Raw genomic sequence first — 56,696 nt, 5'->3', positions numbered from 1 at the left:
CGATCGCTGACCGTGGCGGTGTAAGATAGCCCGCCTTTTTCCAGCGACAGGTACATTCCATGAGTTTCAATCTGGCCAATATGAGTTTTGCCGAACGGGCACAGATCGAGGCGGAAAAGGCCAGGCTTTTCGAGCTCTGGCAGACCAACCTCGGCAAGGCGAAAGCCGAAGCTGGACGGCTGATCTCGGAAAAGTCGCGGCGCAAGGGCAAATGGGCAGAGTGGGTTCGCGCCGAACTGGACGCCATGAGCCCACCCGAGTACGCCAGCATGGTTCGCATCGAAATCAACAAGTTGATGGCCGCCGCGAGCAACAATCGCTGATTGCTCGATGTCGGCGGCTACCAAGAAGCGCTGCCGCTTCCTGGCAGGTCGAGCGTGCCGCTGTCGGTAAAGCGCCGAGTACCTAGCGATCCCCCCGCCAGTTTGCCCCTCAGTACGTAGGGCAACCCCTGCAACGACTCCAGCCGACTCAGGCCATAGGCCTGGCGCAACACCGAGAACGCAGTGATACTGACCGGCACCACCAGCACTTCTTCGGAGTACCGCCCGATCTGCCCGCGCTGATCGCTCACACCAGCAGCCAACGGCTGGCCGTTTACCTCCAGATCCAGGGCAATGCCATCATAGTCGATGCGTGATTCGTTGGGATTCTGCACCCTGATCTTCACCGCCATGCGCACTTCCAGATCCTGGCCTGGGAGCGGTTCGATTCCGATCACACTGATGTTAAGCGGATCTCGTGCCGGAAACAGGGCGCAGGCGCTCAGGCCGAATGCCAGCAGGACGGTCAGTAGTAAAGCCCGGTAAAAGTGCAGTCGAAAAAGCATCGGTAAATCCCGTTCAGGTTGGACTCGAGTGCGACCGCTCCGCAGCCTTGCCGAAATCGCCGGGGAGTCGTAAGAACTCTCATGTCAGACATGCTGCAACATCAAGAAATCAACTCCCGAGAATGGCAGGCTATTGCAACGAACCTGTCGCCCCTTAGGCTATCCAATGGCAGGGTGCGCTTTTTCGTACAGGAGATGAAGGATGAATCTGATATTAGCGGTAGTAGGCTTGGGCCTGGCCCTGTGCATTCCGGCACAGGCGGCCTCTAGAGATACGACAAATACGACGCCGCAGGCTGCGGCCAGCCAGAGCAATCCATATAACAGCCCGATCCCACGCGCCAATCCGAACAGCCGTCAGGGCAGTATTCCGGCCACGCCTCCGGTCAGAGGAGCCACGACACAGCCCATACCGCCTCCGCCGACCCTGGACAATCGTGGCATCGGCAACGGCGAAAACCTGCGTCGCCAGCAACAAGCCCCACGCCTCGAACCTTCGCGCCCGCCGCGCGATACACAGCGCGTACCGTGAGCCCAGCCAACAGGCCTTTCTTGGCCAGCAATGCAAGGAACCCGCATGACATCACGATCCTGGTTGACGACCTTTGCCGCCGCCGCCCTATTACCGATGCTGGCCCAAGCGGCGTCCGAGCAACAGCTTCCCAGCGAGGAAGGGCAATTGACCGTCAGTACCGTTGCGGATGGTCTTCGCAACCCCTGGGCGCTGGCATTTCTACCGGACGGGCAGGGGATGCTGATTACCGAAAAATCGGGCGATTTGCGGATCGTTAACGCCGAGGGCAAGGTCGGCCCCGCGATCAGTGGTGTGCCCAAGGTCTGGTCCGAAGGACAGGGTGGGCTGCTCGATGTCGTCCTGTCGCCTGAGTTCAAGAAGGACCGCACGGTCTACCTGTCCTATGCCGAAGAAGGTAGTGACGGCAAGGCCGGTACCGCGATCGGCCGAGGTCAACTGTCCCAGGACCTAGGCATGCTGGAAAATTTCAACGTGATCTTCCGTCAACTGCCCAAGCTTTCCGTGGGCAATCATTTCGGCTCACGACTGGTTTTCGACCGCAATGGTTACCTGTTCATTGCCCTGGGCGAGAACAACCAGCGATCCACCTCGCAAGATCTGGACAAATTGCAAGGCAAGGTAGTGCGGATTCTACCCGACGGTGAAGTGCCCAAGGACAACCCTTTCGTTGGCAGAAAGGACGTACGCCCCGAGATCTGGTCGTTCGGCCATCGCAATCAGCAGGGCGCGGCACTCAATCCCTGGACTGGCAAGCTATGGACTCACGAGCATGGCCCCCGGGGCGGCGACGAAATCAATATTCCGCAGCCAGGCAAGAACTACGGATGGCCGACCGCGACTCATGGCATCAACTATTCCTTGCTGCCGATCCCTGAAGCCAAGGGCGAGCATGTCGACGGCATGATCGACCCGCACCACGTCTGGGAAAAATCCCCAGGCATCAGCGGCATGGCCTTTTATGACAACCCCAGATTCAAAGCCTGGGATCACAACCTGTTCGTAGGCGCCCTGGCGACCCAAGAACTGATACGCCTGCAGCTCGAGGGTGACAAGGTTGTTCATGAGGAGCGCCTGCTTGGAGACCTCAAGGCTCGTATCCGCGACGTGCGTGTGGGGCCCGACGGTTACCTCTATGTGTTGACCGATGCCGTGGATGGCGCATTGCTCAAGATAGGCATCAGCGAGGACTGACCCGGTCCGCCTATCGCGGCGCTCGCAGAAAATCGCTGCCTGGCTTACCCTAGGCGGCGATTTTTCCTGCCGTTGGAGCAACCACCATGTACCCGCACAAAGCCACAGTCACCGTCAGCAACGAAACGCGCGGAGGTGACGTCGAGGCCGTCGAGAATCCGGGAGTGAAAGTCGGCCTGGAAGCCGTCACCGAAACGCTGAAGAAGGTCCACTTCACGGGCACTCTGGCCGCGCCTGAAACGGCTTCGCACATCTGCGTGACTCTGGACAACGGTCTTACCTATTACGGCCCGATCGTCAACGGCCACGCCGAGCTCGAGGGCGGATGGATCGCCTTCGAATCCGACATGCTCACACCCGAGGAGCTGGGCCTCTGATTCCTACTCCAGTTCGACCAGGCATTGTTCGAAGATGTCCAGGCCTTCTTCCAGGAGGGCCGGTTCGATCGTCAGTCGTGCGAGCAGACGAATGACGTGTCGCGCCTTGCCGCTGGGCATCAGTAGCAAGCCGACGTTACGTGGCGCTTCCACCACCTTGGCCAAAACGGCAGGCGCCGGGGCGCCGTTGCGGTCGACGAACGCTATGCCGCGCATCGCAACCCCGGTTCACCTGGCTGGTCATCGGTGCTGAGCTACATGTTGTTCAGCGATGCCTATCGTTATGAGACCTTGATGACCGCTACACCATTCTGCTGATTTCCCTGAGCCGTCGTCGCTCTAGGGCGCCAGCCATCAACCGGGAAGTCGTCGGCAGCAAGAGCGCCTGAGGCGGCTGTCGGGCGAGGACTGCGCAATTATCGGGATGTGTCCTAATGATCATGGTGGACTTGGGATCGAACATGACGCTCAATCCCAAGTGTTTCGAAGCCCGCGACACATGCATGCCGCACTGCCTGGTATCGGTGCCTGGGCGGCGGGCGATGGCCAATACGCCTGCTTGCCCCTACAGTGGTATCTCCATATGCCCGAGGCCTGACCATGATCGATCTGAGCGCGTTTCCCATCACTTCCAAATGGCCGGCGCGGCACCCCGAGCGGTTGCAGCTGTATTCGCTGCCCACGCCCAACGGCGTCAAGGTTTCGATCATGCTAGAGGAAATCGGCCTACCCTATGAGCCTCACAAGGTGAGCTTTGAAAGCAACGACCAGATGAGCGCCGAATTCATCTCCCTGAGTGCCAACAACAAGATCCCTGCCATCCTTGACCCCCATGGCCCCGGCGGGCCGTTGCCGTTGTTCGAGTCCGGTGCGATTTTGCAGTACCTGGCGGAGAAGTCGGGGAAACTGCTCGGCCAGGACGCCGCTATGCGGTATGAGATCCTGCAGTGGCTCATGTTCCAGATGGGCGGCATCGGCCCGATGTTCGGGCAAGTGGGATTCTTCAACAAGTTCGCCGGCAAGGACTACGAAGACAAGCGCCCGCGGGACCGCTACGTGAGCGAGGCGCGACGTCTGTTGAGCGTGCTGGATCGACGTCTGCAAGGGCGCGACTGGGTAGTGGATGAGTACAGCATTGCCGATATCGCCATTTTCCCTTGGGTGCGCAACCTGACAGGTTTCTATGAGGCCGGGGATCTGGTGGGCTTCGATGCGTTCGACAATGTCAAGCGCGTGCTTGCGACTTTCCTTGAGCGCCCCGCGGTGCGGCGAGGCCTAACGATTCCAGGCTGACCGGCTGTCCCTTAGGCTATCAGTCACGGCACCCCAGGCCCATCGAGCCACCTAGATGCAGGAGCCTGGCATGATCCAGTACAAGCGCGTTTATGACGCTATCGAGGACACCGACGGCCATCGCGTTCTGGTCGACCGTATATGGCCACGCAACCTGCGCAAGGAAGCGCTCGATGGGCAATGGTTGCGCGAAGTCGCGCCGACCACCGAGTTGCGCCGTGCCTACCATCGGGGCGAAATAAACTATGCCCAGTTCTCGAACTGCTACCAGCGCGAGCTGGCAGCGCGTCCCGCATGCTGGTGGCCGCTGCTTGACCTGGCCGCCGCTGGCACGCTGACGCTGCTGTACGCGGCCAAGGATGTCGAACGCAACAATGCTCGCGTGTTGGCCGAGTGGCTCGAAGATGAATTGGAGCGACGAGGGCCCGCAAGCTCGCCGGTGTGCTATGCCCAATAGATCCACTGTCACTTCCGGACACAGGCTCATGCCGCTTGCACTGACACCAGCCACCGATGCCCATCGGACCTTCGCCCGCGACCTTACCCGGCGCGCCATGCTGCCTTACTATCGCGAGTACGACCTGTTGTGGGTCGAAGACGCTTTCGACCAGTCCTGGAGCTGGCGCGAGCAATGGCTGGTGGTAGAGGAGGGCGACGTGCTGGGCTTCTGCAGCCTGAGCCAGGACGCTCACGCCCTGTTCATCCGCGAGCTGCATTTGTTACCCGAGCAGCGAGGGCGCGGTGTAGGCCGGTGGGTACTGGAAGAGCTCGCATCCTGGGCCGCGCAAAGGCGCTTGCCGCTGTTGCGCCTGATGGTTTTCAAGAACAACCCGGCACGGCGCCTGTACCTGCGCCATGGTTTCGTGGAAATGGGCGCGGACGACTGTTTCATCCGCATGCAACGTACCCTCGACGGCGTCGCATGAATGACGGTTTACGCTAGGTTTGCCTGGTAAAATTTTGTTAAGGTGGCGGGATCCAATCGCCCCATGACGAGGTGTCTGCTTGATTAGGGTCCTTGTGGTCGATGATCACGATCTGGTGCGTACCGGTATTACACGCATGTTGGCCGATATCGATGGCCTGCAGGTGGTGGGCGAGGCGGACTCCGGGGAGTCGGCCTTGAAGGTTGCCCGCGAATTGAAGCCGGACGTTGTCCTGATGGATGTGAAGATGCCAGGGATCGGCGGGCTCGAAGCCACTCGCAAATTGTTGCGCAGTCATCCGGACACCAAAGTGGTGGCCGTGACCGTATGCGAGGAAGATCCCTTTCCCACTCGCTTGCTGCAAGCGGGGGCGGCGGGCTACCTGACCAAGGGGGCGGGCCTCGACGAGATGGTCCAGGCCATTCGGCTGGCCTTTGCCGGGCAGCGCTATATCAGTCCGCAGATCGCCCAGCAGCTGGCGCTCAAGCCGTTCCAGCCGCAGGGTTCGCCTTTCGATGCGTTGTCCGAGCGAGAGATCCAGATCGCCCTGATGATCGTCGGTTGCCAGAAGGTGCAGATCATCTCCGACAAGCTGTGCCTGTCACCGAAGACCGTCAATACCTACCGTTATCGGATCTTCGAAAAACTCTCGGTCACCAGCGATGTCGAACTGACATTGCTGGCGGTCCGTCACGGTATGATCGACGCCAGTCTTTAAGACGAACTTTTCGAGTCAACATGTCCGAAGTCTTTGATGCCAGTGCCTTCCTGGCGACCTGCAGTGGTCGTCCAGGGGTCTACCGAATGTTCGATGCCCAAGCGCGGCTGCTCTATGTGGGCAAGGCCAAGAACCTGAAGAAGCGCCTGGCCAGCTATTTCCGCAAGACCGGCCTGGCGCCCAAGACCGCCGCTCTGGTAGGCCGGATCGCCCAGGTCGAGACCACGATCACCGGCAATGAGACCGAGGCGCTACTGCTCGAGCAGACCTTGATCAAGGAGTGGCGTCCGCCGTACAACATCCTGTTGCGCGACGACAAGTCCTACCCGTACGTATTCCTCTCGGACGGTGCCTTCCCTCGGCTGGGCATTCATCGTGGCCCCAAGAAAGCCAAGGGGCGTTACTTCGGTCCGTATCCCAGTGCCGGCGCGATCCGTGAAAGCCTGGGGTTGCTGCAGAAGACCTTCTTCGTGCGTCAGTGCGAGGACAGCTACTACAGCAACCGCACCCGTCCCTGCCTGCAGTACCAGATCAAGCGCTGCAAGGCGCCGTGCGTGGATCTGGTAAGCCCCGAGGAATACGCCGAGGACGTACGTCACTCGGTCATGTTCCTCGAAGGGCGTAGCCAGCAACTGGGCAACGAACTCAACAGCGAGATGGAACAGGCCGCCATGTCCCTGGACTTCGAGAAGGCCGCCGCGCTGCGCGACCAGATCGGGCTGCTGCGCCGGGTCCAGGACCAGCAGTACATGGAAGGCGGCTCCGGAGATGTCGATGTTGTCGCGGCATTCGTCAACCCGGGCGGCGCCTGCGTGCACTTGATCAGTGTGCGCAGCGGCCGAGTGCTGGGCAGCAAGAATTTCTTTCCCCAGGTGGGTATCGAGGAAGAAGTCTCAGAAGTCATGGCCGCGTTCCTGTCCCAGTACTACCTGGGCAACGCCGAGCGCGAGCTGCCGGGCGAGCTGATCGTCAACGTCGTCCATGAGGACTTCGCTGCTATCAGCGAGGCGCTGGAAACCTTGCGCGGACGAGAAGTGCTCATCAGTCATCGGGTTCGCGGTACGCGCGCGCGTTGGCAGCAGCTCGCGGTGACCAACGCCGAACAGGCGCTCGGTGCCCGGCTTGCCAACCGGCAACACATGGCCAACCGCTTCGAAGCCCTCGCCCAGGTGCTGGGTCTCGACGAAGTACCGCAGCGCCTGGAATGCTACGACATCAGCCACTCCAGTGGCGAAGCTACCGTCGCCTCTTGTGTGGTGTTCGGTCCTGAAGGCCCGCTCAAGTCCGATTACCGCCGCTTCAATATCGAGGGCGTCACCGCAGGCGATGACTATGCCGCCATGCACCAGGCCCTGACCCGCCGCTTCGGTCGCATCAAGGCGGGGGAGGGCAAGTTGCCCGATGTCCTGTTGGTCGACGGTGGCAAAGGCCAGCTGAACATGGCGCGCGATGTCATGCAGGAGCTGGCACTGACCGATCTCACCCTGCTCGGCGTGGCCAAGGGCGTGACCCGCAAGGCCGGTTTCGAGACGCTTTACCTCAATGACGTCGCCCACGAGTTCACGCTCAAGGGCGACTCCCCGGCCTTGCACCTGATCCAGCAGATCCGCGACGAAGCCCACCGTTTCGCGATCACAGGGCACCGCGCGCGCCGTGGCAAGACGCGACGCACCTCGACCCTGGAAGATGTCGCCGGGGTCGGGCCCAAGCGTCGCCGCGAGTTGCTCAAGCATTTCGGCGGCCTGCAAGAGCTCAGCCGCGCGAGTGTCGAGGAAATCGCCAAGGCGCCCGGGATCAGCAAAAAGCTTGCGGAGTCGATTTATGCCAACCTGCATAGCGAGTAGAATGCCGGGTTCAACTTGCAGCCAGTCGTGCCGATGAATATTCCAAACCTGCTCACCGTTCTACGCGTTCTGCTCATTCCGATTTTCATCCTGCTGTTCTACATGCCCTACCATTGGAGCTACCTGGCCGCCAGCAGTGTGTTTGCCGTGGCGGCCGCCACCGACTGGCTCGATGGGTATCTCGCGCGTCGTCTGCAGCAGAGTACGCCTTTCGGTGCCTTTCTCGATCCGGTGGCCGACAAGCTGATGGTCGCGGTCGCGCTGGTCCTGTTAGTCCAGGTGCATGCAAACTTCTGGCTGACGCTCCCGGCGGCGGTCATCATCGGCCGCGAGATCGTGGTATCGGCGCTGCGTGAATGGATGGCCGAGATCGGTGCCCGTGCCCATGTGGCAGTCTCCAACCTCGGCAAGTGGAAGACGGCGGCCCAGATGGTGGCGTTGATCATTCTCCTTGGCAATCCGCCCCTGATCACGTTCTGGGTAGGGCTCGGTTACGGCCTGTTGCTGGTCGCCGCGGGTCTGACCCTGTGGTCCATGGTCAATTACCTGCACGCCGCCTGGCCGCATCTGCGGGAAGGTTCCGAGCAAAAATAAACTTTTTTGAATCAAGGGGTTGACGCCATTTTTGAGATCTATAGAATGGCCATCACCAAGACGCGGGAATAGCTCAGTTGGTAGAGCACGACCTTGCCAAGGTCGGGGTCGCGAGTTCGAGTCTCGTTTCCCGCTCCAAATTATGATCTACAGACGTCCACCGAAGTCTGTAAGTCATTGAAAAAGGACCGAAAGGTCCTTTTTTCGTTCCAGTGGAATCCACTGGAAACCACCCCCAGCCAGGGCTTTTAAGTCCATTTTTAAGTCCATCTATAGGGGGGCGTGGTTTCCGGATTGTTGCTGGAGGAGCGTGGCCTGCGAGACAAGCATCTAGCCCTGACCCATGTTCAGGAGCTATACCATGGCACTCACAAACGTCGCTGTCCGGCAGGCCCGCCCCACCGGCAAGGACTACACCCTCCCTGACTTTGATGGTTTATCTTTGGCGGTGTCCGCCAAGGGTGGCAAATCGTGGCACTTCAGGTACTACTGGGCTGCCAAGCAAAAGCGAATGTCCCTGGGTACCTATCCGGCGGTTGGCCTGCGAGAGGCCCGCGCCTTGCGCGATGAGGCCCGTGCCTTGGCTGCCAAAGGCGTCAACCCCAAGGTAGACCGCAAGCACAAGCTCCGCGCTGTCCGTTTGGCGAGCGAGAACAGCTTCAAGGCGGTGTACCTGCAGTGGCTCGCGCACCGCAGGCTGGAGCTCAAAGAGGGACGGCAGAGCACGCTGTCGCAGATCCAGCGCATTTTCGATAAAGACGTACTGCCCGCCTTGGGCACCATGTCCGTCTATAACGTCCGCCGTCCTGACCTGCTAGACGTAATTGCCCGGATCGAGCGGCGTAAGGCGTTCACCACTGCCGAAAAGGTGCGCACTTGGTTCCGGCAACTGTTCCGCTACGCCATGGTGAAAGTCGAGGGGCTGGAGGGGAATCCCGCATCCGACCTGGACGTGGTTGCAGTGCCCAAGCCTCCCGTCGTAAACAACCCGTTCCTGCGGTTGGAGGAATTACCCGACCTGCTGCGCAAGCTGCGCTGTTATAGAGGCAAGGCCACCACGCAGCTGGGTATCCGGTTGCTGTTGCTGACCGGCGTGCGCACCGGCGAACTGCGCTTGGCGACCCCTGATCAATTCGATCTTGAGCGTGGTCTGTGGATAATTCCGCCCGAGGTGGTCAAGCAACTGCAGGACAGCGTGCGCAAGCGCGGAAAGCGGCTGCAGGACATTCCTTCCTATGTTGTGCCGTTATCCATCCAGGCGATCGAGATCGTTCGCTACATGCTGGAGCAGGTCAAGCCGGCGCAGCGGTATCTATTTGCACACCGCAGTGAGCTGAAGAAACGCATCAGCGAGAACACGCTGAATGCCGCCCTCAAGCGCATGGGATATCAAGACTTGCTTACTGGCCATGGTCTTCGTGCCACGATTTCCACGGCGCTCAACGAGATCGGCTATCCCAAGACTTGGGTAGACGCCCAGCTGTCTCACGCGGACCCTAACAAAGTCAGCGCTGCCTACAACCACGCTCTGTATGTCGAGCCGCGACGGAAAATGGTGCAGGACTGGGCTGATCGGCTCGACTTGCTGGAGCAGGGCAAGGTAGCGGCGGCCAGCACGCACCTGACCATTCGTATTGATGGCGTGCCGTTGCTGGGCGAGGGTACAGAAGGACCTGGATACCTGATGGAGCCTGTTACGTCTCCTATCCTGGTGTCTTCGGTGGTGAATACGCCACCCACCACGCGACTGTCGGCAGTACCGGTGAGTCCCGAGCCAGTGGCTCCAGTGGAGCTGGTGGTTTCGGACTTCCAGCGCGGACGGATGGAGATGCTGGAAATCTATGAGTCCCCCCACAACATGCCGGTGATCCAGTTCGCCAGGCTGGCGGGTAAATCCCGCGATCAGATCAACCGCGAGATCAAGGCCGGCAAGTTGCTGACCTTGAACGTGGGCAACCGTGGCCAGCGTATTCCCGAGTGGCAGCTCGATCCACTCAAACAGGAGTTGGTGCATACGGTGCAGCAGCAGGTGAAGGATGTTGATTCGTGGCAGCTTTATCGGGTGCTGTTGCAGCCCCGTGAGACGCTGGCAGGGCGCTCGGCCATTGAGGCTGTTTCGTCCTCCAATTTTCATGAGATCATCCAGATGGTTAGTCGCGATCATGCTAGGGCTGAGTGTCCGGCGGAGAGGCTGCGTAGTTAATTGACGAAAATTCAGGGTCGTTTCGGCGGCCCTCTCATAGAAGGGAAGTTTTATGAGTATGCAATCTTCCATTCTTTCAGTGCTAAGAATGTGGCCGAATGGTCAGACAAAGTCTGAGATACTTACAGGAATGTATTTAGCGTCTATTGGATATCCAAAGCTTAGAAATATATCACATCTAGGTGGTCGTGATGGCGGAAGGGATCTGGAAAGCCTTGATGGAGAGCATTACGTTGCCTGCTATTTTCCGATGCAAGAACAAATGAATTTTGAGTCGATTAAGGATAAATTTAAATCCGACCTTGAGAAGGCAAAAAGAAATAGAGCTTCTGGGTTTACTTTTTTCACTGGTCAAATTATTCAAAATCACCAGAAAGAAAATTTGAAGAAATTTAGTGGGGATATTGAGGTTGGAATAATTAGTGGTGATGAAATAGCTGCTCATGTTTGTCGGGTTGAAAACAGCGCGTTGAGAGCAGAGCTGGGTTTTGTAGAGAGAGCGCAGACGTCGCCTGATGAGGTGTTTTCAAGAAATCTTTTCAGTAGAGTTAACTTTGAGAGTTTGATTAAGGCAATAAGCGAGAGTATTCCTCCTAATACATTTTCGGGTTATTTTTTAGGATTTTTGATGATTTTGAAAATTTTAGACAGACCGCCCAGTCCTCCTTGTTGTCGCCGGAGTTGAGAGGGCTTTATTTTGGATGGGAAAAAGCTCTGGCTCGTTTGGAAGAGGAGATAGTGGACTCCCCACGTTATGAGTATTTCAATCAGACGAGGAGCTTTCACATGCGATGGTTGGGCGATGACTCAAATGGGCTTCCTCGGACTGAGTTTCTCCGTATAGCAGATGCCAAAAAAGTGCACATAGAAAATTTGCTGATGCCACAATAACTCTAGCGCGATATATTGGAGAGCAGCACGGATTGTTGGTTCAACGTTAGAGGGCGTATTCAACTCTTGGCCAAATCGGTGCAGTTACCCATCAACGAGGATCTGTAAGTACGGGTTGTTGTGAGGCATGTATATATCTGACATCGGTCTCAGCGAAAATCGCGGCTGCGTATATCCAGGCCGGTCAGTAGCGGAGTGAGGTCGGTCAGCCGACCGGCGATTACATGGCGCACGCAATCGGCCGCTTCCAGATGGCCATCGATGCGCAGCATCTGCGATTGCACCCAGCACCCGCCGCTGACGTTCGGCCAGATCGTGCCAGACCACCACGTTGACCAGACCGAATTCGTCTTCGAGTGTGACGAAAATCACCCCACTGGCGGTCTGTGGGCGCTGGCGGCCGACTTCGTAGCTCCAGATGTTCAAACCGTTGGTCTGTGCGGTGTAGTCGCGGCGTTTACAGGACTTGGGGGCATCGTCGATAGGATAGCGCCCGGCTGGCTCCCTTGAACGCCGTACTTTTCGCTTCCAGAACCTAGGCCCCCGGATGAGCAATCTACCGAGAGCTCATAATCAGGGGTCAGTCGACGGCCTTGACCATGTCCTCGATGACTTTCTTGGCGTCGCCGAAGACCATCATGGTCTTGTCCAAGTAGAACAGTTCGTTGTCCAGGCCGGCGTAACCGCTGGCCATCGAGCGCTTGTTGACGATCACGGTCTTGGCCTTGTAGGCCTCGAGGATCGGCATGCCGGCGATCGGCGACTTCGGATCGTTCTTCGCGGCCGGGTTGACCACGTCGTTGGCACCCAGCACCAGCACCACGTCGGCCTGGCCGAACTCGGAGTTGATGTCGTCCATCTCGAACACCTGCTCGTAAGGCACTTCGGCCTCGGCCAGCAACACGTTCATGTGGCCAGGCATACGACCGGCAACCGGGTGGATCGCATACTTCACGGTGACGCCACGGTGGGTCAGCTTCTCGGCCAGTTCCATCAGCGCGTGCTGAGCACGGGCCACCGCCAGGCCGTAGCCCGGAACGATGATCACGGTGTCGGCGTTGGTCAGCAGGAAGGCCGCGTCGTCGCTCGAGCCGGACTTAACCGGGCGAGCTTCCTGGGCACCGGCAGGGCCAGCGGCTTCAGTCGCGCCACCGAAACCACCGAGGATCACGTTGAAGAACGAACGGTTCATCGCCTTGCACATGATGTACGAGAGGATCGCGCCGCTCGAACCTACCAGCGAACCGGCAATGATCAGCATCGAGTTGTTCAGCGAGAAGCCGATACCGGCCGCCGCCCAGCCCGAGTAGCTGTTGAGCATCGACACGACGACCGGCATGTCCGCGCCACCAATCGGGATGATGATCAGCACGCCGATGACGAAGGCCAGGGCCAGCAGGATGGCGAAGGCGGTGATGTCGCCGGTGAAGGTGTACACCAGGCCCAGGCCGAGAATCGCCAGGCCGATGGCCAGGTTGACCCAGTGTTGGCCCTTGAACTGCACCGGCGCGCCCTGGAACAGACGGAACTTGTACTTGCCCGAGAGCTTGCCGAAGGCGATCACCGAACCGGAGAAGGTGATGGCACCGATGGCCGCGCCGAGGAACAGCTCCAGACGGTTACCCGCCGGAATCGCATCGCCCAGCGCCGCGACGATACCCAGGGACTGCGGCTCGACCACCGCGGCGATGGCGATAAACACCGCCGCCAGGCCGATCATGCTGTGCATGAAGGCGACCAGTTCCGGCATCTTGGTCATTTCTACACGCTTGGCCATCACCGAGCCGGCAGTACCGCCAACCAGCAGGCCGACCAGCACGTAGCCAATGCCCTGAGTAGCGATTTCAGCGCCGAGCTTGTAGATCAGGCCAACGGTGGTGAGCACGGCAATGCCCATACCGATCATGCCGAACAGGTTGCCGCGCCGCGAGGTAGTCGGGTGCGACAGGCCTTTGAGTGCCTGGATAAAGCAGATCGAGGCAACGAGGTAGAGAACAGTGATCAGATTCATGCTCATGGTCAGTGCTTCTCCACAGGCGCTTTCGGCGCTTTCTTCTTAAACATTTCCAGCATGCGCCGGGTTACCAGGAAACCACCGAACACGTTCACCGCGGCCAGGGCCACGGCCAGGGTGCCCATGGTCTTGCCCAGCGGGGTCACGGTCAGTGCCGCGGCCAGCATGGCGCCGACGATAACGATCGCGGAAATCGCGTTGGTCACCGCCATCAGCGGGGTGTGCAGGGCCGGAGTCACGTTCCACACCACGTGGTAGCCCACGTAGATGGCCAGCACGAAGATGATCAGGTTGTAGATGCCGTCGGAAATCAGATCCATGTCTCTACTCCTTAGCCGTTAGTGCGCACGACGTTGCCGTCACGGCACATCAGGCACGCGGCGACGATGTCGTCTTCAAGGTTGAGGTGGAACTTGCCTTCGCCGTCGATGACCAGCTTGAGGAAGTCCAGCAGGTTGCGTGCGTACAGCGCCGAAGCATCCGCCGGCACCAGCGCCGCCAGGTTGCTGTGGCCGACGATGGTCACGCCGTGATGCACCACCACCACCTGTTCGGCGACGGTCAGCGGGCAGTTGCCGCCTTGCGCCGCGGCCAGGTCGATGACCACGGAGCCTGGCTTCATCTCGGCGACAGTCGCCTCATGCAGCAGGGTCGGGGCCTTGCGGCCCGGGATCAGCGCGGTGGTGATGACGATATCGGCCTGCTTGGCCTTCTCGTGCACCGCCTTGGCCTGACGCTCCATCCACGAGGCTGGCATCGGGCGGGCGTAACCGCCGACACCCTGGGCGCATTCGCGTTCCTCGTCGGTCTCGAACGGCACGTCGACGAACTTGGCGCCGAGCGACTCGATCTGCTCTTTAACCGCCGGACGCACGTCCGAAGCCTCGATCACCGCACCCAGGCGCTTGGCCGTGGCGATGGCCTGCAGGCCGGCGACGCCGGCGCCGAGGATCAGCACGCGGGCGGCCTTCACGGTACCGGCAGCGGTCATCAGCATCGGCATAAAGCGCGGATAGTGGTTGGCCGCCAGCATCACCGCCTTGTAGCCGGCGATGTTGGCTTGCGACGAGAGCACGTCCAGGCTCTGCGCGCGGGAAGTACGCGGGGCGGCCTCCAGGGCAAAGGCCGTGACGCCACGGGCGTTGATGCGCGCAATGGTCTCGTTGCTGAACGGGTTGAGCATGCCAACCAGCACGGCACCGGCTTTCATGTGAGCCAGCTCGGCATCGGTCGGCGCGACTACTTTCAGCACCAGATCAGCACCAAAGGCAGCAGCGTCGTTGCCAATAGCGGCACCAACAGCTTCATAGGCGCTGTCCGGAATGCTTGCGCTAACACCGGCACCGGTCTGCACAGTCACCTGATGGCCCTGGCCGATCAGTTTCTTGATGGTTTCGGGAGTTGCGGCAACGCGCGTCTCACTAGCATGGGTCTCGAGAGGGACACCAATGTGCATGTATTACCTCTTTTGGGGCCAGGTCAGTTCCGAACGGGCAGGGTAAGGTCCGCCTCCCTGCAGAGGCGGAGTAGTACGGACTGATTTATTTGTTGTTTGAGGGGCAGGTCTGCCCAGCGAGGTCTTAGAGTGTGCTTGTCAGCTCCGGCACAGCTTCGAACAGGTCGGCAACCAGGCCGTAGTCGGCCACCTGGAAGATCGGTGCCTCCTCGTCCTTGTTGATCGCCACGATCACCTTGGAGTCCTTCATGCCCGCCAGGTGCTGGATCGCACCGGAGATGCCCACGGCGATGTACAGCTGCGGGGCGACGATCTTGCCGGTCTGGCCGACCTGCATGTCGTTCGGCACGAAACCGGCATCGACCGCGGCGCGCGAGGCACCGACAGCTGCGCCCAGCTTGTCGGCCAGGGCGTACAGGTGCTTGAAGTTGTCACCGTTCTGCATGCCACGGCCGCCGGAAACGACGATCTTGGCTGCGGTCAGCTCGGGACGATCGGACTTGGCCAGCTCTTCGCCAACGAAAGCCGATTTGCCCGCGTCAACTGCGCCGCCGACTGCTTCAACGGCAGCGGAGCCGCCTTCGGCAGCAACCGGATCGAAACCGGTGGAACGCACGGTGATCACCTTCACGGCAGCACTGGACTGCACGGTAGCGATGGCGTTACCGGCGTAGATCGGGCGCTTGAAGGTGTCGGCGCTTTCAACGGCGATGATCTCGGAGATCTGATCAACGTCCAGTTGGGCGGCAATACGCGGCAGGATGTTCTTGCCGTTGCTGGTGGCGGCGGCCAGGATGTGGCTGTAACCCTTGCCCCCCGCTTCTTGAGCAAGAGTGGCAACCAGCGGTGCGACGTTTTCCGGCAGTTGGTGGGCATAGGCCGCGTTGTCGGCTACCAGCACCTTGCTGACACCGGCGATCTTGGCGGCAGCTTCAGCAACATCGCCCGCGTTCTGGCCAGCGACCAGGACGTGAATGTCGCCACCGATCTTCGCGGCAGCGGCAACGGTGTTCAGGGTGGCAGGCACCAGAGCGGCATTGGTGTGTTCAGCGATAACCAGGATAGTCATTTAGATTACTTTCGCCTCGTTCTTCAATTTCTCGACCAGTTCAGCAACCGACTTGACCTTGATGCCGGCGCTGCGTGCAGCCGGCGCCTCGACTTTCAGGGTCTTGACGGTGGAGGCGGTGGAAACGCCCAGCGCGTCCGGAGTGACGGTCTCCAGCGGCTTCTTCTTGGCCTTCATGATGTTCGGCAGCGACGCGTAACGCGGCTCGTTCAGACGCAGGTCGGTGGTCACGATGGCCGGTAGGCTGAGTTCGACGGTTTGCGAACCACCATCGATCTCACGGGCAACCCGAACCTTGTCACCGGATACTTCGACCTTGGAGGCGAAGGTTCCCTGGGCGTAGCCGCAAAGCGCCGCCAGCATCTGGCCGGTCTGGTTGTTGTCGCTGTCGATGGCCTGCTTGCCAAGAATCACCAGCTGAGGCTGTTCCTTGTAGACAACGGCCTTGAGCAGCTTGGCAACCGCCAGGGAATTCAGCTCTTCATTGGCTTCGACCAGGATGGCACGGTCGGCACCCAGGGCCAGGGCGGTACGCAGTTGTTCCTGGGCAGCGGCCGGGCCGACGGTAACGGCGACGATCTCGGTGGCGACGCCCTTTTCCTTCAGGCGTACGGCTTCTTCCACGGCGATTTCGCAGAAGGGGTTCATCGACATCTTGACGTTGGCGAGGTCGACGCCGGAGTTGTCCGCTTTGACGCGAACTTTGACGTTGTAGTCGACCACTCGTTTGATCGGAACCAGTACTTTCATGGGGATCTCTCTTCAGGCAATAACAAGGTTAGAGGTCGTAGTGGGCCAGTTCGCGGGCGATCAGCAGGCGCTGGATCTCGCTGGAGCCTTCGTAGATCTGGGTGATGCGGGCGTCGCGGTAGTATTTTTCCACCGGGTAGTCCTCTAGATAGCCGTAGCCGCCGTGGATCTGCACGGCATGGGAGCAGACGCGCTCGGCCATTTCCGAGGCGAACAGTTTGGCTTGCGAGGCTTCCGACAAGCAGGGCAGGCCGGCACTCTTCAGTCGAGCCGCGTGGAGGACCAGCAGGCGCGTGGCATTGAGCTGGGTGTGCATGTCGGCGAGCATGTTGGCCACGCTTTGGTGCTCGATGATCGGCTTGCCGAACTGGATGCGTTCGCGGGCATAGCCGAGGGCTGCTTCGAACGCAGCACGGGCGATGCCCAAGGCCTGAGCGGCGATGCCGATACGGCCGCCTTCGAGATTGGACAGGGCGATGGCCAGGCCCTTGCCACGCTCGCCGAGCAGGTTGGCCTCTGGAATCACGCAGTCGTTCAGGGTCACCGCGCAGGTGTCGGAAGCCTTGATTCCCATCTTGTGTTCGCTGCGGTCGACCACGAAACCGGGGTTGTCGGTGGGTACCAGGAAGGCCGACAGGCCCTTCTTGCCCAGTTCCGGGTCGGTGACGGCGAAGACGATGGACAGTTGCGCGCGCCTGCCGTTGCTGACGAACTGTTTGGCGCCGTTGAGCACCCAGTGGCCATCTTTCAACTCGGCTCGAGTACGCAGGTTATGGGCTTCTGAACCCGCGTGCGGCTCGGTCAGGCAGAAGCAGCCAATGGCCTGACCGCTGGCCAGGCTGGGCAGCCACCGTTCCTTCTGCTTCTGGCTGCCGTAGCGCAGGATCGGTCCGCAGCCCACCGAGTTGTGGATGCTCATCAGCGCGCCTGTGGCGCCGTCGCCGGCGGAGATTTCCTCCACCGCCAGGGCGTAGGCCACGTAGTCGATGTAGGAGCCACCCCACTCCTCGGGCACCACCATGCCGAGCAGGCCCAGCTCGCCCATCTGTGTAACCAGGGTGTCATCGATCCAGCCGGCTTTTTCCCAGGACTGGGCCTTGGGCGCGATCTCGCGACGGGCGAAATCGCGGGCCATGTCGCGGATCATGCGTTGTTCTTCGCTCAATTCGAGGTCATGCATTGGGGGCTCTCTTGTACCTGTGGCATCCGTTCATGCGGAAACGCTGCTGTCGCGGGGCTGGCCCCTGACAAGTCGGAATCCGGCGAAGAACGCCTGCACCCGCTCGGGGACAAGTTCTGCCAGAGTGGACGGGTTCCAGTGCGGCGTCTTGTCCTTGTCGACGATCATTGCGCGCACGCCTTCCATGATGTCGCCCTTGGCAAACCATTGGCGGTCCAGATGCAGTTCCAGCTCGAAGCATTCGCCCAGCGCCATAGCGCGGCCTCGACGTAGCAATTCCAGGGTGACCCCCATGGCCAGCGGAGAACGACTGTCGATCAATTTGACGGTTTCTTCGGCCCAGTCCTGATATTCCGGGCGGTTTTCCGCCAGAAGCGAGGCGCGGATCGCCGGCAGGTCGGGCAGGGCGAAGTACTCGTCGATGGCTGGACGCAGCGCCTTGAGTTCGGCTCCCGGAAGCCTGTTGCTGGCCAGGGTGGAGAGGAGATTACGCAGGTCTTCATGTGGATGACTGGTCCAGTCTATCCGCTCCAGGCCTCGATCAAACTCGGCGATCCGTTCGCTGGGCAGGCACCAGTCGGCGAGGCGAGCGTAAAGTGCGTCAGCAGCACGAACCTGACTGCCGGTAATACCAAGGTAGATGCCCAGCTCACCTGGCAGACGCGGAAGGAAATAGCTACCGCCGACGTCCGGGAAATAGCCGATGCCAGTTTCCGGCATGCCCATCTTCACCCGCTCGGTGACCACCCGTAGTGCCGCACCCTGGACCAGGCCCATGCCGCCGCCGAGGACGAAGCCGTCCATAAGCGCGACGATGGGTTTGGGGTAGCCGTGGATGTACTGGTCGAGGGCGTATTCTTCCTCGAAGAAAATGCGGTACAGGTCGTCGCCAGCCCGGTAGCTGTCGTACAGCGCGCGTATGTCGCCGCCGGCGCAGAAAGCCTTTTCACCGTTGGCGCGCAGTACCACGGCGATGATCGTGGGGTCGTCTTCCCAGGCCTGCAACTGTTGCCACAGAATGCGGATCATCTGCAGAGTCAACGCATTCAGCCCGGCCGGGCGGTTCAGCGTCAGGTGGCCGACTCGGTTGTGTACTTCGGCCAATACAGGCGCATCGGCTTCGTTCATTCTCAGGCCTCCTGCTTGCGATACAGGTTGATGATGGCGGAGAAGTCCAAGGCACCGTTCCCTTGCTGGCTGAGGCTCTGGTAAAGCTGCTGAGCCACCGCACCGAGCAGCACCGGCTGGCGAGCCTGCTTGGCCGCCTCGGTGGCGAGACCCAGATCCTTGAGCATCAGATCGGTACCGAAACCGCCGCTGTAGCCGCGCGCAGATGGCACATTGTCCATCACCCCGGGAAAGGGATTGTAGGTATCCGAGCTCCAGCAGCGGCCGCTGGACGTGTTGATCACTCCGGCCAGCACGCTGGCATCCATACCCAGCGCAACACCGAGGGCCATGGCTTCGGCGACGCCGATCATCGAGATGCCGAGCAGCATGTTGTTGGCGACCTTGGCCACCTGGCCATTACCGGTGCCGCCGCAGTGGACGATGTTCTTGCCCATGGCGGCGAGGATCGGTTGCGCACGCTCGAAGGCGCTTGGAGCGCCGCCGGCCATGAAGGTCAGGGTGCCGGCCAAGGCGCCGCCGGTACCACCGGACACTGGTGCATCGAGCATCGGGTTGCCTTGGGCGAGGGCGGCCTTGGCTACTTCGCGGGCACTGAGTGGATCGATGGTCGAGGAGTCGATCAGCAGTACGCCGGGCCGAACGTTGGCCAGCAGGCCGTCGGCTCCGAGGTAGACGCCCTTCACATGAGGGGCTGCTGGCAGCATAGTGATGATCACCTCGACATCGGTTTGCGCCAGCGCGGCGGGAGAGGCGACGGCTGTGGCACCAGCCTCGACCAGAGCGGCGACGGCAGCGGCGGATAGGTCGAACACGCTTAACCTATGGCCGGCCTTGAGCAGGTTGCAGGCCATGGGCGCACCCATGTTGCCGAGACCGAGAAAACCGATATGCATGGTGGAGACCTCTTGCTCATGTGGGGGTTCAGTGGTTCTGGAACTGCGCCGGGCGTTTCTCGACGAAGGCGGCCATGCCTTCCTTCTGGTCGGTCGTGGCGAACAATGCATGGAACGCACGGCGTTCGAAGCGTAAACCTTCGCTTAGGCTGCCCTCGAAGGCGCGGTTGACGCACTCCTTGACCAGCATGGTGGCCGGTAGAGATTTTGCGGCGATACCCTGGGCGACCTTGAGTGTTTCCTCCAGCAGGCTGTCCAGCGGCAGGACGCGCGCCACCAAGCCGGCACGCTCGGCTTCCTGAGCGTCCATCTGGCGTCCGGTCAGACACAGTTCCATAGCCTTGGCTTTGCCCAGGGCCCGGGTCAGACGTTGGGTGCCGCCAAGAGCCGGTAGCACGCCGAGACCGAGTTCCGGTAGGCCAAAACGGGCATTGTCGGCGGCGTAGATGAAGTCGCACATCAGCGCCAGTTCGCAACCACCGCCCAGGGCATAGCCGGCCACCGCGGCGATGATCGGCTTGCGCCGGTTGCCGATGCGGTCAGCGCTGGCGAAGAAGTCGTCGAGGTAGATCTGCGGAAAGGTCAGATCGGCCATTTCCTTGATGTCCGCGCCGGCGGCGAACGCTTTGGCCGAACCTGTGATGACGATGCAGCCGATGGCCGGATCTTGTTCAAAATGATCCAGCGCTTTGTTCAGTTTGCTGATCAGTTGTTCGTTCAGCGCATTGAGCGCCTTGGGACGATTGAGCGTGATCACCCCCACACGTCCTTGAGTGTCGAGCAACAGAGTTTCATGTTCCATGGCAATACCTCCTGCGCAAGGACCGGCGCAATGGCGCCGGCCCGAGTGGGTCATTTCAGGGTGATGGTGGTGTTCACCGGGCCGCCGACTTCGTCTTCATCGAGCCAGCGCTGGGTGACGGTCTTGGTCTGGGTGTAGAACAGGATCACCTGCTTGCCGTAGGGGCCGAGGTCGCCGAGCTTGGAGGCGCGCGAGCCGGAGAAGGAGAACAGCGGCACCGGCACCGGGATCGGCACGTTGATGCCCACCTGGCCGACGTCGATTTCTTCCTGGAAGTGGCGGGCGGCGGCACCGGAACGGGTGAAAATGGCGGTACCGTTGCCGTTGGGGTTGCCGTTGATCAGCTCGATGGCGTCGTCCAGGGTCGCCGCATTGAGGATGCACAGCACCGGGCCAAAGATTTCTTCGCGGTAGATGGTCATCTCGGTGGTGACGTCGGTGAAGATGGTCGGGCCGACGAAGTTACCTTTCTCGTAGCCGGCGACCTGCGGGTTGCGACCGTCGAGCACCAGGCGTGCGCCTTCCGATTCGCCCTTGGCGATCAGGCCACTGATGCGGTCCAGCGCGGCGCAGGACACCACCGGGCCGATGTCCGCACCGGCTTCGGTGCCGCCGCTGATTTTCAGGGTCTTGGCCTTTTCGATCAGTTCCGACAGCCACTGTTGGGCTTCGCCGACCAGGATCACCACCGGTAGCGCCATGCAACGCTGGCCGGCGGCGCCGAACGATGCGCCGAGCAGGTTGTTCAGGGTCTGCTGCTTGTTGGCGTCGGGCAGGACGATGGCGTGGTTCTTCGCGCCCATCATGCACTGCGCGCGCTTGCCGTTCTGCGTGGCGCGGTTGTAGACGTGAGTGCCGACCTTGGTCGAGCCGACGAAGGACACGGCCTTGATATCCGGGTGATCGCAGATCAGGTTGACCGCATCGACCCCGCCGTGGATGACGTTGAGCACGCCCGGCGGCACGCCGGCTTCCAGGGCCAGCTCGACCAGGCGCATGGTCACCAGCGGGTCCTGCTCGGAGGGCTTGAGAACGAAGGTGTTGCCGGTGGCGATGGCCATCGGGAACATCCACAGCGGGATCATCGCCGGGAAGTTGAAAGGAGTGATGCCGGCGCACACGCCCAGCGGTTGCAGCAGGGTGTAGGTGTCGACGCCGTTGGCCACGTTATTGGCCAGTTCGCCCAGTTGCAGGTTGCCGATGCCCGCCGCATGCTCGACCACTTCCAGGCCACGGAACACGTCGCCCTCGGCGTCCGGCAGGGTCTTGCCCTGCTCGGCGGTAAGGATGGCGGCCAGCTCCTTGATGTTCTCGCGGATCAGTTGCTGGTACTTGAGGAAGATCCGCGCGCGGGTGCCGATCGGGGTCTTGCGCCAGGTCTTGAAGGCCTGCTTGGCGCTGGCGACGGCGGCGTTCATTTCCTTGTCCGTGGCGAAGGGCACGCGGGCCAGCACTTGCTGGGTGGCGGGGTTGACCACCTCGCGCCATTGCGTTGTTTTCGAATCGACGAATTCACCACCGATCAGCAGCTTGACGGTGGGGATGGCGTTCTGGGTATTGGCTTGCTCGGTCATTGTGGACACCAGACTTTAAGTACTAATGAGAGGAACGCTCTCGACGCCCGGGCATCGAGTCGCATGTTTAATCACAGACCAGGCTGTCACAGGCCTTGATAGATCGGACCTTCGCCACCCTGGGGAGTCACCCAGTCGATGTTCTGGGTCGGATCTTTGATATCGCAGGTCTTACAGTGCACGCAGTTCTGCGCGTTGATCTGCAGCCGAGGGGCATTGGCTTCCCCATCCCGGACGATCTCGTACACTCCGGCCGGGCAGTAGCGCTGCTCGGGGGCGTCGTAGATAGCCAGGTTCACCGTAATCGGTGCTGCCTCATCCTTCAGCGTCAGATGACAAGGCTGCTCTTCTTCGTGGTTGGTGTTCGACAGGAACACCGATGAGAGACGGTCGAAGGTGATCTTGCCATCCGGCTTCGGGTAGTCGATTTTCGGACAGTCAGCGGCAGGTTTGAGTTTGTCGTGATCGGCGCTGTTGTGCAGTGTCCACGGTGCTTTACCGCCGAAGAGCTTCTGGTCGATACCGAAAAGCAGCGAGCCCAACCATAGGCCGCGTTTCATATAGGGTTTGAAGTTGCGTGTCTTGTGCAACTCCGCGTACAGCCAGGACTCTCGAAAGGCCACTGGAAAGGACGTGAGCGTGTCATGTTGACGCCCGGCGACCAGGGCGTCGAAGGTGGCCTCGGCGGCGAGCATGCCGGATTTGATCGCGGCATGGCTGCCCTTGATTCGCGCGGCGTTGAGGAAGCCAGCGTCGTCGCCGATCAGCGCGCCGCCGGGGAAGACCAGACGAGGCTGGCTCTGCAAGCCGCCAGCGGTGATAGCGCGGGCACCGTAGGCGAGGCGTTTGCCGCCTTCCAGGTACGTCCGTATCTCCGGGTGCGTCTTGTAGCGTTGAAACTCTTCGAACGGCGACAGGTGAGGGTTGGTGTAGTTGAGGCCGACCACGTAGCCGACCGAGACCAGATTGTCTTCCAGGTGATAGACGAAGCCTCCCCCGTAAGTGCTGCTGTCCATCGGCCAGCCGGCGGTGTGTACCACCAGGCCGGGGTGGTGGTTCTCGACCGGTACTTCCCACAGTTCCTTGATACCGATGCCGTAGGTCTGTGGATCGACCCCGTCGCGCAGGTTGTATCTGGCCTCGAGTCGCTTGCCGAGATGGCCTCGGCAGCCTTCGGCGAACAGCGTGTATTTGGCGTGCAACTCCATGCCTAGCTGGTGGTTGGGACCTGGCTTGCCTGCTCGGGTAAGTCCCATGTCGCCAGTGACTACGCCCTTCACCGCCCCCGATTCGTCGTACAGGATCTCGTTGGCGGCGAAGCCGGGATAGATTTCCACACCCAGTGCTTCGGCCTGCTCGCCCAGCCACCTGGCGACGTTGCCCAGGCGGACGATGTAGTTGCCGTGGTTGATGAAACACTCCGGCAGCAGGTTGTTCGGGATGGTGGTACCTCCGCTCTCGCTAAGAAAGACAACACGGTCTGCGGTGACGGCGGTATCGAGTGGTGCGCCGCGCTCCTTCCAATCGGGAAAGAGTTCGGTCAACGCCCGTGGGTCCATCACCGCGCCGGACAGGATATGGGCACCAATTTCTCCACCTTTTTCGATCAGGCACACCGAAACGTCGTGGTTGTTTTTGGCAGCGAGTTGCTTCACGCGTATCGCCGCTGCCAATCCGGCCGGTCCACCGCCCACGATCAGCACGTCAAACACCATGAATTCTCGCTCCATTTCCCCTCCTTTTTTGGTAGCAGAGCAACCTTCCCAGGACTTGAGGCCTGAGAGGTGCATCAGGTAGCAGTTCGCTTGCAGGTGTTTGCAGCGGTAATGAGATGGGCCTCCAGGCGCTTCGATGCATCGACTGATTCCCGTCTGGAATTCTGTGGCTGTTTTCTTCGCTCGGCATCAGCGGAAAAGACAATTTTGAGGAGGTATGGGCTTTGTGTGGGAAGGCGTTCAAACATAGGGGCTGATGTCGTTTACGACGTCGGAGGATATGGCTCGTTCCTATTAGGCTGTGCTCATGGTGTTGGGGCATAACGTGGTTTTGCTGCCTGCGGATCAATTTCAGTCAAGATGCCAGAGTGCGTCGGAGTAGGTCTTATGAGTACTTGCGAGGAGCTGCCCAATTTTCGTGATCTGGGCGGCATTGCCAGCGTCGATGGGCGTGTCGTCGAGTGGGGGCGGTTGTTTCGCTCGGGCCTTATTTCGCGGACGACGCCGAGCGTTGGTAATTGGGTGGAGAAACTGGAGGTGGTGTTCGACTTGCGCAGCGCTTCGGAGCGCGCGGGGGATGCGGGCATATTTTCCGCGTTGGGCCGTATACGTAAGGTGACACCCGAAAGCCAGGTGCGATTACAGGATGCCAAGCCCATCGACTGGGTGCAGCGCCTGCAGGCGCCGGACTTCGATGATGAGCGTGCTCGGCGGATGATGCATGGCGTCTACAGGCAAATGCCTCGCACCCTGGCTGGGGTATTCCCGGCCCTGTTCGAGCACTGCCTTTCAGCGAGCGCGGGGCGATTGCTCATTCATTGCCAGGCAGGCAAGGATCGCACCGGATTCGTCTGTGCAATCTTGCTGTGGGCGCTGGGTGTGCCAATGGCAGAAATTCGCCGGGACTACTTGCGGAGCTCGGGGGAGTTCGCCCGCACGGGGTACATGGCAGCCATGCTGCGGCAGGCTTTTCATGACGACATACCTGCCCGGGTGGCGGATGCCGCCGCTGTCCTGGGGGATGTCCGTGCAGAGTTTCTGGATGCCTCTTTCGATCAGATCATGCGTGATCACGGTTCTCTCGATGCCTATCTGGTCGCGGTTGCGGGGCTGGACGAGAGGCGTAGACGGCAGTTGCGGCAGGTGCTGCTTTCGGATGCAGGGTAAGCGCCGAGTCGACCTGGAGTGCGTGGGGCTGACTGAGGGCCTGCCTTGCGACGTGGTGCCTGTCCCGGAACTGTCGTTTCGGACGATGACCCAGTGGATGGCCTGGCGTTTCATGTAATCGGCTTCTGCCGAAACGGCAGCGTCTGCCTTCAAGCTCGTCAGGTATGAAGTGAGCCAGTGGATTGTGAAGTGGGCGATTCGCAGGTTGCACTCAAGAGCGAGCCGGCTTGAACAGAACAACAATAAAAGAGGTGGTATGTGATGTCAGTGAAATCCGAGCTGAGGTGGGTTGCGCCATATCGACAACTCAAATTGTGTGTCGCCATAGTGGCTATTGCATGCGCATCGGAGGGAGTGCAGGCAGGTCCATTCGAGTTTGACAATGGTGTTACCGGGCGCTGGGGGCTCGATATGTCGCTTGGTTCATCCTGGCGCACCCGGGATGCAGATACGGCACTAATCGGCAGGCAGAATGGTGGGTCGATGCCGTCCTCCTCCACCGATGACGGTAATCTGAACTACAAGAACAAGGGCGACAACTTCTCGACTATTGCCAAGGTCATCGGTGAGCTCCAGGTCGAAAAGGATGGTTTCGGTGTATTCCTGCGCGGGAAGGGCTGGTACGACTATACCCAGAAGGATCGCAAGGTTTCCCATGGAAGCACTGCCAATGGTTACGCTGCCGACAGCCGTCTTGAAGACAGCGAGTACAATGACCGCCTGTCCAAGTTCAGTGGTATCGAACTGCTGGATTGGTACGGCTTTGGCGGTTTTGCGCCAACGGACAATTCCTATTTGAGCTTCAAGCTCGGCAGCCATGCGGTGAACTGGGGCGAGAGCCTGTTCATTAGTGGCGGCATCAACCAGTACAACCCGATCGATGTTTCAGCGGCGCGTCGCGCTGGGGCGCAAGTGAAGGAAATCATTCTGCCGACGCAACAGATCTCACTCAACCTGGGGGTGGGGGAGTGGAGTTTCGAAACCTTCTATAAATTGAAGGTTCAGCGCACGGTGCTGGAGGGCTGCGGTACTTACTGGAGCGTCAGCGACAGCATGAACTGCCAGGACTCGACCTATGCACTGGTGAATCTGACCGGCATGCCTGATGGCGATGCCCTGGCCGCCAACCTGGGGAGAATCACGGGGGTCAACCAGTACCCAAGGGATTCCGGTTCCTATGGATTCTCGGTCAAGAGAATGATCGGGGACGTCGATGTGGGTGCCTATTTCGTTAACTACACGACGACTTCGCCACGCATCAGCCTGCGCAACACCCCATCCACGGCAGGAGGCCCGCTGTCCGGCGGTGCCACTGCCATACAGGGCTTCTGGGACTGGAGCGCCAACAACATCAAGGTCTACGGACTCAGTGCCGCCACTGAGCTGGGCGGCTGGTCGGTGTTTGGCGAAATCAGTCATACCAAGGATTTCCCGGTACAGATCAACGGGGCTGACCTAGTCGGCGGCTACGGCATCCAGAAGGGGGGCATTCTTGGCCAGACCAAGGGGCCGTTCGCCAATATCCCAGTTGGCGGGATAGTCCGCGGCTACGATGTCAAGGACAAGACTCAGGTCCAGGTTTCAACGATCCAGTCGTTTGCCTACCTCGGGCGGATGGTCGGTGCGGACACTTTCTCGCTGATGGGTGAAGTGGCCTATCAGCATTGGAGCGGCATTGGTGACCCCTTGTCATCGACCCGTTACGGTCGTGGCTTCGAGTATGGCTCGGCACGCTGGGCGGCCAATGGACTGGCAGGCAACTGTGTCTCGAATGGTTCTTCCTCGCAAAACGCCGGCTGTGATACCGATGGTTTCGCGACTAGCAATGCCTGGGGCTATCGGGCACAGGCAACTCTGCAATACAACAATGTCCTGGGCGTCAATCTGACTCCGCGGGCGTTCTTCTCTCATGATGTAAAAGGCTACTCCGCCGATAACATTTTTCTCGAAGGGCGCAAGAGTCTGGGCTTGGGCGCGCGTGCCGACTATCGGCAGCGCTATTACGCGGATCTCAGCTACACGACTTACGATCACGATACCAAGTATGACTCTTTCCGGGATCGTGATTTCATCTCCTTGGTTATTGGTATGACCCTGTAGTGCAAGTAGGTTCAAAGCTAGATGCATTTTTTGAATAAGAATTCGAGAGGCGTTCATGAGACTTACCAAATCCATAATGATGTGTGAGTTGTTCGTTGTCTTTGGGCTGGCCGGAGCGGTGGCCGTTGCCGATGACTTCTCGCAACTTGGCAAGGAGCTCACCCCTTGGGGCGCTCCCAAGGCTGGAAATGCCGATGGCAGCATTCCTACCTGGGATGGCGGTATCACGTCCCCGCCCGCAGGCTTTGATCCGAAGAGCGGTTATATATCGCCGTTCCCCGATGAAAAACCGCTGTATACCATCACGGCGAGCAATTATAGCCAATATGCGTCGCGCCTGCCTGAGGGCAATATCGAGCTGTTGAAGCGAAATGCGGATTACAAGATCAATGTATATCCCAGTCATCGTACCCATGCATTGCCCCAGGCTCAGTACGATGCAATTACAAAGGAAGCGCCTGGAGTAAAATTAACTCAGGATGGAAACGGCTATAGCGGTACGACGAAGTCTGTTGTGCCTTTCCCGCTGCCCAAGGTTGGTCTGGAAATCTACCATAATGTCCTGGTGCGTTCCCGAGGTGGAAGCTACAAGCGGCGCCTGGCGAGCTTTCCGGTACAGGCCGATGGTAATTTTACCCCTTCCGTCTGGCAGGAAGACTTGCAGTTCTACTGGAATATGGACAATCCACCGGCAAACTTGCTGTATGTGGCTACCTACAACTACCTGTCGCCTTCCAGTATTGCGGGAGGCGTGACATTGGTGCGTGAGCCGATCGATAAGAGCGCCGAGTCGCGCAAGGCCTGGGCATACAATCCGGGTACCCGACGTGTGCTGCGTGCTCCGGAGGTTGGATATGACAGCCCGGCCACGGGTACTGATGGACTGCTCACCCAAGACAGCTTCGATGGCATCAACGGCTCGCCGGAGCGCTTCGAGTGGAAGCTGGTTGGCAAGGAAGAGATGATTGTTCCGTACAACAACTTCAAACTGACGGACAAGAGTTTGAAATATGCCGATATCGTCGGTAAGAAAAACCTCAACCCGGATTTGCTGCGCTATGAATTGCATCGCGTCTATGTACTTGAGGGTACGCTGAAGTCTGGTGCGCGGCATATCTATAGCAAACGTAGACTGTTGGTGGATGAGGACAGTTTCCAGCCTGTACATGTGGATAACTATGATGGGCGTGGTGAGCTCTGGCGTGTCCAGGAAATTTTCCCCACCTATTACTACGATTGCCCCTGCACCTGGACCGCTGCTGAGGTGTCGTACGACCTTCAGTCCGGGCGTTACTTCGTTGCAGGCCTGGCCAATCAGGAGCAGCCAGTGGTATTCAACCAAACTTACAGACCTGGATATTTCGATCCCTCCAACATGAAGCGATTGGCGCGCTAGTTCCAGAAATTCCCTATGCCGATTCAGCAACGCCAGCGCATCGATGACACCTGGTACACGTGCTGATCGGCGTGGCGGCAGATCGTTGGGGGAACTGGAAAGCAATGCTGGCCGGTTCCCCTCAACGCTCATACTAGAGGGATACCAGTGATCTTTTTTTCGTCGTATTTCAAACGCACCTGGATGTTGGCCGTGTTGCTGGCGGCGACTTTTGCCTCGGCGCAGGATCAGACTTTCGTTGATCCGCTGTTTTTGCCAGCCCGGTTGTCGGACAGGCCGACAGAGAAGTTGCTGGTGGATATCGCAGCCTTAGGCGATGGGCGCCTGGTGGCGGTTGGCGAGCAGGGCACCATCATCCTGTCCGATGACAAAGGCCATGGCTGGCGGCAGGCCGAAGTGCCCGTTTCGGTCAATCTGACCGCTGTGTTTTTTTTCGATACCAGGATCGGTTGGGTAGCAGGCCACGGCGGGGTGATTCTCGGCACGCGGGACGGTGGGCAGACCTGGACCAGGCTGTTCGACGGCAATGCGGCCAACGCGCAGATTCTGGCGGCTGCCCAGCGTCGACTCAAGAAAGTACAGGATCGCGCTCAAGGCATGGATGAGGCAGCGGATTCGCTGCAGGACGAACTGGAGCAGGCCGAGGAGGCATTGGCGGATGCCGAGGCTGGTTCCCGATTTGGGCCATCCCGGCCCTTGTTCGGCCTCTGGTTCAAGGATGTCCGGCAGGGCTTTGCCGTCGGCTCCTTCGGCCAATTGTTCCGTACTGACGATGGCGGCACCACCTGGCGCTATATCGGCGACCGCCTGGATAACCCGGAAGGCTTCCATTACAACGCCATCGCCCATACGCCCTCGGGCAAACTGGCGGTGGTTGGCGAGGGGGGCGCGGTGCATATCTCGGCCGATGGCGGGGATAGCTGGCAGCGCCGGGAGACTGGCTACAACGGCCAGTTGTACGGGCTGCTGGCTTTTCACGACGCGAGGGGCGATGAGATTCTGCTCGTCTACGGTTTCGGCGGTCGCGTCTTCGTGTCGCGGGATGGCGGCGCTAGTTGGGCCGAGGGCAACAGTGGGGTGAAGACGAATATCGTGGCCGGTTTCGTGGCCGCTGATGGTTCGTTGCGCCTGATCGATGCTGGTGGCCAGCTCCTGCGTAGCGATGACGAGGGCGTGCGTTTCGTATCCGTGATTGCCGCCACGCCGGGGCGCATCGCCGCGGCCATCCCCCTTACCGACGGCTCGCTGGTGCTGACAGGCAGCGGGGGCGTCCAGCTCGTTACCGGGAACGGGAAGTGAAATGACAGACCTGATGACTCAAAAAGGCAAGGAAGTATTGCCGCTATCCGACGTCGATATCGAGACGCACAAGGGCGTGCGCGCCCTCGCGGATTTCGCCGAGGGCGTGTTGTTCCATCACCGCGGCTGGGTGTTGGCGGTTTTCTGCCTCCTGTCGATATTCCTCGGTTGGCACGCATCGAAGATCGATATGGAGGCGAGCTTCCAGAAGATGATCCCGGCCAGCCATCCGTATATCGAAAACTACCTGGCCTACGAGGACGATCTGCGCAAGATGGGCAACGTGTTGCGGATCGTCGTCGAGCACACCGGAGGCGACATCTACGATAAGGACTTCCTGTTCACGCTGAAGAAGATCAACGACGAGGTGTTCTACATCCCCGGCGTGGACCGCGGCAATATGAAGTCCCTGTGGACACCCAACGTATTCTGGCGTGAGGTGACCGAGGACGGGATCGTTGGCGGCCTGGTGATTCCCGATGACTTCGACGGAGCTTCCGAGAGCGTCGCGCGGGTGAGACACAATGTGGCACGTTCTGGCACCGTTGGCAGTCTGGTAGCCAACGACTACCGCTCCACCGTGATCCTGGTGCCACTGCTCGAAATAGACCCGCAGACCGGCGACCAACTCGACTATGGCCTACTGTCCGAGCGCCTGGAGCATCTGGTGCGCGACAAGTATGCCAGCGAAGGGGTACGCATCCACATCACCGGCTTCGCCAAGATCATGGGTGATCTGATCGAGGGTGTGCGCAATATGGCGCTGTTCTTCGCCATCACTTTCGTGTTGACGATCGGCTTGCTGTACTTTTACTCGCGCTGTTGGCGCAGCACCCTGTCGGTGATCTTCTGTTGCAGCCTGGCGGTGTTGTGGCAATTGGGTGTCGTGCGCCTGATGGGCTACGCGCTCGATCCTTATTCGACCCTGGTGCCGTTCCTGACCTTCGCCATCGGCGTCAGCCATGCGATCCAGAATATCAATACCATGGTGGCGGAGCGTCTCCAGGGGCTTTCCAGCATGGAGGCGGCGAAGGCGACCTTCCGCCTGCTGTTCGTGCCCGGTTCCATCGCCCTGCTGTGCAACGTGGTCGGTTTTTCCACCCTGCTGGTGATAGATATCGGCGTTATCCGGGAACTGGCGATCAGCGCTTGCGTCGGTGTGCTGGTGATCATCTTCACCAAGATCTTCCTACTGCCGGTGATCATGTCCTACACCGACATTTCGCAGAGAGGATTGCGCCACCGTGCGCTCAAGGTGAGCGAGCAGGACAAATCTCTGGTGCGGCGGGTGACCGGCGCGTTCCTGTCGCGGCTGACCGAGCGACGCTGGGCGGTCGGGGTCGTGCTGGTCGGCCTGGCGGTGCTCGGCGTATCGCTGTACATGGCGCGGGACCTGCGCATCGGCGATCTCGATCCGGGGGCGCCGGAATTGCGGGCGGATTCGCGCTACAACAGGGACGTCGCTTTCCTGAGCGCCAACTACGCCAACAGCGCCGATCTGTTCGTGGTCATGGTCAAAACCCAGCCGGGCAGTTGCGGTACCTATCCGGTGATCTCGGCGGTGGATCGCTTCCAGGCGGTAATGAGCGATGTCGATGGTGTGGTCGGTATCCAGTCGCTGGCCATGGACATGAAGGCCCTGATCGCCGCTACCCAGGGCGGCAATCTGAAATGGTACGGACTGTCCAGGGACGAGTACGTCTCCAGCAATATCATGCGTATGACACGGCAGGATTTCTACAAATACGACTGCTCGATGCTGTCGATCCTGCTGTTTCTCGAAGACCACAAGGCAGACACCCTGGCGCGGGTGGTTGCCTCGGTGGAGGGCTTCGCTGCCGAGAACAACAACGAGCATGCCGAATTTCTCCTCGCCGCGGGTAATGCGGGTATCGAGGCAGTGACCAATATCGTGGTCAAGCAGGCTGAGCGCCTGATGCTACTTCTGGTCTACGCCGTGGTCGCCCTGCTGGTGTTCTGGGAATTCAAGTCATGGCGGGTCACCGTCGCTCTGATCCTGCCGCTGCTCATCACTTCGATACTGTGCGAGGCGATCATGGCCAGGCTCGGACTCGGCGTCAAAGTGGCGACCTTGCCGGTGATAGTGCTGGGGGTGGGAATAGGCGTCGATTACGGCATCTATCTCTACAATCGCCTCGAAAACTACCTGCGGATGGGCATGAGCCTGAAGGAGGCCTATGGCGAAACGCTCAAGACCACGGGGGCAGCCATTGCGGTGACCGCCGTTACGCTGGCCTTGGGCGTGGCGACCTGGCTGCTCTCCGACATCAAGTTTCAGGCCGACATGGGCTTGCTGCTGGCGATCATGTTCCTGTGGAACATGGTGGGGGCGATTTTGATCATCCCGGCCGTGCTGAGCCTGCTGCCACCCAAGCTGCGTGCGCATGGCTGAGACCTGAAAGCGTGGCGCCGGGGGGCGATACCCGGCGTCCGCTACGCCAAACTCTGACGAGAAAATCCAACAAGAACGAGGATTACTGCAATGGACTTCCATCACATGTGTTTGGTGGTCAGCGATATGGAACTGGCGCTCAGGCTTTACCGGGATACCTTGGGGTTTTCGGTCTATATCGATACGCGGATCCCTGACGAGGAGGGAGCGTTCTTCGCCCCGGGCACCCTGGATGACATTTTCCACGTGCGCGGCGCGAGATCGCGCATGGTCATGCTGGCCTCCGCCACGGGGGCCAAGCTCGAGCTGCAGCAGCCGGAAAATCCGCAGGTGCAGCGGACGCCAAGGGAGTATCTCGGCTACGGCCATACCGGCATTACCGAACTGGCCTTGCGTGTGAGCGATATCGACCAATGGTTCCAGACCATCCGCACGGCGGGTTACCAGACCCAGACCGAGTACGTATGGGCTGTGGGTGGTGGGCGGCTGAAGTCGTTCCTGTTCCATGATCATGACGGCAATCTGGTGCAACTGGTCGAGGAGTTTACGCTGTAAGGACGACGCGGGAGCCGCTCAGGGGCGCTCCCTGGTTCAGTCGTAGAATGGATTAGTCGCGCAGTGGCGTAATCCGTCATCCCACCGAACAAAAACAACACCCGGCACAAGGCCGGGTGTTTGCTGGTGATGGGTTAGTCGTTTCGTGGTAAGCGGTGGAAGCATCCTCGGCCATTCCACCAATCCGCGCTCCCAGTGGTTCAGGTGACCCGGTAGATCTCCCAGCAGATGGAAAATCCGGGCAGGAGGCGACCCCGTCCGACGAAGACCGATTGGGTCAGCCAGGCATATTGGGGGGCGTCCGTTTCAAAGCGGGGAGTGCTACGGAAGTAGTGGTCCTCGAAGGTGGTCTCGCCGCCATTGCGAACCGCCACCCGGTACTTCTCGTTGTATTCGAGAACCCCCAGATACTGCGCGTAAATCACGCAGCCGTCGTGGGTGCGGAACTGTGCGCGCACGTCGATCCGGCCCCAGCCGTCGGGGCCGTCGAGTATCCAGTCGTGCGCGCCGTCGAGCACCTCGCCGTTGAGCTTGGGGCCGCTGATCGTGCCGGCTCCGCAGCGGGCAATCCTGCGCTTGCCGAAGGGGCCGCCCACAGCATAAACGTCGATTATCGGGGCGCTGTAGCCGAAGACATATTCGAGATCCATTGTGGCCGTGCTCCCTGATGGCAATCAGCAGCGTTCGATGATGGTGACGTTGGCCATGCCGCCGCCTTCGCACATCGTCTGCAGGCCATAACGTTTGCCACGCTGCTCGAGGGCGTTGATCAGCGTTGTCATCAGCTTGGTGCCGGAGGCGCCGAGGGGATGGCCCAGGGCGATGGCGCCGCCGTTCACGTTCAGCCGCTCGGGGTCGGCTCCGGTCTCCTTCAGCCAGGCCAGGGGGACAGGTGCGAAGGCTTCGTTGACTTCGTACAGGTCGATGTCGTCGATCTTCATACCGGCTTTGCGCAACGCCGCCTCGGTGGCTGCCAGCGGCACATCGAGCATCACCCAGGGATCGCCACCCAGCACGCTCATGTGGTGCACCCGCGCCAGGGGCGTCAGGCCCAGGGTCTTGAGGGCTCGTTCGCTGACCACCATGACGCCGCTGGCGCCATCGCAAATCTGGCTGGCGGTGGCGGCGGAAATGCTGCCGCCTTCGTTCAGCAGCTTGACCGCCTGGATGCTTTCCAGCGTCGCGTCGAAACGGATGCCTTCGTCCACGGTATGCATCTCGCCGGGGCGCGTGCCATCGGCGAGGCGCACTTCGACGGGGAGGATTTCTTTGCTGAAGCGCCCCGCATGGGTGGCTTCGATTGCCCGCTGGGTGCTGGCGAGGGCAAAGCGTTCCAGGTCCGCGCGGGAGAAACCGAAGCGCTGGGCGATGAGTTCCGCTCCGACGAACTGGCTGAAGTCACCGGCAGGATAGCGACGACGGATTTCCGGGCTCATGTACTCGCCAAGCCCATTCTCCTGGGCGAGCTTCTGCGGCACGAACATCGGTACGCGGCTCATGGCTTCCACGCCCGCCGCGATCACCACGTCCATGCTGCCGGACATCACCGCCTGGGCAGCGAAATGCAGGGCCTGCTGCGACGATCCGCACTGCCGGTCCAGGGTCGTGCCGGGCACCGACTCCGGCAGGCGCGAAGCGAGCACCGCGTTGCGGCCGATGTTGTTGGACTGCTCGCCGGCCTGCTGCACGCAACCCATGATGACGTCTTCGACGACGGCCGGGTCGATGCCGCTGCGCTCGAGCAGGGCATCGAGAACCTGTGCCGCCAGTTCGACCGGGTGCCATCCGGACAGTCGTCCTCCGCGGCGGCCGCCGGCGGTGCGCACTGCGGCGACGATATATGCTTCAGCCATGTGTGTTTCTCCTGTGGGTGGAAAGAAGGGGAGTGAGGGCCGGCTCAGCGAGGCGGCATGCGAATCGCGCCGTCGAGGCGCACCGATTCGCCATTGAAATAGGCGGTGGTGATCATGGTTTCGGCGAGCGCGGCAAACTCGTCGGGGTGGCCGAAGCGCCGGGGGAACGGCACCGATGCCGCCAGGGCAGCCTTCACGTTGTCCGGGGCGCCCTGCATCAACGGCGTGTCGAAAATCCCCGGCATGATGGTGTTGATGCGAATGCCGTCGCCCATCAGGTCGCGGGCGACCGGCAGGGTGATGCCGACGATGGCTGCCTTCGAGGCGGCGTAGGCGGCCTGGCCGACCTGCCCATCCTGGGCCGCTACCGAGGCAGTGTTGATGATCACGCCGCGCTCGTCGTCTACACCAGGCTGCAGTTGCAGCATGCCGGCAGAGGCCTTGGCGATGCAGCGGAATGCGCCGATCAGGTTGACCTGGATCACTCGTTCGAAGAGCTCCAGGGGAAAATGCTTGCTCTCGCCGCTGGTTTTGTCCCGGCTGGCGGTTTTCGCCGCGGCGCCGATACCGGCGCAGTTGACCAGGATGCGCTCCTGGCCATGGGCCGAGCGGGCCCTGGCGAAGGCCGCATCCACTTGCGCCTCGTCGGTGACGTTGACCTTGCAGAAAATGCCGCCGATTTCCCCGGCCAGCGTTTCGCCGAGGGTTTCGTTGAGGTCGAACAGGGCAACCTTGACGCCATGGGCGGCGAGCCGCCGGGCCACGGCGGCGCCGAGACCGGAGGCGCCGCCGGTGACGATGGCCGATACGCTGGAGTCGAGTTTCATGCGGGAGTCCTTCTGAGTGGGGGCCTGCTGCGCTTCGGGCGTCAGGCCGGATGGAATGTTTGCCGGGCGGCGGCCAGCGCGCGCATGGCGTCGGTGGCCGCGTAGTGCCGGCCGAGGGCCGCATGGCGCTCGCATTGCTTCACCACCTGGTCGAGGCCGAGCCAGTCGGCATACTTCAGAGGGCCGCCGAGATAGGCGGGGAAGCCCAGGCCGAGCAGCAGGGCCACATCCAGTTCGGCGGCGCTGGCCACCACGCCATCCTCGAGGGCGTGGGCGGCCTCGACGATCATGGGCAGCATCATGCGTTCGATGATCTCGCTGTCGCTGAACGTACGGGGGCGGTCTGGCTGGAGTGCCGCGAGCAATGCGTAGGTCTCATCCGCCGGGGTTTTGTGTGGCTTGCCGCTGGCGGCCGTGTCGTAGCGATAAAAACCAGCGCTGCTCTTTTGTCCGTAGCGATTGTGTTGCACTAGCAGGCTCACCGCGTTGCGTTCCGGCAAGACCATGCGCTGTGGATAGCCGGCGCTGATGATCCGCCAGACGTGGGCACCGGTGTCCATACCGATCACGTCCTGCAGCCAGGCCGGTCCCATGGGCCAGCCGAACGCTTCCATGACTCGATCTACCTGGGCGAAATCGGCGCCTTCGGCGACCAGTTGCAGGAACGCGATGACATAGGGGGTCAGGATCCGGTTGACCAGGAAGCCGGGGCAGTCCTTGACCACGATGGGGGTTTTGCCCATCGCCAGGGCATGGGAGACAGCGGTGGAAACCGTTGTGGCGCAGGTCCGGCTGCCCTGCACCACTTCGACCAGAGCCATGGCGGGTACCGGGTTGAAGAAGTGCATGCCGACGAAATTCTTGGGGCGGGCCAGCGCCTGGGCGATATCGTCGATCAGCAGGCTGGAGGTGTTGCTGGCGATGAGCGCATCGCTGGGCAGGTGCCGTTCCAGTTCAGCCAGCACCGTGCGTTTGGTATCGAGGCGCTCGACGATGGCTTCGACCACCAGGTCCATGGTATCGAAGCCGCTGTCATCCAGTTGTGGGACGAGCCTGTCGCGCACGCCTTGTGCTCGTTCCGCATCCAGGCGGCCACTCTTGACCTGGCGTGCCAACTGCCGCTCCACCTCGTGCATGCCGAGCTCGAGCTGGGCTGGGGCGAGGTCTTTGAGGCGGGTCGGTACGCCATGCAGGGCGCCGGTGAAGGCGATACCGCCGCCCATGATGCCGGCACCCAGCACCGCCATCTGTCTGACCGGGCGTCCGTCGCGGCCATGCTGGCGAAACAGCTTCTTCAGTGCCTGTTCATTGTGAAAGGTCTGGATCAGCGCATGCGCGGCCTGGGTTTGCGCCACTCGGGCGAAGCATTCGGCCTCCAGGGCCAGTGCGACGTCGCGGGGGTGTGCCGTGGCCCGCGCCATCAGGTCGAGGGCGGCCAGGGCCGCTGGCTGGTGTTTCGCTGCGCGCGCGGCCACGGCTTCCCGGCTGGCTTGGAAGGCGGTCTGTTGCCGGATGATTTCATCGGCAGGCAACAGGCGTTTGCGCGCCTGGCGCTGCCGCCAGTCGATGTCGCCTTCGCAGGCCAGGCGCAGCAGGTCGAGCGCCGTCGCGCGCAGGGTTTGCGCAGGACAGATCGCATCGACCAGGCCCAGGGAGCGGGCCGTGGAGGCGTTGAGCGGGGTACCGCCGGTGATGAGCCTGAGCGCTACCTCGGCACCGGCAATGCGCGGTGCGCGCAGGGTTCCGCCGAGGCCGGGGATCAGACCCAGCTTGACCTCCGGCAGGCCGATCTGGGCTTCCTCCGCCATGACTCGCAGCGCGGCCGCCAGTGTCAGTTCCATGCCGCCGCCCAAGGCGATGCCATTGATCGCCACCACGCTGGGAATCGCCAGGTCTTCCAGGCCGCTGACGCCCCGGTTGAGCTTCAGGTTGCGCGCGGCGAGGTCGGCCTCCGGGAGGCGGAAGGCGCTGGCGAATTCGTTGATGTCGGCACCGACTACGAACACTTTTTTCGCACTGCTGATCAGCACTCCCCGGACGTGGCCGTCACGGGCGATCGCTTCGACCGCTTGCGACAACTCCAGCAGGGTGTGCTCGTCGAATTTGTTGATGGAGTCTTCATGTCGGTCGAAGCACAACTCTGCGAAGCCGTCTTCGATTTTCCGCACCTGAATGTTGTGGCCCTGAAACACTGCAACTCTCCTCGTCAAGGGCGATGCCCCGGCATTGCTCCCGGTGGCAATGTAGGGCGGCCGGGGTGGGCTGGCACCGTCGAAAACGACAATTCACAGGCGCTGGGAGATTTTTTCCCAGGCTTCCTGCAGCACCGGACGGAAGTCCGGCGCAGCAATTCCGATCAGCGCCTGGGCGCGCTGCTGGACGCTAGCGCCACGCAGGTCGGCGACACCGAACTCGGTGACCACCAGGTCGACGTCGATGCGCGACAGGGAGGTAATGGACAGGTCGTCCAGGCAGGGCACGATGCGTGAGACGCTGCCGCGTTTGTAGGTGGCGTTGAGGGCGATGATGCTACGGCCGGCAGGGGCCAGGCGGGCCGCGCGCGCGAAATCCGGGGCGCCGCCGGCACCGCTGACCGCCCGGCCTTCGGCATGTTCCAGGTTGCACTGGCCGAACAGGTCCACTTCGAGGGCCGAGTTGACGGCAACGAAGCGCTCCAGGCCGACCAGGGTGCGTGCGTCGTGGGTCACCTCACAGCCGAGTACTCGCAACGGTGTGAATTCGACGGACCAGGCGTACAGCTCGCGGCTGCCGGCTACCACGCAGCCGGTGTGGGCAAAATCCAGATCCAGCGCCCCGGCTTCGGCGAGCTCGCGCAGGCCGTCGGAGAGCATGCCGGAAAACAGCCGCAGGCCGCGATGGTCGCGCAAGGCCCTGGCCAGTGCGCTGGGCACCTTGCCCAGCCCCATCTGCAGGGTGCTGCCGTCGGCGATCAGGCCAGCAATATGGTCGGCGATGGCACGGGTCGGCTCGTCGCTATCGGTGCGGTACTCCGGCAGTTGCGCGTCGATCTCGCAGACGTGGTCGAAGCGCTCGTAGGGCAGGCTGACCGCTCCGGGGATGTGTGGCAGGGACGGATTGACCAGAGCCAGCAGGCGTCGGCTCCGACGCACGGCCAGTGGCAGGAACTCCACCGAGGGGCCGAGGGAGCACTGGCCGTTCGCGTCCGGCGGGCTGACCTGCAGCACGCTCAGGTCGAACTCCGCGCATTCCCGCAGGTGGCGCACGAAGCCGCCGTAGCTCATGGGCAGTAGCCGGTAGCGTCCTGCGCGTTGCGCGTTGCGCAGCGACGGCTGCATGAACAGCCCGCTGACGATGGCGCTGGGGTCGAGGCGTTCGACGTCGAACGGGGTATCGATACCGGGCGCGATGCTGGTCAGCAGGCGCAGGTCGCGGCTGTGCTCCGGGCGCGCCTGCAGATCGGCGAGGAAGGCGAGGGGAACCGCGATCCCGCCCGGTACGTAGACGGATTCTCCGGGGGAGAGAATGTCGGCCAACTGCTCGGCGCGGATATGACGCTTCATGACGGCTTCCGATAAAGGGCGGGGCGGCTCATTTGCCGGTATGCAGACCGAGGATGGATATCGCCGCGATGCCGAGGTAGGGTACGCCGCCCAGGTTATGGGTCAGGCCAATGCTCGGGTCGCCCAGTTGCCGCTCTCCGGCCCGCCCCTGCAACTGGTTGTAGACCTCATAGGCCATGCGCAGGCCGGAGGCGGCAATCGGGTGGCCGAAGCATTTGAGCCCGCCATCCACCTGGCAGGGCAGTCCACCGTCGCGGTCGAAGAAGCCGTCGAGGATGTCATGCACCGCACGACCGTCGGGGGAGACGAACAGGTCTTCCATGGTCGACAGTTCGGTGATGGAGAAGCAGTCGTGCACTTCCATCAGGCTCAGTTCGGCGCGCGGGTCCTGGATGCCGGCTTCGGCATAGGCGCGCTGCGCCGCCGCCCGGGTGGTACGCACATAGCTGCCGTCCCACTGCGAGGTGCCGGATTCGACGCCGGAACCGATAGCCAGTTGGATGGACTTGATGGTGACCATGTCCTTGCGTCCCAGGGCGCGGGCGATCTCCGGGGTGGTGACGATGGCCGCCGCGGCGCCGTCGCTGACCCCGCAGCAATCGTAGAGGCCGAGCGGGTCGGCGATCATCGGCGCGTCGAGTATCTGCTCCATGCTCACGGCCTTGCGCAGGTGGGCTTTGGGACTGAGCAGCCCGTTCTGGTGGCTTTTCCATGAAACGTGCGCCATCGCCCGCTTCAGGTCTTCCTTGCTGGTGCCATGCTTGGCCCGGTAACCGGCGGCCAGTTGCGCGAAGCCCGCCGGTGTCGAACCCAGTGGCAGCCACAGGTCGTTGAAGGTGCCCTTGTAGACGAAGGGCAGGCCGCCGTAGCCGGTGTCCTTGAGTTTTTCCGCGCCGATCGCCAGGGCGAAGTCCACCGCACCGCTGGCCACCGCATAGGCGGCGGCGCGCAGCACTTCGCTGCCGGTGGCGCACATGTTTTCCATGTGGCTCACCGGAATGCCGTCCAGGCGTAGTGCCATGGAGGCTGGGATAGCCGAGTTGCCGACGCTGATCGGATCGGAGCAGGAGCCGTACCAGGCAGCCTCGATCTGCTTGCGTTCAATACCTGCATCGAGCAGGGCCTCTTCGAAGGCCTCCGCCAGCAGTTCGGAGGGACCGACGTCCCAGCGCTCGCCGAATTTCGAGCAGCCCATGCCAATGATGGCGACCTTGTCCTTGATTCCCGTTGCCATGAAACGATCTCCTCAAGCCTGAAGTGGCGTGGCCTTCCAGAAATAGCGCGGGTAGCCGCGCGCCTTGTCCACGTCCTTGATACGCAGCACCATCCGCAATGGGGTGCCGACGTCCAGGCCGGCGGCGCCGACATCGACCATCTCCATCAGCAGGCGCGCGCCCTGTTCGAACTGCACGAAGCCTACGTATAGCGGCGGTGCCGGGTGGTAACTGAGCCAGTCGCCGGTGTGGGTCAGCACCTCGGCGGGTTCGTCGAACAGCGGGTAGGCGTCGAAATTTTCCCGTGGCGCATTGCAGGCTGGGTTCACGCAGTAGGGCAGTTGCGGGAACTGGATGGTGTTGCAGCAGCGGCAGCGACCGGCGACGAAACTGGCGAGCTGGCCGCTGGAGCGGTACTGCTCGGTAAGGGCGGTCTTGATCGATTTCTCCGCGCGCATACCCCATTCCAGCTCAATGGCGTTCTCGTAGGAGGCCAGGCGCAGATAGGCGTCATGGTCCTGTCCGTCGGCCAGCGCACCGCTGACCCCGCGGCGTGGTGAGAAGGTGGCGAGGGCTTCGGTGGTGCGCAGCACCAGCACGTCGACGCCCTGGCCGAAGCCGACCAGTACCAGGGTCTGGTTGGGTGTCGCACGCTCCAGCACACGGGCAAGCATGAGCAGGCCGTGGGCCGCGCCGCTATAGCCGCAGTCGGCTTCCAGGGAATCGGCTTGCGCTTCGGTTGCGATACCGAGCTTCCTGGCCACCGCCGTGGCGACACCCTTGAACGGCGCGGGGAGAATGAAGTGGTCGACCTCGTTCGGCGCGACACCGGCCTTCTGCAGGGTGGACTTGAGCGCCTCGACGACCAGCTTCATATAGCCTTCGTCACGGACCCAGCGTTCTTCCCACCAGTAGTCGTAGCGTGCGCCCTCGGCTCGGAAGTGGTCGACGAACGGCGCGGTGCGGCTACTGGCGGCAAGCAGGGTGGCGAGCACCGCGTCGCTGCCGAGGGTAAAGGCGGCGGCACCGGCACCAAAGGCGATTTCCTGGACGCTGGCCGGCTTGCCGCGCGGGCGGTCGCTGGCGATCAGCAGCGCTGGCGAGCCGCCTTGCTGGAGGGTGGCGATCAGGGCGCTGGTAGCGGCCCGTTGCGAATGGCCCACGTCAAGGGTGCGCAGCGTCGGCGAGAGTCCCAGGGCGCCGGCCACTATCCCGGCGTTCTGCAGGTCGGCGAACGGCAGCGTGGTCGAGGCCAGAGTGAGCGAGGTGATGCCATCGCGTGGGCGGTTTGCCAGCGCGTCGCGGGCCGCTTCGACGGCCAGGGTGATGCTGTCTTCATCCCAGCTGCAGAAGGCCCGTCGGCCCTTGGCCTGGGCGCGCAGGCCGGGGGCCATCCATTGGTGCGCGGCGGCGATTGCCGCGCGCTGCATGCGCAAGCGCGGAATGTAGCCGCCGAAGCCGGTGATGCCGAATGCTTGGAATGTGGCCATCGTGTACCTGTTTGTCTTGTTGCGTGCCGTGGTTGTCTTTCAGTCTCGTCTGTCGATTCGTGACTGCGCATCGTCCGATCCGACACTTGCGCAGGATTTGCGCGCCTGGCTGTCGACCTGTCCGGGTAATCCGTGGCTTGCTGCGGGGGGAACTGTCCTTTCCGACGATGTTGTGCGCGGAGAGCTGGCCGATGATCGGAGGTCGTTATCGGGACGGGAATCGAGAGGCTGTCATGCTGGACCTGCGCAAACGCATTGCCATGAGGGGGCTGACGATCAAGGCCAAGCTCTATCTTTTGGTCTTTTTCTTCGTCACGGTGATTGCGCTGGTCGGCCTGGCTGGCTGGTTCGCCACCTGGACGGTCGGTCATGCCCTGCGCGAGCTGGGGGATCGCAACCTGCCGGCGATGATGGCCCTGGGCGATGTGCGTCAGGCCCGCTTGCGACTCGCCGAGGCGATGCAGGGCGCGGCGAGCTGGCGTTTCGAGGCCTTCGAGTTGGAGGCCGACAAGACGGATGCACTGTTCGAGGCGCGCGAGGTCTTCGAGGATCTGCTGGCGCGTCAGCAGGAGTTCCAGCAACTGGGGCAATCCGCGTTTCGCAGCTATGACGCGTTACCCAGATCGGACGAGGAGGAGGCGTTGTGGGTCGAGTTCAAGACGCTGTGGGAGGGTTTCCAGAAACTCGACGGGTACCAGACCAGGCTGGCCGGCGATGTGGTGGCTGCAGCTGATGACTGGGATGCATTAAAGCAGGGCGTTCATCATTTCCAGGTAGCTACCGGCCGCTGGTCCAGCACCCTCTATAAGGTCGACGCGCCGCTGGATCAGTTAGTGGCGCTGAACCAGGAGGCAGCGCGAGCGGCGAAGGCCTCGGGCGATGAACTGGTCGGACGGTTGGGGAGCGGTATGCTTGCTCTCTTCGTCGTGGTTGCGGTACTGGCCTTTGGCCTTGCCTGGGCGGTGATGCGCAGCGTGGTCGGCTCCCTGCATGGTATGCGAGAGGTGATCCTGGGAGTGGCCGAGTCCAAGGATTTCACCTTGCGCGCCAAGGTGCGTGGGGCGGATGAAGTGGCGCAGACCACTCGTTCGTTCAATCACTTGCTGGAGAGTATGCAGACCTCTCTGCTCGAAGTGATGGAGGGCGCGCATGGCATTGGGGACGCCTCGCAGCAGATTTCTGCAGTGGGTGCTGAGGTCACCGATGGAGCCAGTGCCCAGGCCGAAGCCTCGACGTCCATGACTGACGCCATTGAGCAGATGATCACGGGCATTGGCCATATCGCGGGCAAGGCCCGAGATGTACTGGCCCAGGCGCAAGAGGCGAGCGCCTCGGCGAATTCCGGGGCGGCGGCCATCGAGCAAGCGGCCCGGGCCATGGAGAAGATCAGCACCCAGGTGGAGCGGAGTGGACAAACCATCGCGACTCTGGGGGTGGAGTCCGCGCGGATTTCCAGCATTGTCGAGGTGATCCGCGAGGTGGCGGCACAGACCAACCTGCTGGCACTCAATGCGGCCATCGAGGCGGCCCGTGCTGGAGAGCAGGGGCGCGGTTTCTCCGTGGTGGCGGACGAGGTGCGCAGGCTGGCCGAGCGCACCACCGGCTCGGTGCAGGAGATCGGTGCGATGATTGCGGCGATGCAGAGTTCGGTGGCCAATGCCGTCGGCGACATGGACGGCGTCGTGACCCATACCGGGCAGAGCAAGGCTACCTCGGAGGAGGCGGCCCAGCGCATGGTCGAGATCCGCTCGAGCGCCAGCGAAGTGTCGGCAGCCATCACCGAAGTCACCACCGCCCTTGGCCAGCAGGAGCAGGCCGCCCAGGCAATCGCCGCCCATGTTCACCAGGTGGCTCGGCTCAGTGAGCGGAACAATGCCGCCGCTGGTCATGTCGCGGCTCTGTCCGGCACCCTCAATCAGGCCACTGATGCCCTGCATCAAGTCGTGGAGCGTTTCAGGCTTTAGGGCTCGTCAGCTTCAGGCTCCATCGCTTTCATGCAAAGGGATGGATCCCAAAGTCACCCTGCTGTCACGCCATCCATGAAATGCCGGAAAGCTGCAGGAGCTGCTGGCAGACGGCTTCCGTCATTCTGCGGATCTGCTGGGCGTATGAAAGGCTGGTCTTCAAGTCCCGTTTATTGTCGTTTCAGACGATTCCAAGTGTCAGTCGATTACATACCCTGAGTTTGCAGTGTTTTTAGCCATCAGATTCGGGGATGTAGAGAAAAATGACTCAGAAAGTAGCCTTTGTAAGCGGTTCCGGGCGTGGCATCGGTCGTGCCATCGCGATTGCCCTGGCGGAAAGCGGTTATGCCGTCGCGGTGGGTGATCTGCGCGAGCTGGAGGGCAATGAGACGGCTGAGCTGATCCGCAATGCCGGTGGCAAGGCGCTGTTCGTGTCGCTCGATGTGGCCGACTCGGCGTCGGTGAATGTGGCGGTGGCGCGTACCGTGGCCGAGTTGGGGTCTGTCGATGTGCTGGTGAACAATGCCGGCTGGGATGAGCTGAAGCCCTTTATCGCTACCGACGAAGCCTTCTGGCAGAAGGTGGTGGACATCAACTACCTGGGCACTCTGCGGCTGATCCATGCGGTGCTGCCTGGCATGCTGGAGCGCAAGTGGGGGCGGATCATCAGTATCAGCTCCGATGCCGCTCGTGTGGGCTCCTCGCTGGAGGCGGTCTACTCCGGTGCCAAAGGCGCAATCATTTCCTTCACCAAGACGCTGGCGCGCGAAGTGGCGCGCAAGGGTGTGACCGCCAACTCGGTATGCCCCGGCCCGACCCGCACGCCGGGCTTCGAGTCGGTGATGGATCCGACCAACGTCAAGGTGCTCGACGCCATGCTCAAGGCCGTTCCCCTGGGGCGCCTGGGTGAGCCGGAGGACATCGCTGCCGCCGTAGCCTACCTGGCTTCGGAGCGGGCGGGCTATGTGACGGGGCAGACGCTGTCCGTCAGTGGCGGACTGACGATGGCCTGATCGCCGAAGGAGGCCATCGATGTCTGGACAACAGGTTTCCCGCTGCGGCGGGGATGCGGTTCTGTACGCCCTGGATAGCCATGGGGTGGTGACTGTTTCCCTCAATCGCCCGGAATCGCGCAATGCCATCGACGATGTGATGATCGATGGTCTCCTGGAGGCGCTGGCGTGGGTCGATAACGAGCCGGCGGCGCGTTGCGTGGTGCTCACCTCGACCCATGAGGCCGTCTTCTCCGCCGGTGGCAATCTCAAGGGATTCGCCGCCGAGGAGAGCATCATCGACAAGCATGCCCGCAATGGACGCCTTCCCGGCGTTATTGCCGCCATGATGCGGCTCAAGGTGCCGATCCTCTGTGCCTTGAACGGCCATGCCCTGGCCGGTGGCCTGGGCCTGGTGCTGGCCTGCGACCTGGTGCTGGCCAGGGAAGGTATTCGCGTCGGTACGCCGGAAATCAATGTCGGCGTTTTCCCTTTCATGATCTCCACACTGATGCTGCGCAATATCCCGCGCAAGCGGGTTTGCGAACTGGTTTTCCTCGGCGAGCAACTGAGCGCCGAAGAGGCGCTGGAGCTTGGCATCGTCAACCGGGTGGTCGACACCGAGCGTTTCGCCGAAACGGTGGCGGACTGGTCGCAACGGCTGGCGAGCAAATCTCCGCTGATGCTCAAGTTGGGCAAGCGGGCCTTGTTCGAGACCCAGGATCTGCCCCTGGACGGTGCGCTGGCGCTGTTGCAGCACTACCTGACGCTGGCCCAGGGCACGGACGATGTGAAGGAGGGCGTGGCCGCCTTCATGGAGAAGCGTCCGCCGGTCTGGCGCGGCGCGTGAAGAAGTCGCTGAAGAAGTCGCTGAAGATTGTCGTTTTCGACGGCGGTCTTCCCAGGGGTTGTCGGCAATATGGTTCCAGATCATGGCGTCGCGCTGTTGCGCGGTAAGGACGCCAGGTTGAATGCCACCGTCATGCGGTTCAAGTGAGAGGAAGGCTAGATGAGCAAGGGTTCGTATCGTTCGATTTTCCGCCCCGAGCTGTTTGCGGGGCAGGTGGCCATCGTCACTGGCGGCGGTAGTGGCATCGGCCGCTGCACTGCCCATGAGCTGGCGTCGTTGGGGGCGAAGATCGCCATTGTCGGGCGTGACAAGGAGAAGTTGCAGAGTGTTCGTAATGAACTGCTGGAGGGCGGTGCGGAGGCGGAAAGCTATGTCTGTGACATCCGCGACGAAGAGGGCGTGCGCAGTCTGGTCGCCGAGGTCATCGCACGTTTCGGTCGTATCGATCATCTGGTCAACAATGCTGGTGGGCAGTATGCGACGCCGGTGGAGCGCATTTCGAAGAAGGGCTGGGAAGCGGTCATCAGCGCCAACCTGACCGGCGGCTTCCTGGTGGCCCGTGAATGCTACCTGCAATGGATGAGCGAACACGGCGGGGCGATCGTCAACATGACCGCCGACATGTGGAACGGCATGCCGCACATGGCCCATTCCGGTGCGGCCCGCGCGGGCATGGTCAACTTCACCATGACCGCCGCGCTGGAGTGGGGGGCCGCCAACGTGCGGGTCAACGCGGTGGCACCTGGGCTGGTGTTCTCCTCCGGGGTGGATACCTATCCGCCGGAGGTTCAGGAGCGACTGCTGCGCTTCAAGAACGACGTGCCGCTGGGACGTACCGGTACCGAGGCGGAGGTCTCGTCGGCCATCGTCTTCCTGCTCTCCGAAGGGGCTGCCTACATATCAGGCGCGACCATCTGCATCGACGGTGCCTTCGCCATGGCCACGCCCAACTACACGTTGCCGCAGAGAAAGGCGGAGTCGCCCGTATACGACGGCTTCCATCTGTCCGTCCCACCTGCCTTGGTGAGGGTTGACGCTCAATGATCAGTGTTAACCCATATGTACAGGAGGCTTCATGATCAATCCCATGAGTCTGGATGGTGAAACCATCGTCATTACCGGTGCCGCCCAGGGTATAGGAAAGGCAGTCGCGGACCTGGCCTATACCCTGGGTGCCTCGGTGGTGCTGATTGATCTGCAGGATGAGGCCCTGCAGGCGGCTGCCGGCGACTATGCCGCCGAGCGGGTGCTGACCTGCGCCGGCAGTGTCAGCGATTCTGCCTTCGTCAATGCTGCCTTCGAGCGTGCCGTCGAGCGTTTCGGCACCCTAAACGGCCTGGTCAACAGCGCCGGTATCATCCGTCCGGCGATGATCGAGAAGATGACCGACGAGCAATGGCGGCAGGTCATCGAGGTCAATCTCAGCGGTAGCTACTACTGTGTGCAGGCCTTCGGTCGTGCCGCCCTGGAGCGGATCAAGGCCGGGCAAGTGGCGCGGCGTTCGATCGTCAACATCTCATCCGACGCCGGGCGCATGGGTACCATCGGCCAGATCAACTACAGCGCCGCCAAGTCGGGTCTGTTCGGCATCACCATGAGTGCGGCCCGCGAGTGGGCCAAGCATGACATCCGTTCCAACGCCATCTGCTTCGGCGTGGTCGAAACGGCGATGACCGAGACGGTGCGCGGCGAGAAATTCCGCGAGGGCCTGCTGGCGCGTATCCCGATGGCGCGCTGGTCCTCGGTGGAGGAAGCCGCGCAGCCGATCTGTTTCTTCCTGTCCCAGGCTTCTTCGTACATCACCGGTCAGGTGATCTCCGCCGATGGCGGCGGATTCATGAGCGCATGAGCGGAGGATGGGCATGAACGTCGATCGCCTGCTCGAGTGGCCGTTCCAGGATGTGTGGCAGACCTATACGGTGCGGGACAGCCTGCTGTACGCCCTCAGTGTCGGTTTCGGCAGCGACCCGACCGACGCGGAGCAATTGCGCTATGTGTTCGAAAAGGATCAGCGGGTGGTGCCCAGCATGGCTGTGGTGCTGGGGCATCCCGGACCCTATGTGACCGATCCCGCCGCGGGCATCGACTTTCGCAAGATCGTCTATGCCGAGCAGTCGATGGAACTGCTGCGGCCTCTGCCGCCAGCGGCGACCGTACGGGCACGTGAACGCGTCGTCGCGGTCCTCGACAAGGGCGCGGACAAGGGCACCCTGCTGCGCACTGAACGGCGCATTCTCGACGACGCCAGTGGCGAACTGCTGGCGGTGTTGAACGCCACTCTGATGTGCCGCGGCGATGGCGGCAACGGTGCATCCCACGGAGAAGCCAGCCCGTTGCATCGCATGCCGGATGGCGAACCGCAGCGAATAGTCGAGATGGCGACATTGCCCCAGGCGGCGTTGCTCTACCGCCTCAACGGCGACACCAATCCGCTGCATGCCGATCCCGAACTGGCCCGCCGTGCCGGTTTCGAGCGGCCAATCCTGCATGGGCTGTGCAGCTACGGCCTGGCAGTCAATGTGCTGCTCAAGACCTGGTGCGATTACGACGCGGCGCGCATCGCCAGCGTCCGCTCCCGCTTTTCGGCCCCCGTATACCCGGGGGAGACGCTGATTTTCGAGACCTGGCGTGATGGGCAGACGCTGTCCTTCCGGGCCTTGAGCAAGGAGCGTGGGGTGAAGGTCCTGGACAACGGCTGTGCCCTGCTGCGCTGACAACGGCGCGCAATTGAATTGATGGAGAACTGACTGATGAACGATCGCATCGTGCGAATCGGCGGCGCCTCGGGTTTCTGGGGCGATAGTGCGGAAGCCGCGCCGCAGCTGGTCAAGAGTGGCAATCTGGATTACCTGACCTTCGATTACCTGGCTGAACTGACCATGTCTATCCTGTCGCGCGCGCGCGCCCAGGACCCGGAGGCGGGCTATGCCCGGGATTTCGTCGAGGTGGCCATGGCCAGCGTGCTGCGCGAGGTGGTCGACAAGGGCATCAAGGTGTTGAGCAATGCCGGCGGCGTCAATCCGCGTGCCTGTGCCGAGGCGCTGCAACGGTTGGCGCAAGCGCAGGGGCTGACGTTGAAGATCGCGGTGGTGGAGGGTGACGATGCCCTCTCCAGGCTCGACGAGTTCCGCGCCGAGGATGTCCGCGACATCCACTCGGGTCAGCCATTGCCGGTCAGGGTAATGAGCGCCAATGCCTATCTGGGCGCTTTGCCGATCGTCGAGGCACTGCAACAGGGTGCCCAGGTGGTGATCACCGGCCGCTGCGTGGACAGCGCCCTGCCGCTGGCGGCATTGATGCACGAGTTCGGCTGGTCGGCACAGGAGTATGACCTGCTCGCCGCCGGTAGCCTGGCCGGGCACCTGATCGAGTGCGGCCCCCAGGCCACCGGCGGGCTGTTCACCGACTGGGAGACGGTGGAAGGCTGGGACAACATAGGTTATCCGATCGTCGAATGCCGCGCCGACGGCAGTTTCGTGCTGACCAAGCCGGCTGGCAGCGGCGGCCTGGTCACACCGGCCACCGTCGGCGAGCAGATGCTCTATGAGATTGGCGACCCGGCGAACTATCTGCTGCCGGACGTACGCTGTGACTTCACTGCCGTGCGCATGACCGCCGTCGGCCCCGATCGGGTGCTGGTCGAAGGGGCCAGGGGGCAGGCACCCAGTCCCAGCTACAAGGTCTCCGCCACCTATGCCGACGGCTGGCGCTGCGTCGCCAATATCACCCTGATCGGCGGGCGTGCGGAGCGCAAGGCGCAGCGGGTCAGCGAGGCGATCCTGGCGCGTACGCGGCGCATGCTCGGCGAGCGCAGGCTGGGCGACTACAGCCTGGTGTATTCCGAGGTGCTCGGCACCGAAGCCAGCTTCGGGCCGCACTCGCGGGTTGCCGTCAATCGTGAGGTGGTGCTGCGTCTGGTGGTCGAGCACAAGGATCGCAACGCGCTGGAGCTGTTCGCCGCCGAACTTGCGCCCGGTGGTGTTTCCTGGGCACCGGGCATGACCAGCATCGGCGGTGGCCGGCCACGGCCTTCGCCGATCGTCAAACTGTTTTCCTTCCTGGCGCCAAAAACGCAATTCCAGGCCCAAGTGTGGATGAACGACGAGCACTGGCCGGTGGCGATTCCTGTGGCGCCGCAGCAGGCGGCTGACGTTGGGCCGGCCGCGAACTATGCCGAGCTCCCGTCGCCGACGACGGTGGAGCCCGTGGTCGAGGTGCCGCTGCTGCGTATCGCCCATGGCCGCAGCGGCGACAAGGGCAACAGCGTGAACATCGGCATTATCGCCCGCGAGCCGAAGTGGCTCGGGGTGTTGCGCGACGAGCTGACGGCGGAGCGGGTGCGCGAGTATTTCGGCCACTTCGTCGAGGGCCAGGTAAGTCGCTTCGACGTGCCGGGCATCGGCGCCTTCAACTTCCTCCTGCAAGGCGCGCTGGCCGGTGGCGGCATGGCTTCGCCGCGCAGCGACCCATTGGGCAAGGCCTTCGCCCAGATGCTGCTGGATATGCCGATTCGGGTTCCGGCGAAGCTTCTGGAACCGTCGCCAGCCGCTGAATGACGGTGGCTGGAAAACAACAATCACTTATCGAGGAACACACAATGGATTTTTCGCTGAACGATGACCAACGGGCCATCGAAGAAGCCGTCGGCACTATCTGCGATGCCTATGACGACAACTACTGGTTGCGTGCCGAGAACGAAAAGCGCTTTCCCCAGGAGTTCGTCGACGATCTGGTGAAAGCCGGCTGGATGGGCGTGACCATGCCCCAGGAGTATGGCGGTGCCGGCCTGGGCATCACCGAGGCGGCGATCATCATCAAGCGTATTTCCCGGCTCGGCGCCAATGCCTCCTCGGCGGTGCACATCAACATGTTCGGACCGCATCCGGTGGTGGTGTTCGGTACGCCGGAGCAGAAGGCGCGATTCCTGCCGCCGCTGATTGCAGGCAAGGATCGCACCTGCTTCGGCGTCACCGAACCCAACGTCGGGCTCGACACCACCCATATCAAGACCTTCGCCGAGCGCAAGGGTGACCGCTATGTGGTCCATGGTTCCAAGGTATGGATCTCCACCGCGCAGATCGCCAACAAGATCCTGCTGGTCACCCGCACCACCAAGTTCGAGGACGCGAAGCGGCCCACCGACGGCCTGACCCTGTTCTACACCGATCTGGACCGCAGCAAGGTCACGGTGCGGGAGATTCCCAAGATGGGCCGCAATGCCGTCGACTCCAACGAGCTGTTCATCGATGGCCTGGAGATTCCGGTCGAGGATCGCATCGGTGAGGAGGGCAAGGGCTTCGAGTACCTGCTGCATGGCTTGAATCCGGAGCGGGTACTGATCGCCGGGACCAATATCGGCGCCGGCCAGGCGGTGATCGACAAGGCGGCCCAGTACGCCAAGGATCGTATCGTGTTCGGCCGGCCGATCGGCAAGAACCAGGGTATCCAGCATCCGCTGGCGGATTGCTGGATTCGCTTGCAGGCGGCGGAAACCATGATGTTCAAGGCGGCGAGCCTGTACGACCAGGGCAAGCCCTGCGGCCTCGAGGCCAATATGGCGAAGTACCTGGGCGGCGACGCCTACTTCGAGTCGGCGGCTCGCGCGGTGCGTACTCACGGTGGATTCGGGTATGCCAAGGAGTTCCATGTCGAGCGCTACTACCGCGAAGCGATCATGGGGCTGATCGGTCCGGTCAGCCACGAGTTGGTGCTGTGCCATATCGCCGAACGGGCGCTGGGCCTACCGAAATCCTATTGAACTGGCCATGGGCGAGGAGTGGGGCATGGACTTCAGTCATCCGGTGATGAGGACGTTGTTGCACCGCCGTGACATTCGTTGCGAAGGCTACGAGCGCGAAGATGGCCTGTGGGATATCGAGGCGAGTCTGCTCGATACCCGCACCTCACCCGTGCCGCTGCCCTTCGGTTCCACCCTTACCCCCGGTGAGCCCCTGCACCAGATGGGACTGCGCATCACGGTGGACCGGGATGCGGTCATCCACGCGATCGAAGCGCTGACCGCTCAGGGTCCTTCGCCGGAATGCCGGGATATCGCCGGGACTTACCGGCAACTGCTTGGCCTGCGCATAGGTACGGGCTTTACCGCCGAGGTGAAGCGGCTGTTCGCCGGACGTCTGGGCTGTACGCACCTGAGCGACCTGCTTGGTCCCCTGGCGACCACGGCGATGCAGACCCTGTGGGCGGCGCAGATCCGCAATGCGACGAAGGGTGTCGAGGTGCCGATCAGTATCCGCAAGCCGGAAAAGCTGATCGACAGCTGTCATGCCTTTCGTAGCGATGGCGACATCGCTCGCGTGCACTGGCCCGATTCTTACACTGGCGACGCATGAGTGCGGCATGTCACCGGCAAGTGTGTCGCTTTGGACGATTGCGGGCCGTGGGGCGTGACGCAGAATGATTTGCAAGTTGGCGGCCCAGGCTACAGAGGCCGCTGCGGATACCACACAAGAGGAAATGCTGAAGATGGGTGCTCCTGTACTTGATGATGCTCCGGTCTGCGTGACGCGTGACAACGGCATCCTGATCATCCGCCTCAACCGACCGGCGGAAAGCAACGCGGTGAACGGGGCGCTGGCCCGCGCCGTTTCCGCCGCCATGGATGAGCTCGATGGCGATCCGGAGCTGCGTATCGGCATCATTACCGGCAGCCACAAGGCATTCTGCGCCGGAATGGACCTCAAGGCCTACCTGCAAAACGACGTACCGGCCACCGAGCGCGGTTTCGCCGGTATCACGCGCAAGCCTGCGGAAAAGCCGTTGATCGCGGCAATCGAAGGTTTCGCGGTTGCAGGTGGTCTGGAGATTGCCCTGTCCTGTGACCTGATCGTTGCCGCTCGCGGGGCCAAGCTGGGCGTGCCGGAACCCAAGCGCGGGCTGGTGGCGGCGGCAGGCGGGCTGATTCGTCTGCCCAAGCGCATTCCCTATCAGGTGGCGATGTACCTGGCCATTACCGGCGACTACATCGACGCCGAACGCGCCTACGAGATCGGCCTGGTGAACGAGCTGTGCGAGCCCGGCCAGGCGCTGGAGCGAGCGCTACTGCTGGCGCGGCGGGTGGCGGACAACGCGCCGCTGGCCGTCCAGGCGTCCAAGGCCATCGTGCGTGGGGCGCTGGATCTGGATGAAGAGGGCGGCTGGGAGCTACAGGATCGTCTTGGTCTGCCTGCCCTCGGCACCGAGGATGCCCGCGAGGGTGCCAGCGCCTTCGCCGAAAAGCGCCAGCCAGTCTGGAAGGGGCGCTGATCATGGATTTCCGTGATGCGCCGGAGGACGCCACCTTTCGTGAAAGGGTGCGGGCCTGGCTGGAAAGGGAAGTGCCTGCCCTCGGGCAGGCACCGGACAGACTGGAGGAGCGCGTCGAATGGTGGCGGCCCTGGCAGCGTCGCCTGCACGATGCCGGCTATGCGGGCCTGGCCTGGCCGCGCGAGTATGGCGGGCGCGGTGCGAGCGTGTTGCAGCAAGCCATCTTCTATGAGGAGTGCGACCGCGCCGGGGCACCCGACCGGCTCGATGTGATCAGTGCCGGCTTCGCCGGGCCGACCCTGATCGAGCATGGCAGCAATGCCCAGAAGAACCGTTTTCTCGACCGCATCCTGACCGGCGAAGATCTCTGGTGCCAGCTCTTTTCCGAGCCGGGGGCCGGTTCCGACCTTGCTTCGCTGACCACTCGCGCCGTGCGTGATGGCGATGGCTGGCGCATCCACGGCCAGAAGGTGTGGACCAGCGCCGCCCAGGTGGCCGAGTACGCGATCCTGCTGGCGCGTACCGGCGAAGGCGAGCGGCACCGCGGGATCAGCTTTTTCATCCTGCCCATGCGGCAATCCGGCGTAGAGGTGCGGCCGTTACGGCAGATGCTCGGCGGAGCCGAGTTCAACGAGGTGTTCCTCGACGGTGCCTATGTGCCGGACGAGCTCCTGGTCGGCCCGTTGGGTGGAGGCTGGAAGGTCGCGATGTCGACGCTGGGTTACGAGCGTGCGGCGATCGCCACCGGTCGGGTTAACACCTTGCGTCTGCTCGACGAGTTGATCGCCCTGGTGAATAACACCAAGGGCACCGATGGACGCGCGCTTGGCCAGGACGCCTTCATACGGCAAAAGGTGGCTGAGCTTTACGGGCGGATGACGCTGCAGCGTATCACCGGCAAGCGCATCCTCAGCACGCTCGCCGAAGGTGGGGCGCCTGGCCCGGAGGCTTCCACCGCCAAGCTGTTCATCACGCCGCTGGTCGAGGAGATCTGTGATTTCGCGCTTTCGTTGATCGGGATCGAGGGTCAGGAGGAACCCGGCGATGCCGATCCGGCCAGGGCCAGATGGCTGCGGCTGGCCTACCAGGCCCGTGGCACCAGCATTGCCGGTGGAACCACGTTCATCCAGCGCAACATCCTGGCCGAACGTGTTCTTGGAATGAAGCGCGACTGAGTGGGGCGAACGATGCGATTTGCATTCAGTGAAGAACAGGAAATGCTGCGCGACATGATCCATGCCGCCTTGCAGCGCGAGGTCGGACTGGACAAGGTCCGACGTTGGGTCGATGGCGAGGACCTGTCGCCATTCGACGCATTCTTGGTACGCAACGCCTGGCTGGGTATCGGTGTTGCCGAGGACGCGGGTGGACAAGGTGGCGGCCTGATCGAACAGGCCCTGATGTTCGAGGCCTTGGGCCGCAGCGCCGCGCCGAGTGGCGTGCTGCTGGCCAGCGTGGGAACGCTGGGATTCGCCTCGCGGGTTCCCGGTGCTGCCGAACAGCTGCGCGGGTTGCTCGAAGGCGATGCCACGGGTGCCCTGTGCGTGAGCGCCGGCCTGCCTGCCGACCAGGGCGTGAGCCAGGTGCAGATAAACGGCGAGCGCTTGTCCGGCGTCGTGCCGATGGTGTTGGAAGCCCCTGGCGCCAGCCATCTGCTGGTACCCATCCCGGCCGACGAGGGCCTGGAACTCTGGCTGTTGCAGGCGGATGCGCCTGGGGTCGAGATCCAGCCGCGACGCCTGATCGACCGCACCCGCCGCTTCGGCGACGTACACCTGCAGGATGCCCAGGCCAGGTACCTGGGGCGTTTGCCACGGGATGCCGCGCGGGAAGTCAACGCCATCATGGCGCTGCTGATCGCTGCGGAGTCCCTTGGCGCGGCGCGGCGCATGCTCGACATGACCGTCGAGTATGTCGGCCAGCGGGTCCAGTTCGGCGTGCCGGTCGGCTCCTTCCAGGCGGTCAAGCATGCGGCCGCCGAGATACTGGTCGATCTCGAGGCCGCCCATTCGGGCATCTATTACGCCGCCTGGGCATTGTCGGAGGGGCAGGCCGACGGCGTGCCGCAGGCCTGGATCGCCAAGGCGTTCACCACGGAGGCCGCGGTGCGTACGGCGGACCGGGCGCTGATGCTGCACGGGGCCATTGGCTACACCTGGGAGCACGACCTGCAACTGTTCTACAAGCGCGCCAAGCTCAATCAGGAATTACTGGGTTCTCCACGCACTTATCGGGAACGCCTGGCCGAATCGCTGGAGCTGCACTGAGCGGCTTTGCCATTGAGCCGTTCGGCCCAGCGCCGGCCGGCATTTACTAGACCAATGCATGAAAGAGGAAACACCATGGAACTCCAGGACGTCAGTTACGAAGTCGAGAGCGGTTTGGCCACCATTACCATTTGCCGCGAAAAACGCATGAATGCGTTTCGCGCCGAGACGGTGGATGAGCTGGTCAAGTGCTTCAAGCGCGCGTGGGCCGATCCCGAGGTCGGTGTCGTCTGCCTGACCGGCGCCGGCGAGCGCGCCTTCTGCGCCGGCGGCGATCAGAAGGAGCGCGCCGAAACCGGCAGCTACGGCCAGTCGGAAAGCGGGCTGTTCGAGATTCTCGCTCTGCAGCGGGTGATCCGTGACATTCCCAAGCCGGTGATCGCCGCGGTCAACGGCCTGGCCATCGGTGGCGGCCATGTATTGCATGTGCTGTGCGACCTGTCCATCGCCGCCGAGCACGCACGCTTCGGCCAGAACGGCCCGCGCGTCGGCTCCTTCGACGCTGGCTGGGGCACCGGGATCCTGGCGCGTATCGTCGGCGAGAAGCGTGCCCGGGAAATCTGGTTCATGTGCCGCCAGTACGACGCCGCCACTGCGGAGCGCTGGGGCCTGGTCAATGCCGTGGTGCCCGCCGATCAGCTGAAGGCGGAAGTGCGCAAGTGGGCCGACGAAATGCTGGTGATGTCGCCCACCGCGCTGCGTTTCCTCAAGCAATCGCTGAACACCGATACCGAGCATTTCGTAGCTACCGGCAGCGTGGCTTCCACCGGCCTGCTCAACTTCGGCGACACGCCGGAAGCCAAGGAAGGTGTAACGGCCTTCGCCGAGAAGCGCGCCCCGAATTTCGGCCAGTATCGTAGCCGGGTTTCGGTATAACGGAGTCTGCCGCTCGGAAGTGCCTTGAGCGGCCGCTCCGGCCTGGGTCGGTTCCTGGACCTAGGCGGGTGGGGCGCGCCGCTCATATCGGTGAAAGACAATCAGACAAGAATAAGAGGATAGGTCATGGGATCCACCGCTACGCAGCATGAGAAGTCTGCCATATCCACCTTGCCCCGGCACCCGGAGACGGTGGTCAAGGGATTTCTTCGTACCGTCGAGCAGTATGGCGACCGCCTGGCCGTCAACAGCCTCGATGGCAAGACCCGCCTGACCTGGCGACAGGTGCGTGAGCACGTCGAGGCCCTGGCGGCGGGTTTGAGCAGGATTGGCGTTCGCCATGGTGACACCGTGGCGCTGATGTTGAAGAACCGGCCTGAATTCCTCTTCGCCGATCTGGCCATAATGTGCCTCGGCGCTACACCTTTCTCGATCTACGCCACCTTGCCGGCGGCGCAGATCGTGCCCTTGCTGGATAACTCCGACGCTCGCATCGTCCTCTGCGAGCGTGCTTTCCTCGAGCAGATACAGGGCGCGCAACGTGAATGGCCGGCGCTGTCCACCGTGGTGTTGCTCGAAGGAGGCGGCGGTGCAGGCACCATCGACTGGGCCGAGCTGGAGAAAAATGGTGCACAGGGCTTTG

The 56,696-nt window shown here is 62.0% G+C and carries 51 protein-coding genes, 1 tRNA gene and 3 pseudogenes (1 of these 55 cut by a window edge); 34 read left to right on the top strand and 21 right to left on the bottom strand.

All coding sequences use genetic code 11. The annotated features are described in order from the left end of the window. Positions 1 to 59 precede the first annotated feature (59 nt). On the top strand, positions 60 to 323 hold the full coding sequence (locus G7009_RS05540; protein ID WP_181128936.1) for a hypothetical protein: 264 nt from the start codon (positions 60 to 62) through the stop codon (positions 321 to 323). A 17-nt stretch (positions 324 to 340) separates the two neighbouring features. Here G7009_RS05540 and G7009_RS05535 read toward each other — a convergent pair whose 3' ends face one another. Next, a complete protein-coding gene (locus tag G7009_RS05535; protein ID WP_181128935.1) occupies positions 341 to 829 on the bottom strand; it encodes an LEA type 2 family protein in 489 nt (162 codons plus the stop codon). 202 nt (positions 830 to 1,031) lie between these two features. Between G7009_RS05535 and G7009_RS05530 the strand changes: the two genes are divergently transcribed. The 3 genes from G7009_RS05530 to G7009_RS05520 all read left to right on the top strand — a co-directional run bounded on the left by G7009_RS05530 (position 1,032) and on the right by G7009_RS05520 (position 2,932). After that, positions 1,032 to 1,361: a hypothetical protein gene (locus tag G7009_RS05530; RefSeq protein WP_181128934.1), complete on the top strand. Its 330-nt coding sequence runs from the start codon at positions 1,032 to 1,034 to the stop codon at positions 1,359 to 1,361. 45 nt (positions 1,362 to 1,406) lie between these two features. Then, positions 1,407 to 2,555, top strand: a complete 1,149-nt coding sequence (locus tag G7009_RS05525; RefSeq protein WP_181128933.1) for a PQQ-dependent sugar dehydrogenase — start codon at positions 1,407 to 1,409, stop codon at positions 2,553 to 2,555. 86 nt (positions 2,556 to 2,641) lie between these two features. Then, positions 2,642 to 2,932, top strand: a complete 291-nt coding sequence (locus G7009_RS05520; RefSeq protein WP_181128932.1) for a hypothetical protein — start codon at positions 2,642 to 2,644, stop codon at positions 2,930 to 2,932. Positions 2,933 to 2,935: 3 nt separating this feature from the next. Here G7009_RS05520 and G7009_RS05515 read toward each other — a convergent pair. After that, a pseudogene (locus G7009_RS05515) lies at positions 2,936 to 3,160 on the bottom strand (aspartate aminotransferase family protein); the annotation flags it as partial. Positions 3,161 to 3,532: 372 nt separating this feature from the next. Between G7009_RS05515 and G7009_RS05510 the strand changes: the two are divergent. The 9 genes from G7009_RS05510 to G7009_RS05470 all read left to right on the top strand — a co-directional run bounded on the left by G7009_RS05510 (position 3,533) and on the right by G7009_RS05470 (position 11,195). Further along, a complete protein-coding gene (locus G7009_RS05510; RefSeq protein WP_181128931.1) occupies positions 3,533 to 4,225 on the top strand; it encodes a glutathione S-transferase N-terminal domain-containing protein in 693 nt (230 codons plus the stop codon). 70 nt (positions 4,226 to 4,295) lie between these two features. Further along, on the top strand, positions 4,296 to 4,682 hold the full coding sequence (locus G7009_RS05505; protein ID WP_181128930.1) for a DUF488 domain-containing protein: 387 nt from the start codon (positions 4,296 to 4,298) through the stop codon (positions 4,680 to 4,682). Positions 4,683 to 4,710: 28 nt separating this feature from the next. Beyond that, complete coding sequence (locus G7009_RS05500) at positions 4,711 to 5,151, top strand: GNAT family N-acetyltransferase (RefSeq protein WP_181128929.1); 441 nt, start codon at positions 4,711 to 4,713, stop codon at positions 5,149 to 5,151. Positions 5,152 to 5,230: 79 nt separating this feature from the next. Then, on the top strand, positions 5,231 to 5,869 hold the full coding sequence (gene gacA, locus G7009_RS05495; RefSeq protein WP_181128928.1) for a response regulator transcription factor GacA: 639 nt from the start codon (positions 5,231 to 5,233) through the stop codon (positions 5,867 to 5,869). 20 nt (positions 5,870 to 5,889) lie between these two features. Next, on the top strand, positions 5,890 to 7,713 hold the full coding sequence (gene uvrC / locus G7009_RS05490) for an excinuclease ABC subunit UvrC (protein WP_181128927.1): 1,824 nt from the start codon (positions 5,890 to 5,892) through the stop codon (positions 7,711 to 7,713). A gap of 33 nt (positions 7,714 to 7,746) precedes the next feature. Continuing rightward, entirely contained in the window at positions 7,747 to 8,307 is a 561-nt protein-coding gene (pgsA, locus tag G7009_RS05485) for a CDP-diacylglycerol--glycerol-3-phosphate 3-phosphatidyltransferase (protein ID WP_181128926.1), read from the top strand. 62 nt (positions 8,308 to 8,369) lie between these two features. Further along, positions 8,370 to 8,445: transfer RNA gene (locus G7009_RS05480), tRNA-Gly, on the top strand. Positions 8,446 to 8,668: 223 nt separating this feature from the next. After that, positions 8,669 to 10,510: a tyrosine-type recombinase/integrase gene (locus G7009_RS05475; RefSeq protein WP_058171400.1), complete on the top strand. Its 1,842-nt coding sequence runs from the start codon at positions 8,669 to 8,671 to the stop codon at positions 10,508 to 10,510. Positions 10,511 to 10,562: 52 nt separating this feature from the next. Continuing rightward, positions 10,563 to 11,195: a hypothetical protein gene (locus G7009_RS05470; RefSeq protein WP_181128925.1), complete on the top strand. Its 633-nt coding sequence runs from the start codon at positions 10,563 to 10,565 to the stop codon at positions 11,193 to 11,195. 355 nt (positions 11,196 to 11,550) lie between these two features. On the opposite strand, the pseudogene G7009_RS05465 reads toward G7009_RS05470, so the two are convergent. From G7009_RS05465 to G7009_RS05410, 12 genes and pseudogenes are all read right to left on the bottom strand, one after another. Continuing rightward, a pseudogene (locus G7009_RS05465) lies at positions 11,551 to 11,806 on the bottom strand (OB-fold nucleic acid binding domain-containing protein); the annotation flags it as partial. Positions 11,807 to 11,981: 175 nt separating this feature from the next. Next, positions 11,982 to 13,418, bottom strand: coding sequence for an NAD(P)(+) transhydrogenase (Re/Si-specific) subunit beta (locus tag G7009_RS05460; protein WP_058171401.1), 1,437 nt, complete (start codon positions 13,416 to 13,418; stop codon positions 11,982 to 11,984). A gap of 2 nt (positions 13,419 to 13,420) precedes the next feature. Continuing rightward, on the bottom strand, positions 13,421 to 13,735 hold the full coding sequence (locus G7009_RS05455) for an NAD(P) transhydrogenase subunit alpha (protein WP_058171402.1): 315 nt from the start codon (positions 13,733 to 13,735) through the stop codon (positions 13,421 to 13,423). Positions 13,736 to 13,746: 11 nt separating this feature from the next. Further along, positions 13,747 to 14,871 (bottom strand): Re/Si-specific NAD(P)(+) transhydrogenase subunit alpha, encoded by a 1,125-nt coding sequence (locus tag G7009_RS05450; RefSeq protein WP_058171403.1) that lies wholly within the window; start codon positions 14,869 to 14,871, stop codon positions 13,747 to 13,749. A 124-nt stretch (positions 14,872 to 14,995) separates the two neighbouring features. After that, positions 14,996 to 15,940 (bottom strand): electron transfer flavoprotein subunit alpha/FixB family protein, encoded by a 945-nt coding sequence (locus G7009_RS05445; protein WP_058171404.1) that lies wholly within the window; start codon positions 15,938 to 15,940, stop codon positions 14,996 to 14,998. Next, positions 15,941 to 16,690 carry an electron transfer flavoprotein subunit beta/FixA family protein gene (locus G7009_RS05440; protein WP_058171405.1) on the bottom strand — a complete coding sequence of 250 codons (750 nt, stop codon included), beginning with the start codon at positions 16,688 to 16,690 and terminating at the stop codon, positions 15,941 to 15,943. It abuts the gene before it with no gap. Between the two features lie 28 nt (positions 16,691 to 16,718). Beyond that, complete coding sequence (locus G7009_RS05435; RefSeq protein WP_058171406.1) at positions 16,719 to 17,870, bottom strand: acyl-CoA dehydrogenase; 1,152 nt, start codon at positions 17,868 to 17,870, stop codon at positions 16,719 to 16,721. Between the two features lie 30 nt (positions 17,871 to 17,900). Then, the gene (locus G7009_RS05430) at positions 17,901 to 18,998 is read right to left on the bottom strand and encodes an enoyl-CoA hydratase/isomerase family protein (protein ID WP_058171407.1); all 1,098 of its coding nucleotides are present in this window, start codon (positions 18,996 to 18,998) and stop codon (positions 17,901 to 17,903) included. 2 nt (positions 18,999 to 19,000) lie between these two features. Continuing rightward, entirely contained in the window at positions 19,001 to 19,894 is an 894-nt protein-coding gene (mmsB, locus tag G7009_RS05425; RefSeq protein ID WP_058171408.1) for a 3-hydroxyisobutyrate dehydrogenase, read from the bottom strand. 28 nt (positions 19,895 to 19,922) lie between these two features. Beyond that, positions 19,923 to 20,696, bottom strand: coding sequence for an enoyl-CoA hydratase (locus tag G7009_RS05420; protein ID WP_058171409.1), 774 nt, complete (start codon positions 20,694 to 20,696; stop codon positions 19,923 to 19,925). Positions 20,697 to 20,746: 50 nt separating this feature from the next. Next, entirely contained in the window at positions 20,747 to 22,270 is a 1,524-nt protein-coding gene (locus G7009_RS05415) for a CoA-acylating methylmalonate-semialdehyde dehydrogenase (RefSeq protein WP_181128924.1), read from the bottom strand. A gap of 86 nt (positions 22,271 to 22,356) precedes the next feature. After that, complete coding sequence (locus tag G7009_RS05410; protein WP_058171411.1) at positions 22,357 to 24,000, bottom strand: electron transfer flavoprotein-ubiquinone oxidoreductase; 1,644 nt, start codon at positions 23,998 to 24,000, stop codon at positions 22,357 to 22,359. 372 nt (positions 24,001 to 24,372) lie between these two features. On the opposite strand from G7009_RS05410, the gene G7009_RS05405 reads away from it, so the two are divergent. The 6 genes from G7009_RS05405 to G7009_RS05380 all read left to right on the top strand — a co-directional run bounded on the left by G7009_RS05405 (position 24,373) and on the right by G7009_RS05380 (position 32,915). Continuing rightward, positions 24,373 to 25,152, top strand: coding sequence for a tyrosine-protein phosphatase (locus G7009_RS05405; RefSeq protein WP_058171412.1), 780 nt, complete (start codon positions 24,373 to 24,375; stop codon positions 25,150 to 25,152). A gap of 261 nt (positions 25,153 to 25,413) precedes the next feature. Further along, positions 25,414 to 27,252, top strand: coding sequence for a DUF1302 domain-containing protein (locus tag G7009_RS05400; protein ID WP_071557738.1), 1,839 nt, complete (start codon positions 25,414 to 25,416; stop codon positions 27,250 to 27,252). Between the two features lie 55 nt (positions 27,253 to 27,307). Next, positions 27,308 to 28,648 (top strand): DUF1329 domain-containing protein, encoded by a 1,341-nt coding sequence (locus tag G7009_RS05395; protein WP_058171414.1) that lies wholly within the window; start codon positions 27,308 to 27,310, stop codon positions 28,646 to 28,648. A gap of 147 nt (positions 28,649 to 28,795) precedes the next feature. Continuing rightward, positions 28,796 to 29,947 carry a WD40/YVTN/BNR-like repeat-containing protein gene (locus tag G7009_RS05390; protein WP_058171415.1) on the top strand — a complete coding sequence of 384 codons (1,152 nt, stop codon included), beginning with the start codon at positions 28,796 to 28,798 and terminating at the stop codon, positions 29,945 to 29,947. A gap of 1 nt (position 29,948) precedes the next feature. Beyond that, entirely contained in the window at positions 29,949 to 32,360 is a 2,412-nt protein-coding gene (locus G7009_RS05385) for an efflux RND transporter permease subunit (RefSeq protein WP_227788647.1), read from the top strand. A gap of 90 nt (positions 32,361 to 32,450) precedes the next feature. Beyond that, entirely contained in the window at positions 32,451 to 32,915 is a 465-nt protein-coding gene (locus tag G7009_RS05380) for a VOC family protein (protein WP_058171416.1), read from the top strand. 200 nt (positions 32,916 to 33,115) lie between these two features. Here the strand turns inward: G7009_RS05380 and G7009_RS05375 are convergent, their stop codons facing one another. The 7 genes from G7009_RS05375 to G7009_RS05345 form a co-directional block, all read right to left on the bottom strand. After that, positions 33,116 to 33,565 carry a DUF3237 domain-containing protein gene (locus tag G7009_RS05375; protein WP_058171417.1) on the bottom strand — a complete coding sequence of 150 codons (450 nt, stop codon included), beginning with the start codon at positions 33,563 to 33,565 and terminating at the stop codon, positions 33,116 to 33,118. A 24-nt stretch (positions 33,566 to 33,589) separates the two neighbouring features. Continuing rightward, positions 33,590 to 34,768: an acetyl-CoA C-acetyltransferase gene (locus G7009_RS05370; protein ID WP_058171418.1), complete on the bottom strand. Its 1,179-nt coding sequence runs from the start codon at positions 34,766 to 34,768 to the stop codon at positions 33,590 to 33,592. Between the two features lie 44 nt (positions 34,769 to 34,812). Then, positions 34,813 to 35,595 (bottom strand): SDR family NAD(P)-dependent oxidoreductase, encoded by a 783-nt coding sequence (locus G7009_RS05365; protein WP_058171419.1) that lies wholly within the window; start codon positions 35,593 to 35,595, stop codon positions 34,813 to 34,815. A 41-nt stretch (positions 35,596 to 35,636) separates the two neighbouring features. Further along, on the bottom strand, positions 35,637 to 37,787 hold the full coding sequence (fadB, locus tag G7009_RS05360; RefSeq protein WP_058171420.1) for a fatty acid oxidation complex subunit alpha FadB: 2,151 nt from the start codon (positions 37,785 to 37,787) through the stop codon (positions 35,637 to 35,639). A 93-nt stretch (positions 37,788 to 37,880) separates the two neighbouring features. Then, complete coding sequence (locus G7009_RS05355; RefSeq protein WP_181128923.1) at positions 37,881 to 39,137, bottom strand: acetyl-CoA hydrolase/transferase family protein; 1,257 nt, start codon at positions 39,135 to 39,137, stop codon at positions 37,881 to 37,883. A 28-nt stretch (positions 39,138 to 39,165) separates the two neighbouring features. Next, positions 39,166 to 40,371: an acetyl-CoA acetyltransferase gene (locus G7009_RS05350; RefSeq protein WP_058171422.1), complete on the bottom strand. Its 1,206-nt coding sequence runs from the start codon at positions 40,369 to 40,371 to the stop codon at positions 39,166 to 39,168. 12 nt (positions 40,372 to 40,383) lie between these two features. Further along, on the bottom strand, positions 40,384 to 41,841 hold the full coding sequence (locus G7009_RS05345; protein ID WP_058171423.1) for a 3-oxoacyl-[acyl-carrier-protein] synthase III C-terminal domain-containing protein: 1,458 nt from the start codon (positions 41,839 to 41,841) through the stop codon (positions 40,384 to 40,386). Between G7009_RS05345 and G7009_RS28150 the strand changes: the two are divergent. The 15 genes and pseudogenes from G7009_RS28150 to G7009_RS05275 all read left to right on the top strand — a co-directional run. Then, a pseudogene (locus G7009_RS28150) lies at positions 41,823 to 42,497 on the top strand (Tar ligand binding domain-containing protein); the annotation flags it as partial. The gene G7009_RS05345 and the pseudogene G7009_RS28150 sit on opposite strands and share 19 nt — an antisense overlap. Positions 42,498 to 42,749: 252 nt before the next feature. Continuing rightward, a complete protein-coding gene (locus G7009_RS28145) occupies positions 42,750 to 43,805 on the top strand; it encodes a methyl-accepting chemotaxis protein (protein WP_375139537.1) in 1,056 nt (351 codons plus the stop codon). Between the two features lie 263 nt (positions 43,806 to 44,068). Beyond that, the gene (locus G7009_RS05335; protein ID WP_058171425.1) at positions 44,069 to 44,818 is read left to right on the top strand and encodes an SDR family NAD(P)-dependent oxidoreductase; all 750 of its coding nucleotides are present in this window, start codon (positions 44,069 to 44,071) and stop codon (positions 44,816 to 44,818) included. A gap of 19 nt (positions 44,819 to 44,837) precedes the next feature. Next, on the top strand, positions 44,838 to 45,647 hold the full coding sequence (locus G7009_RS05330) for an enoyl-CoA hydratase/isomerase family protein (RefSeq protein WP_058171426.1): 810 nt from the start codon (positions 44,838 to 44,840) through the stop codon (positions 45,645 to 45,647). A 159-nt stretch (positions 45,648 to 45,806) separates the two neighbouring features. Continuing rightward, positions 45,807 to 46,691, top strand: a complete 885-nt coding sequence (locus tag G7009_RS05325; protein ID WP_058171427.1) for an SDR family oxidoreductase — start codon at positions 45,807 to 45,809, stop codon at positions 46,689 to 46,691. Positions 46,692 to 46,722: 31 nt separating this feature from the next. Next, entirely contained in the window at positions 46,723 to 47,496 is a 774-nt protein-coding gene (locus tag G7009_RS05320; RefSeq protein ID WP_058171428.1) for an SDR family NAD(P)-dependent oxidoreductase, read from the top strand. Positions 47,497 to 47,509: 13 nt separating this feature from the next. Further along, entirely contained in the window at positions 47,510 to 48,361 is an 852-nt protein-coding gene (locus tag G7009_RS05315) for a MaoC/PaaZ C-terminal domain-containing protein (protein WP_227788646.1), read from the top strand. Between the two features lie 36 nt (positions 48,362 to 48,397). Continuing rightward, on the top strand, positions 48,398 to 50,203 hold the full coding sequence (locus tag G7009_RS05310; protein ID WP_058171430.1) for an acyclic terpene utilization AtuA family protein: 1,806 nt from the start codon (positions 48,398 to 48,400) through the stop codon (positions 50,201 to 50,203). Between the two features lie 41 nt (positions 50,204 to 50,244). Then, positions 50,245 to 51,405, top strand: a complete 1,161-nt coding sequence (locus G7009_RS05305) for an acyl-CoA dehydrogenase family protein (protein WP_181128921.1) — start codon at positions 50,245 to 50,247, stop codon at positions 51,403 to 51,405. Positions 51,406 to 51,430: 25 nt separating this feature from the next. After that, a complete protein-coding gene (locus tag G7009_RS05300) occupies positions 51,431 to 51,997 on the top strand; it encodes a DUF2889 domain-containing protein (RefSeq protein ID WP_071557744.1) in 567 nt (188 codons plus the stop codon). 133 nt (positions 51,998 to 52,130) lie between these two features. Next, the gene (locus G7009_RS05295; protein ID WP_058171517.1) at positions 52,131 to 52,910 is read left to right on the top strand and encodes a crotonase/enoyl-CoA hydratase family protein; all 780 of its coding nucleotides are present in this window, start codon (positions 52,131 to 52,133) and stop codon (positions 52,908 to 52,910) included. A 2-nt stretch (positions 52,911 to 52,912) separates the two neighbouring features. Continuing rightward, positions 52,913 to 54,085: an acyl-CoA dehydrogenase family protein gene (locus tag G7009_RS05290; RefSeq protein ID WP_058171433.1), complete on the top strand. Its 1,173-nt coding sequence runs from the start codon at positions 52,913 to 52,915 to the stop codon at positions 54,083 to 54,085. A gap of 12 nt (positions 54,086 to 54,097) precedes the next feature. After that, positions 54,098 to 55,177: an acyl-CoA dehydrogenase family protein gene (locus G7009_RS05285; RefSeq protein WP_058171434.1), complete on the top strand. Its 1,080-nt coding sequence runs from the start codon at positions 54,098 to 54,100 to the stop codon at positions 55,175 to 55,177. 75 nt (positions 55,178 to 55,252) lie between these two features. Next, positions 55,253 to 56,053 (top strand): enoyl-CoA hydratase-related protein, encoded by an 801-nt coding sequence (locus G7009_RS05280; protein ID WP_058171435.1) that lies wholly within the window; start codon positions 55,253 to 55,255, stop codon positions 56,051 to 56,053. Between the two features lie 126 nt (positions 56,054 to 56,179). Beyond that, a protein-coding gene (locus G7009_RS05275) for an AMP-dependent synthetase/ligase (protein ID WP_071557739.1) crosses the window boundary here: on the top strand, positions 56,180 to 56,696 show its 5' portion. Its footprint extends 1,310 nt past the window's final position; only the first 517 of its 1,827 coding nucleotides appear in the window; its start codon is at positions 56,180 to 56,182; its stop codon lies beyond the right edge, outside the window.

It is taken from the genome of Pseudomonas capeferrum (assembly GCF_013523055.1).
In the GTDB taxonomy this organism is placed as follows: Bacteria; Pseudomonadota; Gammaproteobacteria; order Pseudomonadales; family Pseudomonadaceae; genus Aquipseudomonas; species Aquipseudomonas capeferrum_A.
This window is presented reverse-complemented; position numbering and strand designations above follow the sequence as displayed.

Excerpts from the sequence above, each read along its gene's own strand:
- G7009_RS05540 (WP_181128936.1), top strand. The coding sequence starts at position 60 with ATGAGTTTCAATCTGGCCAATATGAGTTTTGCCGAACGGGCACAGATC.
- G7009_RS05535 (WP_181128935.1), bottom strand. The coding sequence starts at position 829 with ATGCTTTTTCGACTGCACTTTTACCGGGCTTTACTACTGACCGTCCTG.
- G7009_RS05530 (WP_181128934.1), top strand. The coding sequence starts at position 1,032 with ATGAATCTGATATTAGCGGTAGTAGGCTTGGGCCTGGCCCTGTGCATT.
- G7009_RS05525 (WP_181128933.1), top strand. The coding sequence starts at position 1,407 with ATGACATCACGATCCTGGTTGACGACCTTTGCCGCCGCCGCCCTATTA.
- G7009_RS05520 (WP_181128932.1), top strand. The coding sequence starts at position 2,642 with ATGTACCCGCACAAAGCCACAGTCACCGTCAGCAACGAAACGCGCGGA.
- G7009_RS05510 (WP_181128931.1), top strand. The coding sequence starts at position 3,533 with ATGATCGATCTGAGCGCGTTTCCCATCACTTCCAAATGGCCGGCGCGG.
- G7009_RS05505 (WP_181128930.1), top strand. The coding sequence starts at position 4,296 with ATGATCCAGTACAAGCGCGTTTATGACGCTATCGAGGACACCGACGGC.
- G7009_RS05500 (WP_181128929.1), top strand. The coding sequence starts at position 4,711 with ATGCCGCTTGCACTGACACCAGCCACCGATGCCCATCGGACCTTCGCC.
- uvrC (WP_181128927.1), top strand. The coding sequence starts at position 5,890 with ATGTCCGAAGTCTTTGATGCCAGTGCCTTCCTGGCGACCTGCAGTGGT.
- pgsA (WP_181128926.1), top strand. The coding sequence starts at position 7,747 with ATGAATATTCCAAACCTGCTCACCGTTCTACGCGTTCTGCTCATTCCG.
- G7009_RS05475 (WP_058171400.1), top strand. The coding sequence starts at position 8,669 with ATGGCACTCACAAACGTCGCTGTCCGGCAGGCCCGCCCCACCGGCAAG.
- G7009_RS05470 (WP_181128925.1), top strand. The coding sequence starts at position 10,563 with ATGAGTATGCAATCTTCCATTCTTTCAGTGCTAAGAATGTGGCCGAAT.
- G7009_RS05460 (WP_058171401.1), bottom strand. The coding sequence starts at position 13,418 with ATGAGCATGAATCTGATCACTGTTCTCTACCTCGTTGCCTCGATCTGC.
- G7009_RS05455 (WP_058171402.1), bottom strand. The coding sequence starts at position 13,735 with ATGGATCTGATTTCCGACGGCATCTACAACCTGATCATCTTCGTGCTG.
- G7009_RS05450 (WP_058171403.1), bottom strand. The coding sequence starts at position 14,871 with ATGCACATTGGTGTCCCTCTCGAGACCCATGCTAGTGAGACGCGCGTT.
- G7009_RS05445 (WP_058171404.1), bottom strand. The coding sequence starts at position 15,940 with ATGACTATCCTGGTTATCGCTGAACACACCAATGCCGCTCTGGTGCCT.
- G7009_RS05440 (WP_058171405.1), bottom strand. The coding sequence starts at position 16,690 with ATGAAAGTACTGGTTCCGATCAAACGAGTGGTCGACTACAACGTCAAA.
- G7009_RS05435 (WP_058171406.1), bottom strand. The coding sequence starts at position 17,870 with ATGCATGACCTCGAATTGAGCGAAGAACAACGCATGATCCGCGACATG.
- G7009_RS05430 (WP_058171407.1), bottom strand. The coding sequence starts at position 18,998 with ATGAACGAAGCCGATGCGCCTGTATTGGCCGAAGTACACAACCGAGTC.
- mmsB (WP_058171408.1), bottom strand. The coding sequence starts at position 19,894 with ATGCATATCGGTTTTCTCGGTCTCGGCAACATGGGTGCGCCCATGGCC.
- G7009_RS05420 (WP_058171409.1), bottom strand. The coding sequence starts at position 20,696 with ATGGAACATGAAACTCTGTTGCTCGACACTCAAGGACGTGTGGGGGTG.
- G7009_RS05415 (WP_181128924.1), bottom strand. The coding sequence starts at position 22,270 with ATGACCGAGCAAGCCAATACCCAGAACGCCATCCCCACCGTCAAGCTG.
- G7009_RS05410 (WP_058171411.1), bottom strand. The coding sequence starts at position 24,000 with ATGGAGCGAGAATTCATGGTGTTTGACGTGCTGATCGTGGGCGGTGGA.
- G7009_RS05405 (WP_058171412.1), top strand. The coding sequence starts at position 24,373 with ATGAGTACTTGCGAGGAGCTGCCCAATTTTCGTGATCTGGGCGGCATT.
- G7009_RS05400 (WP_071557738.1), top strand. The coding sequence starts at position 25,414 with ATGTCAGTGAAATCCGAGCTGAGGTGGGTTGCGCCATATCGACAACTC.
- G7009_RS05395 (WP_058171414.1), top strand. The coding sequence starts at position 27,308 with ATGAGACTTACCAAATCCATAATGATGTGTGAGTTGTTCGTTGTCTTT.
- G7009_RS05385 (WP_227788647.1), top strand. The coding sequence starts at position 29,949 with ATGACAGACCTGATGACTCAAAAAGGCAAGGAAGTATTGCCGCTATCC.
- G7009_RS05380 (WP_058171416.1), top strand. The coding sequence starts at position 32,451 with ATGGACTTCCATCACATGTGTTTGGTGGTCAGCGATATGGAACTGGCG.
- G7009_RS05375 (WP_058171417.1), bottom strand. The coding sequence starts at position 33,565 with ATGGATCTCGAATATGTCTTCGGCTACAGCGCCCCGATAATCGACGTT.
- G7009_RS05370 (WP_058171418.1), bottom strand. The coding sequence starts at position 34,768 with ATGGCTGAAGCATATATCGTCGCCGCAGTGCGCACCGCCGGCGGCCGC.
- G7009_RS05365 (WP_058171419.1), bottom strand. The coding sequence starts at position 35,595 with ATGAAACTCGACTCCAGCGTATCGGCCATCGTCACCGGCGGCGCCTCC.
- G7009_RS05355 (WP_181128923.1), bottom strand. The coding sequence starts at position 39,137 with ATGAAGCGTCATATCCGCGCCGAGCAGTTGGCCGACATTCTCTCCCCC.
- G7009_RS05350 (WP_058171422.1), bottom strand. The coding sequence starts at position 40,371 with ATGGCAACGGGAATCAAGGACAAGGTCGCCATCATTGGCATGGGCTGC.
- G7009_RS05345 (WP_058171423.1), bottom strand. The coding sequence starts at position 41,841 with ATGGCCACATTCCAAGCATTCGGCATCACCGGCTTCGGCGGCTACATT.
- G7009_RS28145 (WP_375139537.1), top strand. The coding sequence starts at position 42,750 with ATGCTTGCTCTCTTCGTCGTGGTTGCGGTACTGGCCTTTGGCCTTGCC.
- G7009_RS05335 (WP_058171425.1), top strand. The coding sequence starts at position 44,069 with ATGACTCAGAAAGTAGCCTTTGTAAGCGGTTCCGGGCGTGGCATCGGT.
- G7009_RS05330 (WP_058171426.1), top strand. The coding sequence starts at position 44,838 with ATGTCTGGACAACAGGTTTCCCGCTGCGGCGGGGATGCGGTTCTGTAC.
- G7009_RS05325 (WP_058171427.1), top strand. The coding sequence starts at position 45,807 with ATGAGCAAGGGTTCGTATCGTTCGATTTTCCGCCCCGAGCTGTTTGCG.
- G7009_RS05320 (WP_058171428.1), top strand. The coding sequence starts at position 46,723 with ATGATCAATCCCATGAGTCTGGATGGTGAAACCATCGTCATTACCGGT.
- G7009_RS05315 (WP_227788646.1), top strand. The coding sequence starts at position 47,510 with ATGAACGTCGATCGCCTGCTCGAGTGGCCGTTCCAGGATGTGTGGCAG.
- G7009_RS05310 (WP_058171430.1), top strand. The coding sequence starts at position 48,398 with ATGAACGATCGCATCGTGCGAATCGGCGGCGCCTCGGGTTTCTGGGGC.
- G7009_RS05305 (WP_181128921.1), top strand. The coding sequence starts at position 50,245 with ATGGATTTTTCGCTGAACGATGACCAACGGGCCATCGAAGAAGCCGTC.
- G7009_RS05300 (WP_071557744.1), top strand. The coding sequence starts at position 51,431 with ATGGACTTCAGTCATCCGGTGATGAGGACGTTGTTGCACCGCCGTGAC.
- G7009_RS05295 (WP_058171517.1), top strand. The coding sequence starts at position 52,131 with ATGGGTGCTCCTGTACTTGATGATGCTCCGGTCTGCGTGACGCGTGAC.
- G7009_RS05290 (WP_058171433.1), top strand. The coding sequence starts at position 52,913 with ATGGATTTCCGTGATGCGCCGGAGGACGCCACCTTTCGTGAAAGGGTG.
- G7009_RS05285 (WP_058171434.1), top strand. The coding sequence starts at position 54,098 with ATGCGATTTGCATTCAGTGAAGAACAGGAAATGCTGCGCGACATGATC.
- G7009_RS05280 (WP_058171435.1), top strand. The coding sequence starts at position 55,253 with ATGGAACTCCAGGACGTCAGTTACGAAGTCGAGAGCGGTTTGGCCACC.